The sequence below is a fragment of the Isoptericola chiayiensis genome, assembly GCF_013149805.1.
GTDB lineage: Bacteria > Actinomycetota > Actinomycetes > Actinomycetales > Cellulomonadaceae > Isoptericola > Isoptericola chiayiensis.
Genome location: NZ_JABEZT010000004.1, coordinates 1 through 57,671 on the forward strand (window position 1 = coordinate 1; position 57,671 = coordinate 57,671).

A 57,671-nucleotide genomic window follows, 5' to 3' on the forward strand; every position below is an offset into this window, starting at 1 on the left:
CCGTCGGTGCAGGCTTCGCGCAGGACGGTGGAGTCCAGGTCGTCGAGCAGGCAGTAGTGCACCGTGGCGCGGTAGTAGCGCACGTCCGACTCGCCACCGTCACTGCCGCCATCGAGCAGATCTTGCTGGTCACTCAAAGAAACGGTGATCGACTGGTCCTCCGCCTTGCTCCCGAATCCCCGGACATCGTCGGTGGCAGCTGCGGATGCGGTGGGGAGCGCGGTAGCGAGCAGTGCCATGGCGGCGATAGCCGTCGTTTGGCTTCTCACTCTGGACGTCCCGCAATCTCAACGACAACCCATTCCCCGTCCCGTAGTCCCATCTCGATACGGGCTTCCGTCGTGGTGCGGTCCTGCTCCCACACGACTTCGCCGTTCTCCTTCTCAATAGAGGCCGCAGCCTGCTCTACGTCAGCGTCCAGTGGGTAGATCCCGGTGACGGCGTCCCTGTCGAACGACTTGATGAGTTCGAACGTGAGCTGGCCGCCCTCATACGTCTCGCCATCGTTCAGGATTGCTTCGGCCTCTTCGATCGTGTCTTCGCAGAATCCGCAAGCACGATGAGACATCTTGCCGAGCGTCCTCGTGTCCCCGGTCTTCAGCGTGTAGTCGTAGAGCGCGAGAAAGTACTCGGCAGCAGCCGCCGCCCCGTCGCCGTCCTTCTTGTCCATGGCGGCGGGCCGTTCGGGCTTCTCCGGTCCGCTCGGTGACGGCGATGGCGTCGGGGACGGCTCGTCGGACGGCGAGGCGGTGACCGAGGCGGGCAACGGTAGCTCGCTCGAGGTGGCTCCCGGTTCGGCGTCGTCGTCGGTGCAGCCAGCGACGAGCAGTACGGAGGTGAGCAGGATCGCGGTCGAGGTCAGGTGGTGCCGGGTCGTGCGCGTCATCGCGTCTCCAGGGCATCAGCGGCCAGATCGAGTCCTGACCCTAGCGACCGGGACACATCCGACGAAACTGCACGTCCCACCCTGTGGACAACGCTGTGCTACCTCGCCGCGAAGTCGCCTACCCCGCGGGAGTGCTGCCTACCTCGCGACGAAGTTGCCTACCTCGTGGGAAGGGTTGCCTACCTCGCGGCGATGGAGGAACGGCGGAGCGCCTCGACGGCGGCGACGGCCTCCGCGACGTGAGCCTGTCCTCGACGCGTGGCAGCCCGCGCGAGCCGGTCGTACGCCGCGCGGTCTCCGCCGTCGGACGCCACCGAGGCACCCACCTCGGCGGCGTACCGCGCCAGCAGGATCGCATCCCGGTGATCCCCCAGGGACGACTGCAACGCCTTGCCGAGGGCTCCGACCTCTCGCCGCGAGCCCCCGAGCACCTTGGCCGGCTTGCGCGTGACCGCACGGGTCGACTGGGAGAGCCTCCGGCCGGCCTTGCGCAGCCGGTGCGCCTCGGGGAGGAGCTCGTCAAGCTCGTCGCCGGTCGATCGAGCCATCTGCTCCAGGTCGACGGCTTCCGCAGACTTGAGGACCTTCCGGGTGGCCTTGTCCAGCCGACGCCTCACCTGCTTGCGTGCGGACTTGTGCGCCTTGGGCCCGGGCGGCGGCGAGCTGACCCAGCGTGTCAGCTCGGCGGTCAGGTCGGCGAACTCCTGCCCGTTGCACCACTCGACCAGGCGTCGGTGTGCCTCGTCGTGCTGGTGGTCCAGCTCGGCCACGAGCCGGTCACGGGCCTCCAGAGGCACGCGTGCTGCACTACCGACCGCCGCGACATCCGCGCGGCGCACCTCGAGGTCGCGGACCTCGCCCAGCACGTCTCCGAACTCGGCGAGCCGGCCTCGCAGTGCCTCGACCTCGTCCCGGTCGAAGACCGGGCGGTACACCGCCAGCACCGTCCGAAGCCGACGCACGGCGGTACGCAGCCGGTGCACCGCGTCGTCCTCGTCGGACAGGGCCGGTGGGACGCGTTGCTCGATACGGCGGACGTGATCGGCCACCACGACGGCGAGGACCTCTCCGGCGGTGGTCTTGCTCGAGGCGGAAGACATGATCCGAGCCACGGTACGCCGCAACGGCGACGGTGCTCATCCGGTGAGCGCGTCGTCCATCGTCAGGGGCCGCACACCGCCACCGGCGGCCACGAAGAGGCCGTGCAGCCGGAAGCCGTGCGTCGCCGACTGCTCGCGCAGCGCAAGATTCCAGGCACGGTCGACGTCGCAGATCGTGGCGTCGCCGGGCCGGCACAGCACCGCGACCACCGATCCGCCCGGGACCGATTCCTGCGTGACCGAGGCGATCACCATGCCGAAGCGTCGGGCGTCGTCGACGTCGGGGTACTCGGGGACCTCGCGGATCGGGACGGCGACGCCGGCGGCGCGGTGGTCGGCGTCGATCCACGACAGGCACAGCGTGCGGCTGCGGGGGAGTGCCGCAGCCGCGAGCGTCGTAGCCAGCGCGAGGCGGTCGGCGTCGTCGTACACGTGGTCACCGGGGCGGACCGGCGTCGGGGTGGTGTCCATGCGGACCACGGTGGCTGACGGCGACGGCCCAGCCCCGGTTGTCCACAGGCAGGAGGTGACTGGCAGGGCCTGGGGGTGACCGGATGCGTATGTTCCCGCTCGGTGTTGCTCGTCAGCGCGGGCTCATGGCCTGGACGCCACATCCGGTAGCCCGGAGGCCCGTGACACGACGGCGGCCCGCCACCGATGGGTGACGGGCCGCCGTCGTGCCCACCCGGCCCCGAGGGGGCGGTCGGGACCGGGTGGAGCGAGCTCAGCCGAAGTACCGGGCGTACGCGCTCGTGGTGAGGAACGGCGGGAACTCGTCGCCGAGCGCCACCTCGCGGAAGATCGCCGCGGCGTCGTCGAGCCGGTCGCCGGCCGCACGCGGCGTCGACCGCAGGAACTCGCGGACCATCGCCTCGCACAGCTCGCGCGTGATGGTGACGCCGTCGTCGGTCACGGTCCCGGCGTGCATCCACTGCCACACCTGGGAGCGGGAGATCTCCGCCGTCGCCGCGTCCTCCATGAGGCTGTCGAGCGCCGCGGCGCCGGTGCCCCGCAGCCAGGAGGCGATGTAGCGGATGCCGACGGAGATGTTGGTCCGCACCCCGGCCTCGGTCACGGTGGCCCCGGCGCGCCGCGCGGAGGCGACGTCGAGCAGCTCGGCCTGGCCCACGGTGACGTCGTCGCGCTGCCGGTCGACCTGGTTCTCCCGTTCGCCCAGCACCTCGTCGAACGCGGCGCGCGCGATCGGGATGAGATCGGGGTGCGCCACCCAGGAGCCGTCGAAGCCGTCCCCGGCCTCGCGGTCCTTGTCGGCGCGGACCTTGGCGAAGGCCTGCTCGGTCACCTCGGGGGAGCGACGGTCGGGGATGAAGGCGCTCATGCCGCCGATGGCGTGCGCCCCGCGCCGGTGGCAGGTGGCCACGAGCAGCTCGGTGTAGGCCCGCATGAACGGCGCCGTCATGGTCACCTGCGCCCGGTCGGGCAGCACGTACGAGTCGCCCCGGCTCCGGAAGCACTTGATGACGCTGAACAGGTAGTCCCAGCGCCCGGCGTTGAGCCCGGCGCAGTGGTCGCGCAGCTCGTAGAGGATCTCCTCCATCTCGAACGCGGCCGGCAGGGTCTCGATGAGCACGGTGGCGCGGATCGTGCCCTGCGGGATGTCGAAGGCGTGCTGGGCGAGCTCGAAGACCTCGTTCCACAGCCGGGCCTCGCGGTGGGACTCCAGCTTCGGCAGGTAGAAGTACGGACCGCGACCGCGGGCGATGAGCTCGCGGGCGTTGTGGAAGAAGTACAGCCCGAAGTCGACCAGCGAGCCGGACGCCGGCTGCGAGGAGCCGTCGGTGCCGGTGTAGGCCAGGTGCTTCTCGAACAGGTGCCAGCCGCGGGGCCGGAACACGATGGTCGGCATCTCGGTGAGCTCGGTCGTGCGCAGCGCGTAGTGCTTGCCCGGGGTGCGGCCGCCGTCGGGGGAGGGGCCGTCGAACGTCAGCTCGCCGCGGATCGCGGAGCGCAGGGCGAGCTGGCCGCCGACGACGTTCGCCCACGTGGGGCTGGAGGCGTCCTCGGCGTCGGCGAGCCACACCTTGGCGCCGGAGTTGAGCGCGTTGACGGTCATCTTGGGGTCGGTCGGCCCGGTGATCTCGACGCGCCGGTCGGACAGGCCCGGTGCGCCGTCGGCACCGGCCACCCGCCAGGACGGGTCGTCGCGGACGGGTCGCGTGGTGGGCAGGAAGTCCGGGTCGGTGCCGCCCGCGATCTCGCGGGTGCGGCGCTGACGCGTCAGCAGCAGCTCGCAGCGGGTGTCGGCGAAGTGGTCGTGCAGCAGGGCGAGGAAGTCGAGCGCCTCGGGGGTGAGGATCTCCTCGAAGCCGGGCTCCATCGGTGCGACGACGTCGATGCTTCCCTCGGCGGCGTTCAGCGAGTCGGACAGCGCGATGCCGCGGGGCGGCGTGGCCGGCGAACCCGCGGAGCGGGTGGAGCGGGGCAGGTCGGTGATGGTCATGGCAGGTCCCTCCTTCGAGGGCCGCCGCGGGGGAGTCCCCCGCGGCGGCGGGTACGGGTGAGTCAGAACTGCGCGGCCTCGGTGGAGCCGGCCAGCGCCAGGGTGGCGGCGTCGGGGTTGAGCGCCGTCGACACGCGGTCGAAGTAGCCGGTGCCCACCTCGCGCTGGTGCTTGGTGGCGGTGTAGCCGCGGGTCTCGGAGGCGAACTCGGCCTCCTGCAGCTGCACGTAGGCCGTCATCTGCTCACGGGCGTAACCGTGGGCCAGATCGAACATGGAGTGGTTGAGGGCGTGGAAGCCCGCCAGGGTGATGAACTGGAAGCTGAAGCCCATGGCGCCGAGCTCGCGCTGGAACTTCGCGATGGTGTCGTCGTCGAGGTGCTTCTTCCAGTTGAACGACGGCGAGCAGTTGTAGGCCAGCATCTGGTCGGGGAACTCGGCCTTGACGGCCTCGGCGAACCGGCGGGCCAGGTCGAGGTCAGGGGTGCCGGTCTCCATCCAGATGAGGTCGGCGTAGGGGGCGTAGGCGTGGGCCCGGGCGATGCAGGGCTCGATGCCGTTGCGGACCTCGTAGAACCCTTCGCCGGTGCGGCCACCGGTGAGGAACGGCCGGTCGCGCTCGTCGACGTCGGAGGTCAGCAGGGTGGCGGCCTCGGCGTCGGTGCGGGCGATGACGACGCTGGGCACGTCGGAGACGTCGGCGGCGAGCCGTGCGGCGTTGAGGGTGCGCACGTGCTGCTTGGTGGGGATGAGCACCTTGCCGCCCAGGTGGCCGCACTTCTTCTCGGAGGCGAGCTGGTCCTCCCAGTGCACGCCGGAGGCGCCGGAGGCGATCATCGACTTCATGAGTTCGTAGGCGTTGAGCGGCCCGCCGAACCCGGCCTCGGCGTCGGCCACGATCGGGGCGAGCCAGTTGCGGGTCGGGGCGCCGTTCTCGGACACGTCGATCTGGTCGGCGCGCAGCAGGGCGTTGTTGATGCGCCGCACGACGGCGGGCACCGAGTTGGCGGGGTAGAGCGACTGGTCGGGGTAGGTCTGGCCCGAGAGGTTGGCGTCGCCGGCCACCTGCCAGCCGGACAGGTAGACGGCCTTGAGGCCGGCCTTGACCTGCTGCACGGCCTGGTTGCCGGTGAGAGCGCCGAGGGCGTTGACGTAGTCCTCGCTGTGCAGCAGCTCCCACAGCAGCTCGGAGCCGCGGCGGGCGAGGGTGTGCTCCTCGGCGACCGACCCGCGCAGCGCGACGACGTCCTCGGCCGAGTAGTCCCGGGTGACGCCGGCCCAGCGCGGGTCGGTGGCCCACTGCTCGGCGAGCGCCGCCGCCGTGGCGACCTGGTCGCCGGGGCGGGTCGTGCCGGTGGGGGTCGCGGTGTCGAGGATCGCGGTCATGGTCTCGCCTTTCGTCGTACGGCCTGCCGGCCTGCCTGGTGAGGGCCGACGGCGGTCCGCCCGGTGGTGTGGCCGGTGGACCGCCGTCGTCGTCCCTCGGAATCGACTCTGCCGGTTCCGCAACCCTCGGGGCGAGGTTCTGGGAGAAGAAGTTTCGCGATTCTTCTCCTTCCCGGAAGGAGTGGTCTGTGTCACGCTGGGGCATGGCCATCACGACGCCGCACCGCACGCCGGTCGCCCCGCCCGCGCCGCCGCAGGTCACCGCCGAGCCCGACGCCCTGACGATCGGGCGACGCATCCGACACCTGCGCACGCAGCGGGGCATGACGCTCGAAGAGCTCGGAGACGCCATCTCACGTGCACCGTCTCAGGTCTCCATGCTCGAGAACGGCAAGCGCGAACCCACGATCGCCCGCCTGCAGGCCGTGGCGCGGGCGCTGGGCACCAGCGTCGACGACCTGCTCTCCCCGGAGGCCCCGTCCCGACGCGACGCCCTGGAGATCGAGCTGGAGCGCGTGCAAAGAGGACCGCTCTTCTCCGCGCTCGGCGTGAAGCCGGTGCGCGTCGGCAAGTCGCTGCCGACCGACGCCCTCGAGGCGATCGTGTCGCTGCAGGCCGAGCTGGAACGGCTCCACTCCGAGCGCGCCCTGACCCCTGAGGAGGCACGGCGGGCCAACACCGAGCTGCGCGCCGACATGCGCGCGCAGGACAATTACTTCCCCGACCTGGAGATCGTGGCCCGCTCCCTGCTCGACGACGTCGGCCACACCCGCGGGCCGGTGCCCCAGCGCGCGGCGGTCGACATCGCGACGCACCTCGGCTTCTCCATCCACTACGAGTCGGACCTGCCGCACTCGACGCGCGCCGTCATCGACCAGCGCCACCACCGCGTCTACCTGCCCAGCAACGGCATCCGCGGCCGCTCCGACGCGCGCTCCGCGCTGCTGCAGGCGCTGGCCTCGCACGTGCTGGAGCACGCCGAGCCCCGCGACTACGGCGAGTTCCTGCGCCAGCGCGTGGAGGCCAACTACCTGTGCGCCGCGCTGCTGCTGCCCGAGCGGGAGGCCGTCAAGCACCTGCGCGAGGCCAAGGACGCCCGGGCCATCTCCATCGAGGACCTGCGCGACGCGTTCGCCGTCTCCTACGAGACGGCCGCGCACCGGTTCACCAACCTGGCCACCCGCCACCTCGGCATCGGCGTGCACTTCATGAAGGTCCACGAGTCGGGGGCGATCCACAAGGCCTACGAGAACGACGGCGTCCGGTTCCCCGCCGACGCCCTCGGCACCGTCGAGGGCCAGCACGTGTGCAAGCAGTGGACGGCCCGCGTCGTGTTCGACGTCCAGGACCGCCTCAGCCCCTACTACCAGTACACCGACACCCCCACCGGGACGTACTGGTGCACCTCGCGGGTCTCCGACACGCCCGACGGGAGGTTCTCCGTCAGCGTCGGCGTGCCGTACGCGCAGGTGAAGTGGTTCCTGGGCCGGCAGACGACGGCGCGGTCCACGTCCCGCTGCCCGGACGAGTCGTGCTGCCGCCAGCCCTCGCGCCCGCTCGCCGACCGCTGGGACGGCCACGCGCTGCCCAGCGCCCGCCCCCACGCCTCCATGCTCGCCGCCATGCCGTCCGGCGCGTTCCCGGGTGTGGACACCACCGCGGTCTACGAGTTCCTGGAGCGGCACGCCCCGGACGCCGGCTGACCCTGCGCGGACGCGTCGCGGCGATAGCATCGAGACGGCCCTACAGGGCCACGACCGCCGACGTAGGACGAAGAGGTTCATGACCGACGACGCCGCCCAGGACCCGCACATCCACGAGGCGCTCTCCGAGCTCCCGACCGAGCTCCGGCGCAGCGCCCGACACCTCCTGACGGCGTGGTCCGCCGAGGACCTCGCGGAGCGCGAGCCCCGCGACGTCGTCGGCGCCGTCGCCTCGACCTGCCGGTTCGCGGCCCGCCGCGAGCGCGGCGAGACCCTGGTGCGCGCCTTCACCCCGACGCTGCGCGAGGACGGCTGGACGTCGCGGCGCACCGTCGTCGACGTCTGCACCGACGACGCGCCGTTCCTCGTCGACTCCGTGGACGCGGCCGTCGCCCGGCACGGTGGGACCGTCCACCTGCTCCAGCACCCCGTCGTGGGCGTGCACCGCGACGCGGACGGCGAGCTCGTCGAGATCGGCGCGCACGGCGGGCGGCCCGAGTCGTGGATGCACCTCGAGACCGACCGGATCGCGGACGAGGCCGAGGTGGACGAGCTGGTCGAGCGGCTGCGCGACGTCGTCGGGGACGTCCACCTCTCGGTCGGCGACTGGGCGCCCATGCGGCGGGCGTGCCTGGACATCTGCACCGACCTGCGGGTCGCGCCGCCGCCCACGGTCGACGCCGACGCGATCAAGCCGGCGGTCGAGTTCCTCACCTGGCTCGCCGAGGACCACTTCACGTTCCTCGGCTACCGCGAGTACACCCTGGAGAACCACGACGGCGAGGACGTGCTGCGCCCCGACCCCGGCACGGGCCTGGGCATCCTGCGCAAGGCGACCTCCGACGTCGTGCACCTGCGCCCCGAGGCGCAGCGCACCGCGCGCGAGCCCCGGCTGCTCACCATCACCAAGGCGAACTCGCGCGCCACCGTGCACCGCGACGTCTACCTGGACTACATCGGCGTGCGGACCTTCGACGACGACGGGAACGTCACCGGTGAGCGCCGCATCCTGGGGATGTTCACGTCGGCGGCGTACGCGTCGTCGGTGCTGACGCTGCCGATCGCCGCCGACAAGGCGCGGGGCGTGCTGCGCGCGTCCGGGTACTCGGCGAGCTCGCACTCCGGCAAGGACCTGCTGCAGGTGCTGGAGCAGTACCCGCGCGACGAGCTCTTCCAGGACTCCCCGGAGCACCTGCTGGAGGTGGCGAGCCAGGTGTCCCGGCTGCGCGAGCGCCGCCGTTCCAAGATCTTCCTGCGTCCCGACGAGTTCGGGCGGTTCGTCTCGGCGCTGGTGTACCTGCCGCGCGACCGCTACAACACGACGGTGCGGCTGCGTATCGAGGCGTTGCTGCGCACGGCGTTCGCCGCCGAGCGCGTCGAGCACACCACCCGGGTCGACGACTCTCCGCTCGCCCAGCTGCACTTCATGGTGCGGGTGCCGCGTGACGCGGGGATCCCGGAGATCGACGAGGCCGACCTGCAGGGGCGTCTCGAGGACGCGGTGCGCACGTGGACGGCGGCGCTGGTCGACGAGCTGCACCACGCCCACGGCGAGGAGGACGCCGCCGACGTGCTGGCCCGGTACGGCTCGGCCTTCCCCGAGGCGTACAAGGAGCAGATCTCCCCGGCCGCCGCGGTGGGCGACATCGCGCGGCTGGACTCGTTGTCCGACGACCACCCGATCGCGGTGCACCTGTACGACCCGGGCGACGAGGACCGCAGCGTGCGCCGGCTCACCTTCGCGTCCCTGCGCGAGCACCGGCTCACGCAGGTGCTGCCGGTGCTGACCGACCTGGGTGTCGACGTCCTCGACGAGCGGCCCTACACGGTCCGCCCCGCGGACGGCAGGCCGCGCTACATCTCGGACTTCGGCCTGACGGCGGCCGACCCGGCGCTGTGGGACGACGACGGCGCCGCGAGCGCGCTGGAGGAGACCTTCCGCGCGGTGTGGGCCGGGGCGGCCGAGAGCGACCTGCTGAACGCGCTGGTGCTGCGTGCCGGGCTGTCGTGGCGGGACGTGGTGGTGCTGCGGGCCGTGGGCCGGTACCTGCGTCAGGCGGGCTCTGCGTTCTCGATGGAGTACATCGACGAGGCGCTGCTCGCGCACCCGGAGCGGGCCGCCGACCTGGTGCGGCTGTTCGAGCTGCGGTTCGACCCGGACCTCGACGTCGACGCCGAGGCGCGGGACCAGGAGGTGCAGGCGGCGACCGACGCCCTGCTGGAGGCGCTCGACGCCGTCGCCAGCCTGGACCACGACCGCATCCTGCGGGCGTTCCTGGGCATCGTCACGGCGACCCTGCGCACCAACTTCTTCCGCCGGGACGCGGCGGGCGAGCCGCCGTCGTGGGTGTCGATGAAGCTCGACTGCGCCCGGGTGCCGGACCTGCCGCTGCCGCACCCGATGGCGGAGATCTGGGTCTACTCCCCGCGGGTCGAGGGCGTGCACCTGCGGTTCGGGAAGGTCGCCCGCGGGGGACTGCGCTGGAGCGACCGCCGCGAGGACTTCCGCACGGAGGTGCTGGGGCTGGTCAAGGCGCAGATGGTCAAGAACGCCGTCATCGTGCCGACCGGGTCCAAGGGTGGTTTCGTGGCGAAGCGTCTGCCGGACCCGTCGGACCGGGCCGCCTGGCTGGCCGAGGGGCAGGAGGCCTACCGCACCTTCATCCGCGGGATGCTCGACATCACGGACAACCGCGAGGGGACCGAGGTGGTGCCGCCGGAGCGGGTGGTGCGCCACGACGGCGACGACCCGTACCTGGTGGTCGCCGCGGACAAGGGCACGGCGTCCTTCTCCGACATCGCCAACGAGATCTCGGCCGAGTACGGCTTCTGGCTGGACGACGCGTTCGCCTCGGGCGGGTCGGACGGCTACGACCACAAGGCCATGGGCATCACGGCCCGCGGTGCGTGGGAGTCGGTGAAGCGGCACTTCCGCGAGCTCGGCCACGACACGCAGACCGAGGACTTCACGGTGGTGGGCATCGGCGACATGTCCGGGGACGTTTTCGGCAACGGGATGCTGCTCTCGGAGCACATCCGGCTCGTGGCCGCGTTCGACCACCGGCACGTGTTCGTCGACCCCGACCCGGACGCCGCGGCGTCGTACGCCGAGCGGCGCCGCCTGTTCGAGCTGGGCCGGTCCACGTGGGACGACTACGACCGCGACCTGATCTCCGCGGGCGGCGGCGTCTTCCCCCTGACGGCCAAGTCGATCCCGGTCAGCGCGGAGATGGCGGCGGCGCTCGGGCTGGACGAGGGCACCTCGCGCCTGACCCCGAACGAGCTCAAGCGCGCCGTCCTGCTGGCCCCGGTCGACCTGCTGTGGAACGGCGGGATCGGCACGTACGTCAAGGCGTCCGCCGAGACGCACGACGAGATCGGCGACCGGGCGAACGACGCGATCCGCGTCGACGGCGCCGCGCTGCGGGCCCAGGTGGTCGGCGAGGGCGGCAACCTGGGGGTCAGCCAGCGGGGCCGCGTCGAGGCCGCGCAGCACGGCGTCCAGATCAACACCGACGCCATCGACAACTCCGCCGGGGTGGGCACCTCGGACCACGAGGTCAACATCAAGATCCTGCTGGGGTCGGTGGTGCGCGACGGCCGCCTCGGCCTCGAGGAGCGCAACGACCTGCTGGAGTCGATGACCGAGGAGGTCGCGGCGCAGGTGCTGCGCGACAACTACGAGCAGAACGTGCTGCTCGGCAACTCGCGGGCCAACGCCGCGGTCATGCTGCCCGTGCACGCGCGGCTCATGGAGTGGCTGGAGGGCCGCGGCGATCTGGACCGCGACCTGGAGGCGCTGCCCGACGGTGCCGAGATCGCCGCGCGCATCGAGCAGCACCAGGGGCTGACCCGCCCGGAGTTCGCCGTGCTGATGGCCCACGCCAAGCTGGCGCTGAAGACGGACCTGACCGACACCGACCTGGCCGACGACCCGTGGTTCGAGCGGACGGTGGACGCCTACTTCCCGGACCAGGTGAGCGAACCGTTCGCCGCGGACATGGCCGACCACCCCCTGCGCCGCGAGATCATCGTCAACGCCGTGGTGAACTCGATGGTCAACCGCGGCGGCATCACGTTCGCCTACCGCGCCGGCGACGAGACGGGGGCCCCGACCGAGCAGATCGCCCGGGCGTTCGTCGCCGCCCGCGAGATCATGGACCTGCGGGGATTCGTCACGGCGGTCGAGGCCACCGACAACGTCGTCGACACCCGGGTGCAGACGGACCTGTACCTCGAGTTCCGGCGGCTGCTGGACCGCACGGCACGCTGGTTCGTGCAGCACCGCTCGGACCGCATCGACGTGGGCGCCGAGATCGAGTCCTTCGCGGAACCGGTGGGTGCGTTCGTGCCGCGTCTCGGCGAGCTGTTCCAGGGCGAGGAGCTGCGGCAGTACACCGCCAGGGTGGCCGAGCTGGAGGAGGCCGGCTGCGGCGCCGAGCTGGCCCGGCGGGGCGCGGGGCTGCTGGGGTCGCTGCCGCTGCTGGACGTCGCGGACCTGGCGGCCGCGCAGGACTGGGATCTCGAGCAGGTCGCGCGGACGTACTTCGCGCTGTCCGCGCGCATCGGCGTCCCGGACCTGCTGACGGGCGTGTCCGGGCTGCCGCAGGACGACCGCTGGGACTCGATGGCACGCGCCGCGCTGCGCGACGACCTCTACGCCGCCACGGTGGCACTGACGGCATCGGTGCTCACCGGGACGGACGCAGGGACGGCCGACGAGCGGATCGCGGCGTGGTTGGACGACGGCGGCGCGGTGGCGCGGCGCGCGATGGACGCGCTGTCCACGGCGCACTCGGTGGACGAGCCCGGGATCGCGACCCTCTCGGTGGCGTTGCGCCAGCTGCGTTCCCTGGCCCGCTGAACCCGCGGCTGTCCTCGCGCGGCGGCCACGGGCCGTGCTCCCGTCCGCCGCGCAGCGCTAGGCGCTAGGCGCTAGGCGCTCGGCGGCGCTGTGGGCGCAGTTCTTGTTGCCGCACACCCTGACAAAAGGGTCTTCTCGGGCCAAGAAGTGCGCCCACAGCGGGGTGGGGGAGCCGCTGAGACGAGCGGGCGGGGCCTGTGGCTCAGGGCGGGTCAGGCCTCCAGGAGGAGCGCCTCGCCCTGCCCGCCGCCCCCGCACAGCGCGACGGCGGCACGCACGCCGGTCTCGCCGTCGGCCCGACGCCGGGCCAGCTCGTGCGCGGCGTGCACCGCGAGCCGCGCGCCGGAGGCCCCGATGGGGTGCCCGAGCGAGATGCCGCCGCCGTGCGGGTTCACGACGTCCGGGGAGAGCCCCAGCACCCGGGTGGACACCGCGGACACGACGGCGAAGGCCTCGTTGATCTCGACGTGGTCGAGGTCCTCGGCCGACCACCCCTCGCGACGCAGCGCCGCGGCGATCGCGTTCGCCGGCTGGGAGTGCAGCGACGTGTCCGGCCCGGCGACCTGACCGGCCGAGCGCACGGTCGCCAGCACCGGCACGCCCGCCGTCTCGGCCCGCGAGCGCGTGGTCAGCACCAGCGCCGCGGCGCCGTCGGAGATCTGCGAGGCGTTGCCCGCCGTGATCGTGCCCTCCCGCGAGAAGGCGGGGCGCAGCCGCGCGAGGCTCTCGGCGGTCGTGTCGGGGCGGACCCCCTCGTCGGAGGAGACGACGACGGGCTCCCCGCGCCGCTGCGGCACCTCCACCGGGGCGAGCTCGGCGGTGAGCACCCCGTCCTTGGCGGCCCGTGCGGCCCGCTGGTGGGACGCCGCGGCCACCTCATCCTGCTCGGTGCGCGTCACGTGCACCGACCCGGTGTTGTGCTCCTCGGTGCTCAGGCCCATCGCCTGGCCGTCGAACGCGTCCGACAGCCCGTCGCGGGAGACGGCATCGAGGAGAGTCGCGTCGCCGTAGCGGAAGCCCGCCCGGGCGCCGGGCAGCAGGTGCGGGGCGTTCGTCATCGACTCCTGGCCGCCGACGAGCACCACGGACGCCTCGCCGGTGCGCAGCAGCCGGGCGCCGTCGACGACGGCGGTGAGCCCGGACAGGCACACCTTGTTGACGGTCACCGCGGGCACGTTCATGCCGACCCCGGCGGCGACTGCGGTCTGCCGTGCGGGGTTCTGCCCGGCGCCGGCCTGGAGCACCTGGCCGAGGACCACCGTGTCGACGTCGGCGGCGAGCGCCCCCGCCTGCTCGAGCGCGGCCCGGGCCGCCACGGCGCCGAGCTCCACCGCCGTCAGCGAGGCGAGGGATCCGCCGAGGCGTCCCTGCGGGGTGCGGGCGGCGGAGACGACGACCACGTCGTCTCCTCGCGGGTCGGTCGTGCTGGTCATGAGGCTCGCTCCTCGTCGTCGAGGGCGGCGCCGGGATCGCCGGCGGCCGCCACGGGCTCGATGGTCCGGACGGGGGCGCGCACGGCGTCCACGACGAGCGCGAGCACCTCGTCCGGGCTCTCCAGGTGCGGCGAGTGGCCGACGCCGGAGAGCACGACCTCACGGTACGCCCCGCCGCGGGCCGCGTAGTCCTCCAGCACGGCCCGGGTCTGGCCGACCATGGGCTGCGGCGGGCACGCCTGGGGGCCGGGCCAGCCCGGCACGGCTCCCAGCGCCTCGAGCTGGGCCAGGTCGAGCGCCGAGGTGTCCGAGACGATCGCGTCGGCTTCGCCGCGCACCCACAGCACCGGGGGCTGCGGGGTGACCGCGGCGAACCCGGACAGGTCGAGGTAGCGCGGGGAGATGGCGTTGTTCATGCCGCGCGTGCCGGGCGCCACGGAAGGCCAGTGGTCCGACGGCGTCAGGTCGCCCGGGTAGTGGTCGGGCCCGGTGCGGGTGCTGAGCACCGATTCCAGCAGCTCCTCCTCCTGGTCGGCGATCGTGGCGGGGTCGGCGACGTAGAAGCCGCGCAGCACGCCGCGGGGGGACCCCGGCTCGTGGGACCGGTCGCCCGCCGCGATCGCGGCCACGAAGTCCGGGTTGGCCGTCCCACCGCCGGACCCGGCATGGTCGGGAGCGGTCGGCGTCCCCGCCAGGTCGCGGGTGCCGCCGAACCCGTACGGGGACATCGGCGCCTCGAGCACCAGCGCGGCGAACCGCGCGGCGTCGTCGATCGCGACCTGCAGCACGACCCCGGCCCCGGCCGAGTGACCGAGTGCCGTCAGCGGGGGAGCACCGGGCGAGTCCAGCCCCAGCGCCGCGAGCACCGCCGCCACGTCGTCGGCGAGGTCGCGCAGCCCGCGGGTGGCGTCGATCGGCAACGGCTCGCTGTCGCCGAAGCCGCGCAGGTCCACGGCCACGCCGCGCACGTCGTCGGGCAGCGTGGTGAGCAGGCGGGCGAAGAACGCCGACGACGAGCAGTTGCCGTGCACGCACAGCAGGGTCGCCGCACCGCCCGGGCCGGTGTCACGGACGTGGAACGTGCCGCGGGCCGTGGCGACGTCGCTGCGACGTACCGGACGCCCGCTCACGCGGTGCCCCCGACCGCGGCCGGCGGGCGCACGGCGTGCGGGGCCGCGGCCAGCGGGGAGTCGTCCAGCTCGACGGTGATCGCCGGCTCGGTGCGCTCGCGGACCTCCTCCTCGGTCACGCCGGGGGCGAGCTCGCGCAGCACGAGGCCGTCGGGGGTGACGTCGAGGACGGCGAGGTCGGTGATGATGCGGTGCACGACCTCCCGGCCCGTCAGCGGCAGCGAGCACTCGTGCACGATCTTCGGCGACCCGTCCCGGGCGGTGTGCTCCATGACGATGATGAGCCGCGCGGCACCGTGGACGAGGTCCATGGCGCCCCCGGGCCCCTTGATCATCTTGCCGGGGATCATCCAGTTCGCGAGATCGCCGGCGGCGGAGACCTGCATCGCCCCGAGGATCGCGGCGTCGATCTTGCCGGCCCGGATCATCGCGAAGCTGGTCGCCGAGTCGAAGATCGCGGCGCCGGGCAGCGTGGTCACCGTCTGCTTGCCGGCGTTGATCAGGTCGGGGTCGACCTCGTCCTCGGTCGGGAACGGGCCGACGCCCAGGATGCCGTTCTCGCTCTGCAGCACCAGGTGCTTGTCCGCCGGCACGTAGTTCGGCACCAGCGTGGGCAGGCCGATGCCGAGGTTCACGTACCAGCCGTCGAGCAGCTCGCGGGCGGCGCGGGCGGCCATCTCGTCGCGGGTGAGCGCCATCGCTCAGCCCTCCTTCCGTGCGGTGGAGCCGTTCGTCGTGCCTGCGGTGCCGGCCGGGGACGCGTCCTCGCGCACCGTGCGGCGCTCGATGCGCTTCTCGACGTCGGGGCCGACGACGACCATGCGGTGCACGAACACGCCGGGCAGGTGGACGTCGTCGGGATCGATCTCGCCGGGTTCGACCAGCTCCTCGACCTGGGCCACGCACACGCGGCCGGCCATCGCCGCCAGCGGGGAGAAGTTGCGTGCCGAGCGGTGGAAGACGAGGTTCCCGAACCGGTCGCCCTTCGCGGCGTGCACCAGGGCGAAGTCCGTGCTGATCGCCTTCTCGAGGACGAACTCCTGGTCGTGGACGCCGTCGGCCGCCGCCACGGGGAAGGAGCGGATCTCCTTGGCGGGGCTGCCGACCGCGATCCCGCCGGAGCCGTCGTACCGGCGTGGCAGACCGCCGTCGGCCACCTGCGTGCCGACGCCGGTGCGCGTGTAGAACGCGGCGATGCCCGCCCCGCCGGCGCGCAGCTTCTCGGCGAGCGTGCCCTGCGGGGTGAGCTCGACCTCGAGCTCGCCGGTGAGGAACTGGCGCTCGAACTCCTTGTTCTCGCCGACGTACGACGACGTCATCTTGCGTAGACGTCCGGCGTTCAGCAGCACGCCGAGACCCCAGTCGTCGACGCCGCAGTTGTTGCTCACGACCGACAGGTCGCTCGTGCCCTGGGCCAGCAGCGCCTCGATCAGGGCGATCGGGTTGCCGCACAGGCCGAAACCGCCGACGGCGAGCGACGCGCCGTCCGGGATGTCGGCGACGGCCTCCGCAGCGCTGCCGACGACCTTGTCGAGGCCGGTCGGCTCCGCGGCCGGGGGAAGGGGTGTGCTCATCGGACCTCCTCGTCCTGGGCGCCCAGCAGGGCGCGTGTCTCCGCCGCGACGGCGGCGCTGCCGTCACGGCCCATGATGATCGTGTAGTGGTTGACGTCCGGCACGTCGCGGGGCCGCAGCACCGGGGTCCGCCGGGTCCAGCGTGCCACGTGCGCGGGGTCGTACAGCGGGCTCGGCTCGTCCAGCAGCCCGCGGGGAGCCCGCAGCAGGGTCGTCGGCCGCTCCAGGCGCGCCAGTGCGCTGCCCACGGGTCCGCCGTCGTGCAGGTCGAGGGAGTCGCTGGCGACCGCGTCCGGGTTCGACGCCGGACGCCACCCGTCCGGCGTGGCCACCAGGTCGTAGTCGACGTAGTCCAGCACGGCCGGTCCCCACACCGCGGTGAACGCCGGGTGCTGCGACCAGAAGGATCGGTAGGCCTCGGCGTCGGGGAACGTGCGCCGCAACCGGTCGGCCGCCGGCCCGAGCACGGCGCGCAGCCGCTCGGCGGACGTGGCGTCCGGGGCGAGCCCGGGCGGCTCGGGCAGGGGCACGCCGCCGTCGACGAGCAGCAGACCCGCGACGACCTCGGGGTGCCGGTCGGCGAGGGCCACGGCGACGAAGGCACCCATGGAGTGCCCGACCACCGGCACCGGGCCGTCGGCCACGGCCAGGGCCACCGCGGCGACGTCGTCGGCGTGCCGGGCCATGCCGAAGGGACCGGGCAGGTCGCGGCTGCGTCCCCGGCCGCGCAGGTCGGGCGCCACCACCCGCACCCCGGGGAGCTTCCCGGCCAGCAGCGGCCAGGCCAGGTGCGAGGCGGTGATGCCGTGGACCGCGAGGACCGTCGGGGCGTCGACGAGCGCGGAGCCGGCGTCGTCGACCGGGTCCCACACGCCCACCCGCAGGGCACCGCCGCCGACCGGGACGTCGAGCGTCCGGTAGTGGTGCCCGGGCACGGCGTGCCGGAGCGTGACGGCGTCCGGTGCGGCGGTCACCTGGCGCTCCAGCCGCCGTCGACGGTCCACGAGGCCCCCGTGACCATCCGGGCGGACGGCCCCGCGAGCCAGGCGACCAGCTCGCCGACCTCCGCCGGCTCGGTGAGCCGCTTGATCGCCGACTCGGTCAGCAGCACCTTCTCCAGCACCTCGGACTCGTCGATGCCGTGCACGCGGGCCTGGTCGGCGATCTGCTTCTCGACCAGCGGCGTGCGCACGTAGCCCGGGTTGACGCAGTTGCTGGTCACCCCGTGCGGGCCGCCCTCCAGCGCGGTGACCTTCGACAGTCCCTCCAGGCCGTGCTTGGCCGCCACGTAGGCGGACTTGAACGGCGAGGCGACCAGCCCGTGCACGGAGGAGAGATTGACGACCCGGCCCCAGCCCCGGGCGTACATCGCCGGCAGAGCCGCCCGGATCAGGAGGAACGGCGCCTCGAGCATGATGCGCTGGATGAGACGGAACGCCTCCGGGTCGAACTCCTCGATCGGGCTCACCCGCTGGATGCCGGCGTTGTTGACCAGCACGTCGGCGTCGAGGGTCAGGTCGTCCAGCGCGGCGGTGTCGGCCAGGTCGACCACCCAGGCCTCCCCGTCGACGTCGGCCGCGACCCGCTTCGCCGCCTCCGCGTCCCGGTCCGCCACGACGACGTGGGCCCCGCGGGCGGCCAGCGCCGCCGCGCAGGCCGCGCCGATCCCGCTGCCGCCGCCGGTGACGACGGCACGGCGGCCGTCCAGGTACGTCTCGGTACTCATGCGGACGGTCCTTCCTGGGGCGCCAGCGCCCGCTCGATGAACTGCATGGTTTGGGCGAACACGTCCTCGGGGATCTCCGGGAGCCGGTCGCCCTGGCCCGGTGCGCTCCCGTCGGCCGGGCCGTCGGCCCCGCCCCACAGCACCCAGCGCATCCCGACGATCTCGCCGATGCCCATCAGCGCCCAGGCGGCCACGGTGGGGTCGACGTCGCCGACCTCGCCGTTCGCCCGCGCCTTGTCCAGGCCGGTGACGTACCCCTCGACGATGTTCTGGTAGTGGCGGCGCAGGGCTTCCGGGGCGACGAACTCCGCCTGCCGGATCACCCGGTACAGCGCCGGGTGCTCGGCGGTGAACCGGAAGAACGCGCGGAACCCGGCTCGCTCGGCCTCCAGCCGGTTCGGCGCCTGCGAGCTCGCCTCGTACATGGCGTGGCGCACCCGCTGGTTCAGGTCGTCCACGAGCTCGACGAAGACGGCGTGCTTGCCCTCGAAGTACAGGTAGAAGGTGCCCATCGCGACGCTGGCGGCCTCGGTGATCTTCACGATCGAGGCGTCGTGGTAGCCCAGGTCGGCGAACACCTGCTCGGCCGCGGCGAGGATCTTCGCGCGGGTCCGGTTCCCGCGGGCGGTGCGCGGCGCGTTGCTCATCGGGCCTCCTCGGTGCGGGCACGCAGGGCGTGCCGGGGGATCTTGTGCAGGGACGTGCGGGGCAGCGCGTCGACGAGCGCGAACCGCTGCGGGACCTTGAAGTGCGCGAGCTCGGAGCGGCAGTACGCCTCCAGCTCCTCGGCGTCCGTGGCGTACCCGGCCCGGGGCACGACGAAGGCGTGCCCGACCTCGCCCCACCGGTCGTCGGGCACGCCGACGACGGCCGCCTCGGCGACCCCGGGGTGCCGGTGCAGCACTGTCTCGACCTCGGCCGGGCTGACGTTCTCCCCGCCGACGATGAAGAGGTCCTTGAGGCGGTCCACGATCCGGTGGTAGCCGTCGGCGTCCCGCTCGACCAGGTCCCCGGTGCGCAGCCAGCCGCCCGCGAACGCCTCCGCCGTGGCCCGCGGGTCGCGGAAGTACCCGGCGAACAAGCCCGGCCCCCGCACCAGCAGCTCGCCGGTGGCGGCGCCGTCCAGGTGCTCGCCGGTGGCCGGGTCGGCGATCGCGACGTCCACGTGCGGGTACGGCTTGCCGGCCGAGCCGGGGCGCTCGCGGGCCTCGTCGTCGGGCAGGCACAGCACGTTCGGCCCGGCCTCGGTGAGGCCGTACCCCTGGGTCAGGGCGACGCCGCGGCGGTGCCACGTGCGCAGCAGCGGCTCCGGCATCGGCGCCCCGCCGACGACGGCGGTGCGCAGCGAGGTCAGGTCGGTGCGGGCGAAGCCGGGGTGCTCGGCCAGGAGCAGGTACTGGGTGGGCACGCCCATCATGGTGGTGACGTGCCGCTCGGCGATCAGCCGGAGCACCCGCTCGGGCTCGAAGGTGCGCTCGAGCACGACAGTGGCGCCGCTCCACCAGGCCAGCAGGGGCTGGATGTTCCACCCGCCCGCGTGGAACTGGGGCAGCACGCTGAGGACGACGTCGTCGTGCGACATCTCCACCGTGCGCGAGAACGCCAGGTTGGTCCAGAAGCAGCTGGCGTGGGTCAGCACCGCGCCCTTGGACCGGCCCGCCGTGCCCGAGGTGAACAGGAGCAGCAAGGGGTCGTCGTCCTGCACGGCGCGCTGCTCGGCGATCCCGTCGTCCCGGCGCCGGGAGGGCGGCGGCACCGCGGCCTCGACGCCGGAGCGGCCCAGCCCGGTGGTGCGCGGGGGCAGGACGAGCCGGTCGAGCGCCGCCGCGGCCAGGGTGGCGAACTCCTGCTCCACGAGCACGAGAGCGGGGTCGGCGCGGTCGATCTGGTCGGCGAGCTCGCGGGGGGAGGAGCGCCACGACAGCGGGGCGAGCACCAGTCCCGCCTGGGCGCAGGCGAAGAACAGCACGACCTGGTCGGCGCTGTTGCCGGTGACGGTGGCGATGCGGTCGCCGATGCCGTAGCCGGCCTCGCGCAGCGCGCCGGCGAGCTGCGTGGCCCGGTCGTCGAGCTCGGCGTAGGTGAGCGTCACACCGCGGTCGTCGACGGCGACGCGGCGCGGCGTCGAGGTCGCCCGGTCGCGCGTCCAGCGCCCCAGCGTGTGCAGCCCCGTCATGCCGACTCCTCGATCGTGTCCCTTGCGACCTCGCGCTGCCGGTCCCGGTTCCGGCCGGACCGGTGGGCCAGCCGCTGCGCCGCGCCGGCGATGCCGCCGGGCAGGAACAGCACCACGAGGACGAACAACGTTCCCAGGATGAACAGCGGTTCGCTCAGGGGCACGCGCAGGACGGACGGCAGCCCGGCGATCGCCTCGGAGGCGGCCAGCGCGCCGAGCCGCTGGTCGAGCAACGTGTACAGCACGCCGCCGACGACGGCGCCCCACCGGGACCCGACCCCGCCGAGGACGACCATGACCAGGAGCGTGAGCGTGAAGTCGGCCGACGTCACCCGCGGGACGGCACCGGACTGCAGCAGCAGGTAGGCCATGCCCACCGCGGTGGCCAGCGTGGCGGCGACGACGAAGACGAGCAGCTTGACCAGGTAGGGACGGCCGCCGACGACGCGCACGCGCATCTCGTTCTCGCGGGTCGCCGCGGCCACGTGGCCGGCTCGGGAGCGCTCGACCCACAGCACGATCGCGTAGACCACGACCAGCACCGCGAGGGCGAGCCAGTAGAGGTTGCGGGTGTTGGCGACGCCCACGAGGACGTCGGGGACGTGCGTGGTGTCCAGGGCGAGCCCTTCCTCGCCGCCGGTGGCACCGGCCGGGTTGCGGCGCACCAGCACGTTGCCCGCCTGGGCGAACGCGAGGGTGACCATCGCGAACGAGATCCCGGTGACCCGCAGCGAGATCGCCCCGACGACGTGCGCGACGGCGATGCCGCCGACGAGCACGACGCAGGCGGCCGGCAGCAGCGGCAGGTCCGTGCGGTCCAGCACGATCGCGAGTCCGTAGACCCCGACGGCGAAGTACAGCGCGTGCCCGAAGCTCAGCAGCCCGGCGACGCCGAACAGCAGGTGGTAGCTCAAGGCCAGGGCCCCGACGAGGAGCGCCAGCGCGAGCACCTGCAGGGTGCCCGGGGTGTAGGTGGGCCCCGGCAGCACGCCGGGCAGGGAGATGGCGAGCAGCGGCAGGCAGGCGAGCAGGACGACGAGCGCGAGCCCGGTCGCGAGCGGGACCCACCGCCGTCGTGCCGCGCCCCGAGCGCCGTCGTCGGCGGGCAGCGGTGCGGTCTCGTCGGACCGGGACGAGGCCTGCTGGGTGGTCGGCGTGGTGGTCATGCTCTCCTCCCGAGGAGGCCGGAGGGACGGACGAGCAGCACGAGCGCCAGGAGCAGGACGACCACGAGGTCGCCGTAGCCCCAGTAGTAGTTGGCGAACTGCTGCAGGACCGCGACGAGGACGGCGGCGACCGCGGCGCCGGTCAGCGACCCGAGCCCGCCGATGACGGTGACGATGAAGGCGAAGATGAGCAGCTGGGCGCCCAGGTGCGGAGACACGTAGCCGAAGTACTGCGAGGCGAGCACCCCGCCGAGGCCCGCGGCCGCGCCGCCGACGGCGAACACCAGCGTGAACGCCTTGCGGACGTCGATGCCCAGCGCCGTGACCATGGCGCGGTTCTCCACGCCGGCCCGGATGATCAGGCCGAAGCGCGTGTAGCGCAGGAACAGCACGATGCCGATGAGGACGAGGACGGCCGCACCGATCGCGAGGAACCTGTCGTTGGGGACGGGGGCGCCGGCGACGTCGGTGGTGCCGCGCAGCCAGGCGGGACCCTCGATGAACTCGGGGTCCGACCCCCAGGTCCCCTCGAACAGCGCCACGGTCGCCAGCGCGAGGCCGACGGTGACCAGGACCTGCTCGATGTGGCGTTCGTAGAGGCGCCGGACCAGCAGCAGCTCGGTCAGGGCGGCGAACGCGGCCCCGACGGCGGCGCCCACGACGAGCGCGAGGCCGAAGACTCCCCAGCTGTCGGCGCCGAGCCGACGGGCCACCTCCCACCCGGCAAAGGCGCCGAGGGTCAGGAACGAGCCGTGGGCGAAGTTCAGCACGCCCATCAGCCCGTAGATGAGCGACAGCCCGGAGGCGACGAGGAAGTACAGCGCACCGAGGCCGAGCCCGGTGATCAGCAGCAGGACGATCGTGCTCATGCGGCGTTCTCCGAGGTGTGCACGCCCAGCAGGCGCTGGATGCGGTCGGGGTCGTCGAGCAGCTCGGCGGCGTCGCCGGTGTGCACCACGCGGCCGGCGTCGATGACGACCACGGTGGTGGCGAGTCGTTCGATGACCTCGAGGTTCTGCTCGACCAGGAGCACCGGAGCGGTCGCGGCCGCCTCGGCCAGCGCTGTGGCGACCTGCCCGACGATCTTGGGCGCGAGGCCCTTGGTCGGCTCGTCGACGAGGAGGAGGCGGTTGTCGTTGAGCAGCGCCCGGGCCAGGGAGACCATCTGCTGCTGCCCGCCGGAGAGCGTGCCCGCGCGCTGCGCGGAACGCCGGACCAGGTCGGGGAACAGGTCGGCGACGAGCTCGCGGCGCGGGGCGGCGTCGCGTTCGGCCAGGCGCAGGTTCTCCGCGACCGTCAGCCCCGCGAAGACCTCGCGGTCCTCGGGGACGTAGCCGACGCCGCGGCGCACGATGCGGTCGGTGCTCAGCCGGTCGATGCGCTCGCCGGCGAGGGTCACCTCGCCGGTGCGGGCGTAGAGACCGAGGAGCGCCTTGAGGGTGGACGTCTTGCCGACGCCGTTCCGGCCGAGGACGGCCGTGACGCCGGTCGCGGGGACGTCGAAGGTGACGTCCTCGACGACCTGCTGGCCGGCGACGGTGGCGCGCAGGTTCGTCACGCGCAGGATCGGCTCGGTCACGCGACGTCTCCCAGGTAGGCGCTCTGGACGGTGGGGTCGGACATCACGGCCTCCGGGGTGTCGTAGGCGAGCAGCTCGCCGTGGTGCATGACGGCGACCCGGTCGACGAGCCCGAGGACGACGTCCATGTGGTGCTCGACCATGAGCACCGTGCGGCCGCTGCGGTGCAGGCGGCGGATGACCTCGCTCAGCCCGGGCACGTCCGAGGAGGACACCCCGGCCATGGGCTCGTCGAGCAGGATGACGCTCGGGTCGGTGGCCAGCAGGACGGCGATCTCGAGCTTGCGCTTGTCCCCGTGGGAGAGGTCGCCGGCCGCGACGCCGAGGCGGTGCTCCAGGCCCACCTCGGCGAGGTGCTCGACGGCACGCCGGGTGGCGGCGTCGCGCCGGTGCGGGAACGCCAGCACCGACAGGCTGCGCCCGAGATGCATCTGGGCGGCGAGCCGGACGTTCTCGAGCACGTCGAGACGGGGGAAGACGCTGGAGGTCTGGAAGGTGCGGCCCAGCCCGGCACGGGCCCGCCGGGCGACCGGGTCGCCGGTGACGTCGCGGCCGTCGATGCGGACCGTGCCCGTCGTGGGGCGCAGGACTCCCGAGACGAGGTTGAACAGCGTCGTCTTGCCGGCACCATTGGGGCCGATGACGCCGATCATCTCGCCCGGCGCGACCTCGAGTGTCACGTCGTGCAGGATCTGCGCGCCACCGATGCGCAGGCCGAGGCCGTGGGTGGCGAGGGCGGGCACGTCCGTGCCGGGCTGGTGGTGCGGCATCGTCAGTCGGCCTCCGGCGGCGCGACCGCGTCGGCGGGCACCTCGTCGACGAGCTCGGGCATCCAGGAGCCGTCGGTCTCGACCAGGCCGACCTGGTACATCGGCTGCAGCACCGCGTGGTCGGACTCGCGGATCGTCGTCGAGCCCTTGGGCCCGTCGAACGTCCAGCCCTCCAGCGCGCCGACCATGGCGTCGACGTCGTCGCCGCCCTCGGCGATCGCGTGCACGATCATCTGCGCCGCGACGAACCCGTCGGGGGTGAACAGGTCGGGCGTCCCGCCGGCCTCCTCGACCGCCGCGACCATGGCGTCGTTGACCTCGTTGTCCGGGGCACCGGGGAAGTAGTGGTTGAGGAAGTCGACCTTGGCCGCGGCGTCGCCGTAGGCGTCGAACGTGGCCGCGTCGCCGAGGCCGGTGACCACGGTGGTGGCGTCCAGGACGCCCTGCTGGTCGAGGCCCTCCCACATCGCGCCCGACGACGCGCCCGCCCAGGCGACGAAGACGAGGTCGGGGTCGGCGTCGATCACCTGGCGGGCGAACGGCGTGAACTCGGTGGCGTCCTCGGGCACGAGGATGCTGTCGACCTTGGCGCCCTGGGCGCCGAGGACGCCGTCGACGGCGGCGAGGTTGCCCTGGCCGAACGCGTTGTCCTGGGCGAAGACGAGCACCTTCGCGCCGTCCGGGTCGACGAACGTGCCGGCCGTGGCGACGTCCTGCAGCGACTGCCGGCCGGAGCGGAACGTGTAGTCGTTGATGCCGGTGATCGCGTCGGCGGCGGCCGGGCCGGAGACGTAGAGCACCTGGTTCTGCTCGGCCTGCTCGGCGAGCTTGAGCGCGATGCCGGAGGAGACCGTGCCACCCATGATCTGCACGCCCTGGCCGATGAGGTCCTTGGCGTGGTTGACGGCCTTGTCCGGGTCACCGGCGTCGTCGAGGTAGGTGACCTCGATCGGCTGCCCGTCGACCTCGCCGGTGCCGTCGGTCGCGTGGTCCAGGCCGGCCTCGAAGCCCTGGTGGTAGGCCTCGCCGTAGGCGGCGAGCGGTCCGGTCTTGGAGTAGATGATGCCGACCTCGACGGGGTCGGCCGCGGCGCTCTCGCCGCCGTCGTCGGTGCCGCCGACCCCGCCGTCCGCCGGTGCGCACGCCGCGAGCGCGAACACCGTGACGGCAGTGGTGGCCAGTGCGAGGGACTTCTTCGTGACCCGCATGACTCTGCCCTTCGTTGGGTTCTCACCCGTCGAACATGACAGGTGATTCAGGTATGAGGATCTTGTCGGGAGAGGCGTCCGGATGTCAAGACGGCCTGGGCCGTGGCAGGGTCACGATCCGATCACGGGCGCGGCTCGCACCTGCGCGGCACAGACAAAGCTGTGGGCGCACTTCTCGGGGTCCGGCACCGGGATGAACCGGGCGGAACGGGCCGAGAAGTGCGCCCACAGCGTGGAGGGGGAGCGTGGCCGAGAACTCAGTGGTCCTTGCGGTCCTCCTCGTCACCGATGAACGTCGTGACCTCGTCGGGCAGGTCGTCGCGGTTCATGTCCGGGCCGCGGTCCTGCTTGGCGTCCCAGCGCAGGGTGAGGGCACCGAGCGTCGCCGCGACGACGGAGCCGATGAGGATGGCGGCCTTGGCGCCGAGCGTGTGCTCGGAGCCCTCGCCGAACGACAGCTCGGCGATCAGCAGCGACACCGTGAACCCGATGCCGGCCAGGAAGGCCACCGGCAGCAGGTCGCGCACGCCGATGCCCGCGGCCAGCCGTAGCGGCGTGACGCGGGTGACGAGCCAGGTGGTGCCCAGGATGCCGAGCAGCTTGCCGAGCACCAGGCCCGCGACGATCGCGAAGACGACCGGCTGGGACAGGATCTCGGCCGGGCCTCCGCCGTCGACCAGGTTCACCCCGGCCGAGAAGAAGGCGAAGATCGGCAGCGCCAGGCCCTGCGACCACGGCTTGACGGCGTGCTCGTAGTGCGTGGTGCGGGCCACGTCCTCGCCGTGCGTGGGCTTCGCGGCGACGGTGAAGCCCATCAGCACGCCGGCCACGGTGGCGTGCACGCCCGAGGCGTGCATGAGCGCCCAGCCGACGAAGAAGATCGGGATGAGCAGCCACCACCGCGGGTTGCGCGTCCGGACGTACCAGCCGAACAGGGCGATGACGGCGAAGGACCCGAGGAGCGGGAGGAACTTGATCTCGTCGGTGTAGAACACGGCGATCACCGTGATGGCCAGCAGGTCGTCGACGACGGCGAGCGTCAGCAGGAACGTGCGGATCGCGACCGGCAGGCCCTTGCCGAAGACGGCGAGGACCGCCACGGCGAAGGCGATGTCGGTGGCCGTCGGGATGGCCCAGCCGTGCAGGGCGCCGGAGTCGCCGAGGGTGATCACCATGACGGCGTAGATGATCGCCGGGACGGCCATGCCGCCCACGGCCGCGAGCATCGGCACGCCGGCCTGCTTGGGGTTGCGCAGCGAACCGGCGACGAACTCCTGCTTGAGCTCGAGGCCGACGACGAAGAAGAAGATCGCCAGCAGGCCGTCGGCCGCCCACTTGGCGAGCGTCAGGTCGAGGTGGACGTAGACCGGACCGATGTACTCGGGGCCGACGTGGGTCTGCGCGAGGGTCTCGTAGGCGTCCCGCCAGGGGGAGTTCGCGAAGACCAGGGCCAGGATGGCGGCCCCGATGAGCAGGGCTCCGCCGGTGGTCTCCTTCGAGACCCAGTGCGCCAGGCGGGCTCCGGGGGACTGTCGGGTGTCGGTGCTCAGGATGGGCTCCAGACGTCTCGTGGCGTGCAACGGTGGCCGGCGTCCCAGCCGGCGCCGCCGACCAGTCTTCCCGGCTCGCCCTGCCGCACAGGATACCGGCCGGGTGCCGGGTCGCCGGACCGGTCAGGGCGTGAGACCGGTCATCTGCTGCAGGCGCAGCACGGTGCGCCAGTTGCGACCGGTGGTCCACGGGCCCGTGGCGCGGTCCAGGCGCGCGCTCGTCAGCCGGCTTCGGCCGATCCCCGCGGTGTAGTGCACGTACAGCGCGCCGTGCGCGGTGGCGAGGTGCTCGGGACCGTCGTGCGCCGCGGCGAGGCGGGCGACGCCGTCGTCGTCCACGGGCTCCGGTCCCAGGTGCAGCTGCAGGTGGCCCGGATCGTCCCGCGCGACGGCGGGGAACGGGTTCGCCGCGACGAGGTCGGCCCAGCGTGCCGCGGGCACGACGGCCAGCGGCACAGCGTCGCCCACGCGGGCGGCCAGCGCCGCGGTCAGTTCGACCTCTAGGCGCGCCACGCCGTCGGCCCCCGTGCTTCCGCCCTCCGACGTCGCCACGAGGTTGCCGCTGGTGGCGTACGTGGCGGCGTCGCGCAGCCCGACGCCGGCCGCCGCGGCACGCAGGTCCGCCGCGGACACCCGCCGGTGCCCGCCGACGTTCACCCCGCGCAGCAGCACCACGTAGACCGTCACGCGACCATCGTGCCCCGACGCGGGCTCGCGTGCCGTCCGGATCACCGCGGTGTGAACTGTTGATGACGAGTTCGCGACGCGCCGCCGTTGTGGCGTCCGTCACCGCTGCGCGGTCGTAACGTGAGCCGCAGGACACCCACCCAGGGCGTCCCCGGGAGGCCAACCGATGGAGTGCTCGCTCCGCGCAGGAGGGCCGGCCCCGGTCCTCGCGCCCGTGGCGGCGCTCCGGACCGGTCGCCCGCCCCGCCCACCATCCCGCTCTGCGCGAGGGAGCACACCGTGGCCCACACCGACATCCCCAGCACCGACCGGCGGACGTTCGTCATCGACACGTCCGTCCTGCTGTCCGACCCGCGGGCGATCCACCGCTTCGCCGAGCACGACGTCGTGCTCCCCGTCGTCGTCGTCACCGAGCTCGAGGCCAAGCGGCACCACGCCGAGCTCGGCTACTTCGCGCGCAGCGCGTTGCGGGCTCTCGACGACCTGCGGATCGAGAACGGCCGGCTGGACGCACCGATCCCCATCGGGTCCGACGGCGGCACCCTGCGCGTCGAGCTGAACCACACCGACCCGCAGGTCCTGCCGGCTGGGTTCCGGCTCGGGGACAACGACACCCGGATCCTGTCGGTGGCCGCCAACCTCGCCGCGGAGGGGCGTGACGTCACCGTCGTGTCCAAGGACCTGCCCATGCGGGTCAAGGCGTCCGCCGTCGGGCTGCGCGCCGAGGAGTACCGCCACGAGCTCGCCGTCGACTCCGGCTGGACGGGCATGCGCGAGCTGGCCGTCACCGACGACCAGATGGCCGCGCTGTACGACGGCACCGAGCTCGAGCTCGCCGCCCTGGACCCGCAGGTCGTGGCCGACGCCTCGCCCCTGCTGTGCCACACCGGCCTGGTGATCCAGGCGGCGGGGGGCTCGGCGCTCGGGCGCGTCACCGCCGACAAGCGCATCCGGCTGGTGCGCGGCGACCAGGACGTGTTCGGCGTGCACGGGCGGTCGGCCGAGCAGCGCGTCGCGATCGACCTGCTGCTCGACCCGGACGTCGGGATCATGTCGATGGGCGGCCGCGCGGGGACGGGTAAGTCTGCGCTCGCCCTGTGCGCCGGGCTGGAGGCCGTGCTCGAGCGGCGCCAGCACCGCAAGATCCTGGTGTTCCGGCCGCTGTACGCCGTCGGCGGGCAGGAGCTCGGCTACCTGCCCGGCACCGAGTCCGAGAAGATGAACCCGTGGGCGCAGGCGGTCTACGACACGCTCGGCGCGCTGGTCTCCCCGTCCGTCGTCGACGAGGTCATCGACCGCGAGATGCTCGAGGTGCTGCCCCTGACCCACATCCGGGGCCGGTCGCTGCACGACGCGTTCGTCATCGTCGACGAGGCCCAGTCCCTGGAGCGCAACGTGCTGCTGACCGTGCTGTCGCGCGTGGGGCAGGGGTCCCGGGTGGTGCTCACCCACGACGTCGCTCAGCGGGACAACTTGCGGGTGGGGCGGCACGACGGCGTCGCGGCGGTGATCGAGGCGATGAAGGGGCACCCGCTGTTCGCGCACGTGACCCTGACCCGCTCCGAGCGCTCTCCGGTGGCGGCGCTGGTCACGGAGATGCTGGAGGGCCTGGAGATCTGACCGGGGGTGGGACGGCGACGAGGCGCGCTGCCGCGTGGAACCCCCCAGCCCCGCGCACCGGCAGCGCGCCTCTCGCCGTACAGGACGACCATATCAGGTGAGGTAAGGCTTACCAAAGCCCCTGTCCGTCTGGCGAGACAGGCGCGCGGCCGGTCGCTCTCGAAGCGCTGTGGGCGCACTTTCTGTGGCTCGATATCATGCCGAAGCGGTTATATCGGGCCAAAAAGTGCGCCCACAGCGGACGAGGATGCGGTCAGGCCTGGGGCGGACGCGTCATCGACAGCACGTCGAGCGCCTCGTCGAGCTGGGCCTCGGTGACCTCGCCGCGCTCGACGAACCCGAGAGCCACCACGGCCTCGCGCACCGTGATGCCCTCGGCGACGGCCTTCTTCGCGACCTTCGCCGCCGCCTCGTAGCCGATGACGCGGTTCAGCGGCGTGACGATCGACGGCGACGACTCGGCGAACGCCCGCGCCCGCTCCTCGTTCGCCGTCAGGCCGTCCACCGTCTTGTCCGCCAGCACGCGCGACGCGTTCGACAGCAGGCGGATCGACTCCAGGACGCCCTGGGCGATCACCGGGATCTGCACGTTCAGCTCGAACGTGCCCGTGGCGCCGGCCCACGCGACCGTCGCGTCGTTGCCGACCACACGCGCGGCGACCATCAGCACCGCCTCCGGGATCACCGGGTTGACCTTGCCCGGCATGATCGAGCTGCCCGGCTGCAGGTCCGGGATCGCGATCTCGCCGAGACCGGTGTTGGGCCCGGAGCCCATCCAGCGCAGGTCGTTGCAGATCTTGGTCACCGACACCGCGATGGTGCGCAGCGCGCCGGACAGCTCGACCAGCCCGTCCCGGGCCGACTGCGCCTCGAAGTGGTCGCGCGCCTCGCTCAGCGGCAGGCCCGTGTCCTCGCGCAGCAGCTCGATCACGCGCTGCGGGAACCCGGCCGGGGTGTTGATGCCGGTCCCGACGGCGGTGCCGCCCAGGGGGACCTCGGCGGCCCGGGGGAGCGCGGCCTCCACGCGCTCGATGCCGTAGCGGATCGCCGCGGCGTACCCGCCGAACTCCTGACCCAGGGTGACGGGCGTCGCGTCCATGAGGTGCGTGCGGCCCGACTTCACCACGCCGGCGAACTCCGCGGCCTTCGCCTCCAGGGCCTCGGCCAGGTGCGCCAGCGCCGGGACCAGGTCCCGCACGACGCCGGCGGTGGCGGCCACGTGCACCGACGTCGGGAACACGTCGTTCGAGGACTGCGAGGCGTTGACGTGGTCGTTCGGGTGAACGTCGCGACCCAGGGTCTGCGTGGCCAGCGTGGCCAGCACCTCGTTGGTGTTCATGTTCGACGACGTCCCCGAACCGGTCTGGAAGACGTCGACCGGGAAGTGCTCGTCCAGCTCGCCCGAGGCGACCCGGTCGGCGGCCGCGGCGATGGCGTCCGCGACGTCGCGGTCGAGCACGCCGAGCTCGGCGTTGGTCAGTGCCGCGGCCTTCTTCACCCGCGCCAGGGCCTCGATGTGCCCCCGCTCCAGGGGGGTGCCCGAGATCGGGAAGTTCTCGACCGCGCGCTGCGTCTGGGCGCGGTACAGGGCGTGGGCGGGGACACGGACCTCGCCCATCGTGTCGTGCTCGATGCGGTACTCGGTCGCGGGCGCGGCGGCGCCACCGGCGGCGGTGTCGGAAGTCATGCGTCTATCGTGCCGCACCCGCGCGGCGGGCAACGTGTGAGAGGGGTCACGCCGTCGGGCCGTGACACGGCGTCGCGTCCCGACGGCGGCCCCGACCGGTCGCTACCGGTCAGCCGAGCGGCTCCTCGCCGACGTCGCCGGCCACCTCGATCAGCCGGGCCGAACCCTCGGCCAGGTCGTACTCCACCCCGACGATCGCCAGCCTGCCCTCGGCCACCGCGGCGTCCAGGGCGCGCGAGTAGCCGCGCAGGGCGCCCACGGTGTGCCGCACGTGCGCGGTGCGCAGCCGGTCCGCGAACGGGGTGCCGTCGTCGCCGTCGGCCGAGGTCACCGCCCCCGACCCGGCGAGCCCGGCGATCGACGGGATCACCTTGTCCACCACGGACCGCACGAACCCGGGCGGCTGCTCGCCGGTCTGCAGGGTCTGCGCCGTCGCCTTGACCGCGCCGCAGGAGTCGTGACCGAGCACCACCACGAGCGGGGTGCCGAGGACGTCGACGCCGAACTCGATCGAGCCCAGGACCGTGGTGTCGACGACGTGCCCCGCGGTGCGGACCACGAACACGTCGCCGAGGCCCTGGTCGAAGATGATCTCGGCCGCCACCCGGGAGTCGGAGCACCCGAAGATCACCGTGTGCGGGTGCTGCGCGGACGCCAGCTCACGACGCCGGGCGGCACCCTGGGAGGGGTGCGCGGGCTCGTCACGGACGAAGCGGTCGTTGCCGGACCGCAGCTCTGCCCAGGCCTCACGGGGTGTCATGCATCCTCCATCGTCGTCGCCGGACTCCCGGCGGGTCGTCAGTCGGTCTCCGCGCCGGAGGTCGACCGGGCCGCCTCCAGCCGCTCGCGAGCGCCGTCGAGCCACTCCTGGCAGCGGGCGGCCAGCGCCTCGCCCCGTTCCCACAGGGCGAGCGACGTCTCCAGGGGCTCGCCGCCGGCCTCGAGCCGGGACACCACCTGGACCAGCTCGTCGCGCGCCTCCTCGTAGGACAGGGTGGCCACGTCACGGGACTCGTTCTGCTCGCTCACGAGGGACAGTCAACCGCACGCCGCCGACATCGTGCCCGCCCGTCTCGGGGACAGGACGCCGCCGTCCGCCGTCGTGGACGGGGGCGACGGGCCGCTCCACGTCGGCGGAACGTCGCCTACCTCGCGGGAGGATTGCCTACCTCGCCGGGACGTTGCCTACCCGGGCGGGCGGTCGCCTACCTCGCGGGAGGGTCGGCGCGGTCGGCGCGGTCGGCGCGGTCGGCGGGGACGGTGCGGGTCACGGTCGCGTCCAGGGCGCCCGACGCGACCCGGACGTGCACGTCCTGCCCGGCGGCGACCTCCGTGGCGGACCGCACCACGGCGCCGTCGGCGCGCTGCACGACGGCGTAGCCCCGGTCGAGCGTCGAGGCGGGCGACAGGGCCCGCACCTGGGCACGCATCCGGTCGACCTCGCCCGCGGCGCGCACCAGCGCGGTGTCGAGGCAGGTGCGCACGTGCCGCAGGTGCTGCGCGACGTGCTGCGCGCGGGCCTCGACCATCGTCTCCGGCCGCGCCAGCACGGGCCGCGACCGCACGGAGTCGAGACCGTGCTGCTCACGCTGCAGCAGCCCCTGCACGGCGCCGCGGATGCGCTGGCGCGCCTGGGAGACGCGCTGGCGCTCCTCGCCGACGTCGGGCACGACGTGCTTCGCGGCGTCCGTCGGGGTCGACGCGCGGTAGTCGGCCACGAGGTCCATCAGCGGCGTGTCGGTCTCGTGCCCGATCGCCGAGACGAGGGGGGTGCGGCAGGCCGCGGCGGCGCGCACCAGGGTCTCGTTGCTGAACGGCAGGAGGTCCTCCACCGACCCGCCGCCGCGGGCCACGATCAGCACGTCGACGTCCTCGCGGGCGTCGAGCTCGGCCACCGCCTCGCTCACCTCACGGACCGCGTTGACGCCCTGGACGGCGACCTCGCGGATCTCGAAGCGCACCTGGGGCCAGCGCGCGCGGGCGTTGACGACGACGTCGTGCTCGGCCTTGGACTCGCGGCCGCACACCAGGCCGATCGTCGACGGCAGGAACGGCAGGGGGCGCTTGCGGTCGGCGTCGAACAGGCCCTCGGCGGCCAGGACCCGGCGCAGCTGCTCGATGCGGGCCAGCAGCTCGCCGACGCCGACCTGGCGGATGTCGGCGGCGCGCATCGACAACCTGCCGGCCTTGACCCAGAACTCGGGGCGGGCGTGCACGACGACGTGGTCGCCCGTCTCCGGACGCGCGGCCAGCCCGTCGAAGGCGCGGGTCAGCATGCTCACCGGGAGCGAGGCCTCGACGTCGGTGTCGCGCAGGGTGAGGAACTGCATCCCGGACCCGCCGCGGTAGGTGTGCTCGACGACCTGGCCCTCGACCCACACGGGGGACATCCGGGCGACGTAGTCGCGGATCTTGGTGGACAGCAGGCGGACCGGCCAGGGGCGCTCGGCGGTGGTCTCGGCGGCGCGCTCGGGCAGGGGCTGCGCGCTGGTGGCCGGGCTGTCGGGTCCGGTGCTGAGGTCGGTCACGCCACCCAGCATGCCGCACGGCGCCGACACGGCACCGACACGGCGCCGAGGGGACGTCACACGGCCTCCACACCCGCCTCCTACACTGGCAGCGTGACTGCGACCGCACCGGCCCCCGTCCGACCGACCTCGACCAAGCGCGTGCTGCTCGCCGCTCCGCGCGGCTACTGCGCCGGCGTCGACCGCGCCGTCGTCGCCGTCGAGAAGGCGCTGGAGAACTACGGTGCCCCCGTCTACGTGCGCAAGGAGATCGTGCACAACAAGCACGTCGTCGAGACGCTGCGCGAGCGGGGGGCGATCTTCGTCGAGGAGGCCGAGGAGGTCCCGCGCGGCGCCAAGCTGGTCTTCTCCGCCCACGGCGTCTCCCCGGCGGTGCGGGAGTCCGCCGCGGCCCGCGACCTGGAGACGATCGACGCCACGTGCCCCCTGGTGACCAAGGTGCACAAGGAGGCCGTGCGGTTCGCGAAGGCCGACCGCACCATCCTGCTCATCGGGCACGACGGCCACGAGGAGGTCGAGGGCACCGCCGGCGAGGCGCCGGAGCACACGATCGTGGTGAACTCGCCCGAGGAGGCGGACCTGGTCGAGGTCCCCGACCCGGACAACGTCGTGTGGCTGTCGCAGACCACCCTGTCGGTGGACGAGACGATGGACACCGTCCGGCGGCTGCGCGAGCGGTTCCCCGCCCTGCAGGACCCGCCGAGCGACGACATCTGCTACGCCACTCAGAACCGCCAGGTGGCCGTGAAGAAGCTGGCCCCGGAGTGCGACCTGGTGATCGTGGTCGGCTCGGCCAACTCCTCGAACTCGGTGCGCCTGGTCGAGGTCGCGCTGCAGGCCGGCGCCCGCACCGCGTACCGGGTGGACCGCGCCGCCGAGATCGACGAGGCCTGGTTCGACGGCGTCGAGACGGTCGGGGTCACGTCCGGGGCCTCCGTGCCCGAGATCCTCGTCGACGACGTCCTGCGTCAGCTCGCCGAGCGGGGCTACGGCGAGGCCGAGGAGGTGCGCACTGCCACCGAGGACCTCGTCTTCTCGCTGCCGCGGGAGCTGCGACCGCCACGCGAGGCGCGTCAGCTGCCGATCCAGCCGGCCTGAGGGCGCACGCCGCGCGACGTCAGCCGGCGGCTGCTGCCGACGAGGCGCTGTCGTCGCGGTCGCGGGCGGCCTCGAGCGCCCGCCGGTCCGACTCGGCGAGGGACTCGACCGAGTCGCGGGTGCCGGGGTCGGTCAGGTCCGCGAGGTCGACGAACGAACCGTCCGTCCCGGCCAGCAGCTCCGGCTTGGTGACCTCCCGGGTGCCGGCCTCGACGGCCTTCAGCTCGTCCATCTCGAGGGTCGCGTCCGCCACCTTCAGCTCGACCATCTTGCGTGCGGAGGGCACGACGCGGGTCTCGAGCGTCGCGACGAACTTGTTGTAGTCGTTGGTCACCGTCGTGATCGACCGGCCCAGCTTCGTGACCTTCTCCGTCATGCCCACGAGCCGCCCGTACAGCTCCTTGCCGGTCCGGAGCACCTTCTGGGCGTCCTCGGCGATGGCCTCCTGCTGCCACGCGTAGGCCACGGTGCGCAGCATCGCCACGAGCGTCATCGGGGTGGCGACGAGCACGCGCTTGCGGATGGCGGCCTCGAGCAGGTCGGGCTGGTGCTCGACGGCGGCCGAGAGGATCGGCTCCGCGGGCACGAACATGACGACGAACTCGGGGGCGGTGTCGAACTGGGCCCAGTAGGCCTTGCCGGCGAGCACGTCGACGTGCTTGGCGAGGTCCTTCGCGTGGGCCGCGAGCTCGGCGTCCGCGTCGCCGGCCTGCTCGGCCTGCTGGGCGCGCAGGTAGGCGCTGAGCGGCACCTTGGAGTCGACGACCACGTTCTTGCCGCCGGACAGGTGCACGACCATGTCGGGGACGAGCACGTCCCCCTCCGCCGTGGTGCGGTGGACCTGCGCGTCGAAGTCGACGTGGTCCATCATCCCCGCGGACTCGACGACCCGCTTGAGCTGCAGCTCGCCCCACACGCCGCGTGTCTGGTTGGAGCGCAGCGCCGAGACGAGGTCGCTGGTCCCCGTGCGCAGCTGGGTGTTGACGGTCTCGAGCTGGCGCAGCTGCTCGGTCAGGGCGGTGTGCCCCTGGAGGCGGGCCTGCTCGGCGGTGTCGACCCGCTCGTTGACCTTGTCGAGGGTCTTCGTCATCGGGTCCAGCAGGGCCCGGATCGCCTGCTCGCGCTGGGCGAGCGTCTCGTCGTTCTTCTGGGTGCTGCGCCGCAGCCGCTCGTTCGCCAGGTCGAGGAACTGGTTCTGGTTGGCGGTCAGCACCTCGTTCGCGAGCGACTTGAAGCGCTGGGCGAGGCGGTCCTGGTCGCCCTTGACCTCGGCGAGCTGCCGGTCTGCCTCCGCGCGCACCTCCGCGAGCCGTCGTTCGGCCTGCTGCTCCGCGGCCGCCAGCCGGCGCTCCGTCTCCTGCGCCGCCTGCCCGAGCCGCCGGTCGCCGTCGGCCCGCTCCTGGGCGACCTGGTCGCGCAGGCCGGCGGCCTCGCGCCGGGCGGTGTCCAGCTCCGCCGCGAGCCGGACGGACTCCATCTCCTGCGAGCGGCCGCGGGCCGAGGTGCGCAGCGCCTGCCACAGCCATCCCAGCAGGATGCCGACGGCGAGGGTCCCGGTGGCCAGCAGCAGAGCGGTCGAGGTGTCCATGGCCGTCAGGCTGTCACGAGACACCGACACGGCCGGTGCGTCGGCCCGGCCGCGTCGGCGACCCGCGGGCAGATACGGTGATCCGCGTGACGCAGCCGACCGCCCCGCCGGATCCCGGTGCCGCCCTGAGCCTGCGTGGGATCTGGAAGCGGTTCGGGGACAGGATCGCCGTGTCCGGCGTCGACCTCGACGTCCCCGCCGGCTCGCTCCTCGGGCTCGTCGGACCCAACGGCGCCGGCAAGACCACCACGCTGTCGATGGCGACGGGTCTGCTGCGGCCCGACGCCGGCACGGTGCACGTGCACGGCACGGACCTGTGGGCGAGCCCCGACGCGGCCAAGCGCCGGCTCGGCGTCCTGCCGGACGGCCTGCGGCTGTTCGACCGGCTCACCGGCGCCCAGCTCCTGACCTACGCCGGGCTGCTGCGCGGCCTGGACCGCCCGACCGTGGCCGCCCGCACCGAGGACCTGCTGGCCGCCATGGACCTGACCGCGGACCGCGACACGCTCGTCGTCGACTACTCGGCGGGCATGACCAAGAAGATCGCGCTGGCGGGTGCCATGATCCACGCGCCGCACGTGCTGGTGCTCGACGAGCCGTTCGAGGCCGTCGACCCGGTCAGCGCCGCGAACATCCGCGACATCCTGCGCCGGTACGTCGACGACGGCGGCACCGTCGTGGTCTCCAGCCACGTGATGGACCTGGTGCAGCGCACGTGCTCGCACGTGGCGGTCATCGCCGGCGGCCACGTCCTCGACGCCGGGACGGTCGAGCAGGTCCGCGCCGGCCAGAGCCTGGAGGACCGGTTCGTGGAGCTCGTCGGCGGCCGGCGCGAGACGGGAGGGCTGGAGTGGTTGCGCACCTCGTCCGACTCCGGCTGACCCTCCTGGCCAACGCGTTGCGCCGCAGCGTCTGGCGCACGATCGGCCTGGTCCTGGCCGCCGCGTACGGCGCCGCGGTGGTGACGTTCTTCGTCGGTGCCGCCGTCGTCGGCGGACGGACCGACCCCGTGCTCACCGGGCAGGTCGTCACCGTCGTCGGTGCCGCCGTCGTGCTGGGCTGGTGGGTGGTGCCGCTGTTCGCGTACGGCCTGGACGCCACCCTCGACCCTCTGCGGTTCGTGCCCTACGGCATCCCGCACCGGACGCTCCTGGCCGGCCTCGCGACAACGGCCCTCGTCTCCGTCCCCGCGATCTTCACGGCCCTGGCCGCGCTGGGCGTGGCCCTGGTCTGGACCACCGACCCGGCGGCCCTGGCGGCGGCGCTGCTCGGCGCTGTCGGGGCGGTCGCGCTGTGCCTGCTGGGCGCCCGGGCCACGACCACGCTGCTCGCCCCGCTGCTCGAGTCCCGCCGCTACCGCGAGGTCCTGATGGTGGTCGCGATCGTGCCGCTGCTCGGCCTCGGGCCGTTCCTCTCCTGGCTCTCGGGCGGTCTGGACAAGAACGGCGGCTCCGTCACGATCACCTCGGGCGACGGCCTGAGCGCTGTCGTGGGCCCCGTCGCGGCCGCCCTGGCCTGGACCCCCTTCGGTGCCCCGTGGGCCCTGCCCGCCGCCGTGCACGACGGCGCGTGGGCGCTCGCGGCGGCCCGCGCCGGCATCGTGGTCGCCACCGTCGCCCTCACGGTGCTCGTGTGGTCCCGAGCCCTGGCGCGCGCCCTGGTCTCGCCGCGCGGCGGGACGACGGCGGGGCGCGCTGCGGGGCTGGGCTGGTTCGGCCGGGTGCGGGCGACACCGACCGGTGCGGTCGTGGCCCGGTGCGCCACCTACTGGCTGCGCGACCCCCGGTACTCGGCCTCCCTGGCGCTCGTGCCCCTGCTGCCGGCGGTGGTGGTGACGCTGCTCGTCTCCAGCGGTGCGGGAACGGGTCTGCTGCTCGCGGTGGCCTCGCTCGCGGCGTACATCCTCGGCTTCGGGCTGTCCAACGACGTCGGCTACGACAGCACGGCCTTCTGGCTGCACGTCGCCTCCGGGACGCCGGGACGGGCCGACCGGTGGGGGCGGGTGGTCCCCGTGCTGGTGGCCGGCGTCCCCCTGGTGGTGGTGCTGGCGGTGGCCGGCGCCGGTGCCGCCGGGCGGTGGGACGCCCTGCCGGCGGTGCTGGGGCTGACCCTGGGGGTGCTGGGTGCGGGCCTCGGCACGTCGAGCGTCGCCTCGGCGCGCCTCGTGTACCCGGTCCCGACGCCGGGGCAGAGCGCGTTCACCACGCCGCACGGGGCGGCGACCGCGACGATCGTCGCCCAGGCGGCGGCGTTCGGCGTGATCCTCGTCCTCATGCTCCCCACCCTCGGGCTCGGGCTGCCCGCCATCCTGCTGCCGTCGGCCGCGCTGGGGTGGGTGGCCTGCGGGGTCGGGCTAGGCACCGGTGCCGTGGCGCTGCTGGTCGGGGTGCGGTGGGGCGCGCGCGTGTACGAACGGCGGCTGCCGGAGCTGTTGTCGCAGGTCAGCGCCTTCGCGTGACGACCACGCGCTCGGGCGTGTCGGGGCGGTTTGAGAGACTGGTCGGCGTGATTCCCCAGAACGACCGACCCTCCCCGACGCTGCCCGACGGATGGACGGTGGTGGTTCCCGACCTTGCGGACGTGCCACGGCTGAGCGAGCTGCGCGCGGCGCAGGCCGCGCCGTTCACCGGGTCGGACGCGCCGCCGACGGCGCAGGTGGAGAACGAGATCGCCGGTGCCGCCTCCTGGACGCGCCGCCATCTCGCCGTCAAGGACGACCAGGACGTCGTGCGGGCCTGGGCCCACGCGCACGACCGCGCCGCCGGACGTGCCGTCCTGGGTATCGAGATCGACCGGGGGCTGCCGGTCGAGGACCAGGACCGGCTCGCGGCCTGGTGCTACGCCCGCCTCGCCGAGATCGGCCGGGAGATGGCCGAGCTGCGCGGGGAGACCACCACCCAGCTGGACGCGGGCGCGTTCGCCGACGACGAGCGCCTGCGGGGGTGGCTGACGGACGCCGGGTTCCGTCGCGCGCGCTCCTGGTGGCAGATGACGCGACCGGTGGCCGCCGAGGAGGCCGCGCCGGGCGTGTTCCCCGCGCCGAAGGACGGGGTCACCGTGCGTCGGGTGGCGCAGCACGACAACGGCATGCCGGTCGCCGAGGATCTCAACGCCGTCCACCAGGTCCTCGAGACGGCGTTCACCGACCACTTCAACTCCTACCAGGAGTACTTCACCGAGTTCGTCCAGCGCCTGCGCGAGGACCCGGGGCACCGGTGGGACCACTGGTGGCTGGCCTGCGTCGAGGACCCGGCGGACCCGACCGGTGACGCGGTGCCCGCCGGGGCGCTCGTCGGGTCGCAGCTCGCAGCGGACGACTCCGGGGTCGAGGGCACCTACATCGACTACATCGGGGCGCTCGCCGAGGCCCGCGGCCGCGGTGTGGCCACGGCGCTGCTGCACGCCGTCGTCGCGGACGCCGCCGCGCGGGGCCGCAACCGGGTCGGTCTTGAGGTCGACGCCGACAGCCCCACGGGGGCCGAGGGGCTGTACCGGAAGCTGGGTTGGCGCACCAAGTACGTCACGGAGTCCTGGCACCGCGACGTCGCGGTCTGACCCGCCGGCACCCGACCGGCGCCCGCTCGGCCTCCGGTCGGCACGTTCCGCCCGACGCGTAGGATGGTCCGACGTGGCACTCACTATCGGCATCGTCGGACTGCCCAACGTCGGCAAGTCCACGCTCTTCAACGCCCTGACCCGCAACAGCGTGCTCGCCGCGAACTACCCGTTCGCGACGATCGAGCCGAACGTCGGGGTGGTGCCGCTGCCCGACCCCCGGCTGGACCGCCTGGCGGAGATCTTCTCCTCGGACCGGGTCCTGCCCGCGACGGTGTCGTTCGTGGACATCGCGGGCATCGTCAAGGGTGCCTCGGAGGGCGAGGGGCTGGGGAACAAGTTCCTGGCGAACATCCGTGAGGCGGACGCGATCTGCCAGGTCACGCGCGCGTTCGACGACGGTGACGTGATGCGCGTGGAGGGCTCCACCGACGCCGCGGGGGACATCGAGACGATCTCGACCGAGCTCGTGCTGGCCGACCTGCAGACGCTGGAGAAGGCGCTGCCGCGGATGGAGAAGGAGGTCAAGATCAAGAAGGGGGACCCGGTCCTGTACGCCGCCGCGAAGCAGGCCCAGGAGATCCTCGAGGAGGGCACCACCCTGTTCCAGGGTGCCGCGGCCGCCGGCCTGGACCTCGCGGAGGTCGCCCCCCTGCAGCTCATGACCGCCAAGCCGTTCATCTACGTGTTCAACACCGACGACGCCGGACTGGCCGACACCGCGATGCAGGAGCGCATGCGCGAGCTGGTCGCCCCGGCGCAGGCCATCTTCCTCGACGCGAAGTTCGAGTCGGAGCTGGTCGAGCTCGAGCCCGACGAGGCGGCGGAGATGCTGGCCGACTCCGGGCAGGACGAGGCCGGTCTGGACCAGCTCGCCCGCGTCGGGTTCGACACGCTGGGCCTGCAGACGTATCTCACCGCAGGGCCGAAGGAGGCCCGTGCGTGGACGATCCGCAAGGGCTGGACCGCTCCGCAGGCGGCCGGCGTCATCCACACCGACTTCGAGCGCGGGTTCATCAAGGCCGAGGTCATCTCCTACGACGACCTGGTCGAGGCCGGGTCGGTCGCCGCGGTGAAGGCCGCGGGCAAGGCGCGGGTCGAGGGCAAGGACTACGTCATGGCCGACGGCGACGTGGTCGAGTTCCGCTTCAACGTGTAGGCGCGCACGGTCCCGACGCCCGAGGGCGCATCTCTCGTCCCCCGCCGCGGGGACCGGGAGGTGCGCCCGTCGTGCGTCGGGGGACCCTCGGCGGCGCCGCCGAGGGTGAAGGTCCGTCCAGGCTGTGGATTCACCCGGCGGGTGGGACGTCGCGCACGTAAAGTGCCGTGAAAGCGCTTCTGCCTCGGCATATCATCGCGATAGGACAATTGTGTGATGGAAATTCACGGTGTTTCTTCCGAGTTTCCGTTCAAGCGGCCCGATCGCTTACTGTGCTTCGCACCAGTCTCAGATCGGTAACAATCAAAGATGAATCCCGAGTAGTGGCAATTCGGCCCGTGCTGGACTGGGTACGGTGTGGCGAACACCACGGACCTCCCGGCGGTCAGACCGGTCACACGCGACCCGCGTGACCGGCCGAGCCTGGCGGGGGGCCCTTCCATGAGGAGGAATCCAGTGAAGATCAGGCGTGCAAGCGCAGCCGTCGCGGCCGTCGCGACCGGCGCCCTGCTGCTCTCGGCGTGCTCCAGCCCTGCCTCGGAGAACGAGCCGGAGTCCGAGGAGACCATGGCGGAGGAGACCGAGGGTTCGGCAGAGCCCACGGACTCCTGCAAGGTCGACACGGGCGTGACCGAGACCGCGGACGGGAACATCTCGTACTCCGCCGGCGAGGTGCAGTGGGCCGGCTACAACGGCAACCTGCCCGACACCTACTCGACGTACAACTCGGTCATCAACGACCGGATGTTCTCGGGCTTCATGTACTTCGGGACTGACGGGACCATCTGCCAGGACGAGGAGTTCGGCTCGTTCGAGGCCGTCTCCGAGGACCCGCTGCAGGTGCAGTACACGATCTCCGACGACGCCGTGTGGTCGGACGGGACCCCCATCACCTACGCCGACTACCTGCTCGACTGGGCCACCCAGGCGGTCACCACGGACGGCACCATCTCCGAGGACGCCTCGGAGACCCCGCTGTTCAACTCGGTCTCCGGCCTGACGCTCGGTGACTACGTGCCCGAGGGCCCGCAGGCTGACTCGGCCGACGCCAAGACGTTCCAGTACGACTACGAGCGCGTCTACGCCGACTGGCAGCTCATGGTCACCTCGGCCTTCCCGGCGCACGTCGTCGCCGACCAGGCCGGTGTCAGCCTCGAGGAGCTCGTCACCGCCATCGAGGAGCTCGACATGTCGGTCCTCGAGCCGGCCGCCGAGTTCTGGAACACCGGCTGGCTGTCCTCGACGCCGGGCGAGCTGCCCGACCCGTCGATCGTGCCGGTCTCCGGTCAGTACACCCTCAAGGAGGACGGCTGGGTCGCCGGGCAGTCGCTGACCCTCACCGCCAACGAGGAGTTCTGGGGCACCCCGCCCGCCACGAAGGAGCTGACCTACCGCTTCGCCGCGGCGGACACCCACGTGCAGGCGCTGCAGAACGGTGACCTCGACGTCATCGAGCCGCAGGCCACGGTCGACACGATCCCGCAGCTCGAGCAGATCGGCTCGTCGGTCACCACGCTGACCGGTCAGACCCTGATCTGGGAGCACCTGGACTACAACTTCGCCAACGGTGTCTTCGCCGACAACCTGGCCGCCCGTGAGGCCTTCGCCTACTGCGTGCCGCGCCAGAAGATCGTCGACGACCTGATCGCGCCGATCGACGAGGGCGCCGTGGTCATGAACGCCCGCGAGGTCTTCCCGTACCAGACCGAGAAGTACGACGAGGTCACCGCCGAGTCCTACGACGGCCGCTACGACGAGGTCGACCTGGAGATGGCTACGGAGAAGTTCGCCGAGGCCGGTCTCGAGGAGGGCACCGAGATCCGCATCGGTTACTCGGCCCCGAACCCGCGCCGTGCGGACGAGGTCGCCGCCATCAAGTCGTCCTGCGACCAGGTGGGCTTCAACATCGTGGACGCCGGCAACGCGGACTTCTTCGCCGCCGGCGGTGCGCTGGAGACCGGTGACTGGGAGATCGCCCTGTTCGCCTGGGCCGGCTCCGGCCAGATCGCCTCCGGCCAGAACATCTACGCCACGGACCGCCCGCAGAACTTCGGCGGCTACTCCAACGAGACGGTCGACGAGGCTTGGAACACCCTGGCCTCCTCGGTCGACGAGTCGGTGCACCTGGAGCAGACGAAGATCATCGAGAAGGAGCTGTGGGACACCCTCTACGGCATCCCGCTCTTCGCCCACCCGGGTGTCGTGGCCCACACCTCCAGCCTGGAGAACGTGCGCTTCACGGCGGCCCAGGACGGGATCGTCTGGAACGCCGAGCAGTGGGCTCGCGCGTCCTGACGTCCTGACCGAATGACAGGTCGAGTGTGGGGGCAGAGGCAACCCCTCTGCCCCCACACTCTGCCTTGACCGCAAAGGGGCACCACGTGCTCAAGTTCATCCTGCGACGCCTGGGGATCTCGTTCCTCGTGCTGTGGGCCGCGTCGCTGCTCATGTACGTCCTCACGATCAACGCGGGTGACCCGCTGGCGGACCTGCGCGAGTCGAACGCGGAGAACCGCGACCAGCTCATGGCGCTGCGCGTCGACCAGATGGGCCTCGACCTGCCCTGGTACGAGCGCTACTGGGACTGGCTGACCGGCGTGGCCGGCTGCTTCACCGGCAGCTGCGACCTCGGCACCACCGTCAACGGCGCCAACGTGCTGGACCTGACCGCCCAGTCCGCGAGCTCGACGCTGCGACTGGTCACGGCGGCGACGCTGCTGGCGATCGTCGTCGGCATCGCCGCGGGCATCATCTCCGCCATCCGGCAGTACTCCGGGTTCGACTACTCGGTGACGTTCCTCGCCTTCCTCTTCTTCTCGCTGCCGGTGTTCTGGGCAGCGGTGCTCCTCAAGGAGTACGGTGCGATCCGCTTCAACGACTGGATCGCCAGCGGCGACATGGAACCACCCATGATCCTGGGCATAGCCCTGGTGGTCGGCGTGGTGATCGCCGCCGTCGTCGGAGGCACGTGGCGCCGCAAGATCTACACCGGGGCCGGCACGTTCGCGTTCGTCGCGGTCGTCCTGTGGGTGCTCAACATCCTGGACTGGTACCGCAACCCGTTCTTCGGCACCGCGATGGTGCTGCTCAGCTCGCTCGGTGCCGCGGTGCTCGTCACCGCCATCATCGCCGGGCTCGGCAACCGCCGGGTGCTCTACGCGGCGCTGACCACCGCCGTCGTCGGGACCATCAGCTACTTCGTGTTCGCCGGCCCGCTCCTCGAACCGTCGTCGTGGTGGGTGCTGATCGGCCTCTTCGTGCTCGCGGTCCTCGTCTCCGTCGGCATCGGCGCGGCCTGGGGCGGCTACGCGCGCAAGCAGGCCATGCTGATCTCCGCGATCACCGGCGTGCTCACCTCGCTGACGATCGTCTTCGACATCCTCGTCGGCCACTGGGCGGGGTTCCTGGAGCTCAAGTCGCGGCCGATCTCCACGATCGGCTCCGAGACGCCGAACTTCACCGGCGACTTCTGGGAGTCCGTGCTGGACTCCGGCATGCAGCTGATCCTGCCGACCATCGTGCTGACGCTGATCTCGGTCGCGTCGTACTCGCGCTACACGCGCTCGTCGATGCTCGAGGTGATGAACCAGGACTACGTGCGCACCGCGCGGTCCAAGGGCCTGTCCGAGCGAGCGGTGATCACCAAGCACGCGTTCCGCAACGCCCTCATCCCGATCACGACGATCGTCGCGTTCGACTTCGCCGGCCTCATCGGCGGCGCGGTCATCACCGAGAGCGTGTTCGGCTGGAAGGGCATGGGCGCCATGTTCCGCGAGGGGCTCGACCGGGTCGACCCGGACCCCGTCATGGCCTTCTTCCTCGTCACCGGCACGGCCGCGATCCTGATGAACATGCTCGCGGACATCGCCTACGCCTACCTCGACCCACGGATCCGGCGGTGAGACCCATGACCGGACCCCGTACGCCTGACACCCGTGGAGCGTGCCATGACTGACCTCCAGACCTCGGCGACCCCGGAGAAGTCCTACAGCCAGAACCAGCTGGTCCGGATGCGCTTCTTCCGGCACCGGGGGGCGATCATCTCGATGATCGTCCTCGGCCTGGTGATCCTGCTCGCCTTCACCTCGATCGGCATCGGACCGCTGCCGGGCTGGTGGGACAAGGTGCCCGAGCTGCAGTACCCGAAGATCGGCGACGGCGCTCCCACCTGGGAGCACCCGTTCGGCCAGGACACCGGCGGCAAGGACTACTTCGCCCTGGTGATGCTCGGCACGCAGAAGTCGCTCATCATCGCGTTCGGCGTCGGGATCATCTCGACCCTGATCGGCACGCTGATCGGCGCGGTCGCGGGCTACTTCCGCGGCTGGCTCGAGTCGCTGCTCATGCGCACCACCGACCTGCTGCTGGTCATCCCGCTGCTGGTCCTCGCCGCCGTGCTCGGCAAGATGGCGAGCGCCTGGGGGATCTGGGGCCTGACGATCATGCTCGGCATCGTGACCTGGACGGGCCTGGCCCGGCTGGTGCGCGGCGAGATGCTCTCCCTGCGCGAGCGTGACTTCGTCGTCGCGGCGACCGCCGTCGGCACCAGCAACGGGCGGATCATCACCAAGCACATCCTGCCCAACGCGATCGGCACGATCATCGTCTCGGCGACGCTGACGATCTCGGCCGCCATCCTGCTCGAGACATCGCTGAGCTACCTCGGCTACGGCGTGCAGGCGCCCGACACCTCGCTCGGCCTGCTGATCTCCACCTACGAGACGGCGTTCACGACGCGCCCGTGGCTCTTCTGGTGGCCGGGGCTGATGATCCTCGCCATCGCGCTGACCGTGAACTTCATCGGTGACGGTCTGCGCGACGCGTTCGACCCCCGCCAGAACAGGACCAAGGACTGATGACCACCCTCGACATCACCGGCACGGACGAGCCCGCCACCCCGGGCGACGCCGTCCTGTCCTTCACCGACCTCGAGGTCACCTTCGGCACCGAGTTCGGCGACGTGCACGCCGTCAAGGGCGTCTCGCTCGAGGTCCACCCCGGCGAGGTCCTCGCCGTCGTGGGCGAGTCGGGCTCCGGCAAGTCGGTCACCTCGACGACGGCGCTCGGCCTGCTGCCGGACAACGCGAGGATCTCGGGCACCGTCCGGGTGGGCGACAAGGTGGTCGGCGAGCTGGACCAGGCGGGGCTGCGCAAGATGCGGGGCAACGACATCGCCATGGTGTTCCAGGAGCCGATGACGGCGCTCAACCCGGTGCTGACCATCGGCGACCAGCTCACCGAGGCCCTGCAGCTGCACGGGATCGCGTACGGCAAGATGGCCATGGCCCGCGCCGCCGAGCTGCTGCGCATGGTCGGCATCCCCGAGCCCGAGCGGCGCCTCAAGCAGTACCCGCACGAGCTCTCCGGCGGTCAGCGCCAGCGCGTGGTGATCGCGATGGCGATCTCCTGCGACCCGAGGGTGATCATCGCCGACGAGCCCACCACGGCGCTCGACGTGACGGTCCAGGCGGAGATCCTGGACCTGCTGCGCTCGCTGAAGGACAAGCTCGACACGGGCATCCTTCTCATCACCCACAACATGGGCGTGGTGGCCGACATGGCCGACCGCGTCGCGGTGATGTTCAAGGGCGACCTGGTCGAGACGGGCACCGCGCAGCAGGTGCTGACCAACCCGCAGCACGAGTACACCAAGCGGCTGCTGGGTGCGGTGCCGCGCCTCGGCGAGGGCGTGGGCCAGGACGACGCGGGCGTGGCGCACTCGGTCGAGGTCGAGCATGCCGACACCTCCCGGCCGGCGCTGCAGCTCGACAACCTCGTCATCGAGTACCACCGGCTGGGCAAGCCGGCCTTCCGTGCCGTGGACGACGTATCGTTCACCGTCGGCCAGGGCGAGATCGTGGGCCTGGTCGGCGAGTCCGGGTCCGGCAAGTCGACCATCGGCAAGTGCGCGCTCGGCCTCATCCCCGCCGTGTCGGGGCACGTGCGGATCCTCGGCGAGGACTTCGGTGCGCTGAAGAAGAAGCAGCTCAAGGACCTGCGGCGGCGGATCGGCGTGGTCTTCCAGGACCCGGCCGCCTCGATCAACCCGCGGTTCCCCGTGGGGGAGGCGATCGGCGAGCCGCTGGTGGTGCACGGGGTGGGTGACCCCGCGTCGCGCGAGAAGCGCGTCATGGAGCTGCTCGACGCGGTCGAGCTGCCGCGGTCGTTCTACAACCGGTTCCCGCACGAGCTGTCGGGCGGTCAGCGCCAGCGCGTGTCCATCGCCCGGGCCCTGACCCTGGAGCCCGAGCTCATGGTGGCGGACGAGCCGACGTCCGCGCTCGACGTGTCGGTGCAGGCGTCCGTGCTGGAGACGTTCCTCTCGCTGCAGCGCGACTTCGGGTTCGCCTGCCTGTTCGTCAGCCACGACCTGGCGGTCATCGACATGCTGGCGCACCGAGTCGTCGTCCTGCAGAACGGCCGGATCGTCGAGCAGGGCACCCGCGACCGGGTGCTGCGCGCGCCGCAGGAGCCGTACACCAAGCGGCTCCTGGCGGCTGCCCCGGTGCCGGACCCGACCACGCAGGCCGAACGCCGCGAGGCCCGGCACCGCCTGCTGGCCGAGCTGGGCGACGAGGTCGTCGAGCTGCACGTCGACGACGACGAGTCGGCGGCGCGCAAGGCGCGCCAGGAGCCGGGAGCGGGCACGTCGGACGTGATGCGCGGCACCGACCCGCACGTCTGAGCCCGATGGGCCACGTGCTGCGGCGCGCCGTCGCGCACCGTGGTCTGCTGGGCCTGGTCGTCCTGCTCGTCGCCGTCGTCGCGGCGGCGGGCGGGACGACGGCCGGTGCGGTCACGGGCACGACGGGCGCGGCGGCGCAGCGCGCCCTGACGGTCCCGGAGACGGCGAGCCTGCAGGTCACCACGCGTCTCGCCGACGACGCCGAGGCCCAGGACGCCCACGTCCGGCAGGCGGTGGCGCGACTCCTCGCGGGTGCGCCCGTGGCGGTGGACCGGGCGCAGCGGCCCGACGGCGCCGACACGCCCTTCGTCGTGTGGACGCTCACGCCGGAGGTCGCCGCCGTGGCGCCGGACGACCTGCCCGTGCTGGCCGAGGGCGGCGCGGCGCTGCACCAGGAGCTGCGCTCCGACGACGCGGTAGCGGTCCGCGGGCTGACGGTCGAGGGTGATCTCGCCGAGCGCGCCGCCCGGCAGGCGACCGCGACGGCCACGGCCGGTGCCGCCGTCGGGGTACCGGTGTCGATCCTGACGCTGGTGGTGCTGGCCGCCCTGGCGCAGGTGGCCCGGCTCCTGTCCGGTGCGCGGCAGCGCGAGCTCGAGATCATGGTGGCCCGGGGGGCCGCGCCGTCCCGGCTGGTCGTCGCGGACGGGGTGGAGGCCGTGGGGGTGGCCCTGTCCGGAGCTCTTCCGGGGACCGCCGCCGCGGCGGTGCTGCTGGAGGCGGGCGACGTGCCCGGCGGCGCGGACCCGGTGGCCCTGGTGGCGACCGGAGCGGTGACGGCGTCGACCGCGGTCGTGGTGCTCGTCGTGACCAGCGCCGTGCGGGCCCGCGACGTCGCCCGGCGGCAGGGCGGGGACCGGGCGGGGCGCCTGCGGCAGGTCGCCGGGGTCGGGGGAGTGCTCGCCGTCGTCGCGCTCGCCGCCCTGGGCGTCCTGCGCTGGCGGAGCCTGGGCTCACCGGTCGTGGTGGACGCCGAGGGCGTGCGTGCGGACCTGCCGGCGGTGCTCGCACCGGCCCTGGTGCTGGCCGCGACCGGCATGGTGGCGCTCGCGGTGCTCGGGCCGGCGACGCGCGTGTGGTCCGCGGCGGCCGCCCGGTCCCGCGGGGCGACGGCGGTGCTGGCCTCGCGCCAGGTCTCGCGCGGGTTGCGGGTGGTGGCCGTGCCGGTCGTGCTGCTGGTCCTGTCCGGCGGGTCGACGGTCCTGGCGGCGGCGTCCGTGGCCACGACGACGCAGGCCCGCGACGCCCTCGCTGCGCAACGCGTGGGGACGGACGTGCGGGTGGCGCTCCCGGGGGACGGACGGCTCGACGACGCCCGGCCGGCGCCGGTGGCGCACTCGTTCGCCCGGCTCGACGGGGCGTCCGGGGCGGCTCCGGTGCTGGTCGAGGACGCCACGGTCGACGGTGACCCGCTCCGGGTGACGGCGCTGCCCGTCGGCCTCGCGGACGGGGTGGTGCGGGCCGACGACGTCGCGGCCCTGACCGGCCCGCTGGGGCCGGGGGAGCGTTTCGACCGGGCGCCCGCGCTCGGGCCCGCCGCGGAGCTCGCGCTCGACCTGACCGGTGCGGCCGTCCCCGCCGCCGGGTCGTCGCCGATGCCGACGCCGCCGGCGACGGCTGGTGCCGGCGACCGGGCCGAGGTGACGGTGGCCGTCTGGCTCGCCGCCGACGACGGCACGCTGACGGTGCTGGAGGCAGGGACCGTGGCCCTGGGCGCGGCGGCGACCGTGGAGCGCGTGACGGTCGACCTGCCCGTCCGGCTGACGACGGCTCCCGGGCTGCGCCTGGTCGCCGTCGACGTGGCTCCCCGGGTCCCGGCGGCCACCGACCTCGAGGTGGGGCTGCGCGACGTCGTGGCGACCGACGGCGCCGGTGGGGCGTCGGCCGCCGACCTCACCGCCGCGGCCTGGACCGCGGTGGCCCCCGCGTCCGGGGAGGTGCTGGCTTCCGAGCGGTCCGGCCCGCCCTCGGTGCGGACGACGGCGGCTCCCGGCGGCGCGGCAGGAGTGCGGTTCGTGGTCGCGCGGGACGTGGCGGGCGACCCCGCGACGACGGCCGCCACGGTGCCGGCGACCCTGACGCGCGCGGCGGCCGAGCGGTGGGACGCGTCCCCCGGCGACGTCCTCGAGGCGACGGTGGCGGGCAGCGGCGTCCGCCTGGAGGTCGCCGGGCTCGTCGACCGCGTCCCGGGCGGCACCGCCGCCGACGCCGCCCTGGTCGACCTCGGCACGCTCGACGCGGTCCTCCTGCGCACCGCGGTGCTGCTGCCGCGCCCGGGGGAGGTCTGGGTCGGAGCCGACCACCCGGACGACGACGAGTCGCTGACCTCTCTCGTGACGCTGGCCACCGCGCAGGCCCGCGTCCAGGCCCCCGACCCTGAGGACTTCGCCGTGACGACGGCCTCCGGTGCGGTCCGCGGGCCCGGCTCGCCGGGCACGGCGCCCGACACCTCGTCCGACGCAGGTGCCCCGGTCCGGCTCGCCGCCGTGACGGTGGCCGCCGGGTCGGGCGTCCTGGCGCTGGTCGGGCTCGCGGTGGCCGCCGCCGTGGGACTGGGCTCGCGCCGGGGAGAGACCGTCGTGCTGCGCGCCGTCGGGCTGGGCCCCCGCGGCCAGGGGGCCGGACGCGCCCTGGAGATCGCGGTCGTGGGAGTGGCCGGCGTCGTCTCGGGTCTGGTCGGCGGCCTCGCCGTCGCGGCCCTCACCGTCCCGGGGCTGGCCCAGGGCGTGGTCGGGTCCGCCGTCGCCCCGGCGTTCGCCGTCGACGTGCCCCTGCTGGCCGTCCTCACCGGTGTCGCGCTGCTGGGCGTCGCCGCCACGGCCGCCGTGGTCGCGGGCCGCGTCGCTGCCCAGGTGCGGGACACCGCGTACCGTCCGGAGGTCCGATGAGCCTCTGGCTGCTCGTGCGCCGCCACCTGCGCACCGCCGTCGGCGCGACGGCCGCGCTCGCCGTCGTCGCGCTCGGGACCGCGGCCCTGGTCTCGGCCGTCCCGCGGGCCACGGCCGCGCTGCACGCCGACGAGCTCGCCCACGCGGTGGCGCAGGCCTCCGCCATCTCCTCCGACGTGGTGGCCACCAGCACCACCTACCCCGGCTACGGCGGCGCCCACCAGGCCTACGGCGGGACCGACCTCGGCGCCGGAGACGCGGACGGCTCCGGTACCGTGACGCCGCCGCAGCCCGACCTGGACGGCTACCTCACCGCGCTCACCGCGCTCGCCGCCGCCCAGCCGTCCCCCCTCGCGGACGTCCTCGGCACGCCCGACCTGGTGGTCTCCTCCGACCGGCTCGAGGTCGAGCGGGTCGAGGGCAACGACGTCGCCTCCCCGGGCGTGGTGCTGCGCGCCGGCCCGCGCCTGCGGGACCAGGTGGACGTCGTGGCCGGGCGCTGGCCGCGACCCACGCCGGTACCGGTGGACCGCACCACGCTGCTGCCGGGGCCGGACGGCGTCGTGGAGGTCGTCCCCGACCCGGTCGAGGTCGCGGCGTCCACCGGAGTGGCGGACGAGCTCGACTGGGAGCTCGGCTCCGTGCACCCCACCGGCGACCCCCTGCAGCCGGCGCTGCGTGTCGTGGCGCTGTGGGAACCGCGGGACGCCCGGGCCGACGTCTGGTCGCACGTGCCGCGCACCACCGGCCCCGAGATCGTCGTCGACCCCAACATCGGCAAGATCGTCACCGCCGGCGTGCTCACCGACCCGGGCGCCCTCGGGGCCTGGACCGACGCGCCCACCGCGCGGATCTGGTACCCCGTGGACGCCTCGGGGCTGACCGCCGCGGACGCCCCGGCGCTGCTCGCCCAGCTGCGCGGCCTGACCGCCACCACCTCCACGGTCGTCGAAGGCGACCCTGCCGTGCTGGAGCCGGCGTCCGGGCTGGTCGACCTGCTCGCCGAGGCGCTCGGTCGCCGGCAGGGCGTGGACGCGATCGTCGCCGTGCTCGCCGTCGGCCCGCTCGGTGCCCTGGCCGCCGTCCTCGTCCTGGCCGCACGGCTGGTGGTCGAGCGACGGCGGGCCACCGTCGTGCTGGTCCGGGCCCGCGGCGCGGGGGACGCGTGGATCCGCACGATGCTCGCGCTCGAGGGCCTCGCCGTCGGGCTGCCCGCGGCCACCGCCGGTCTCCTGCTCGGCCTCGCCGCGGTGCCCGGTCCCGTGACCGCCGGGCAGGTCGGGGCCGCCGCCGCGTGCGGGCTCGCCCCGGCCGCCGGGCTGGCCGCCGTCGTGCCCGCGCGCAGCGCCCGGGGCGAGCGGGCCGACCTCGGCACGACCGTCCCGCGCCGTCGCCGCAGCCGCGCGGCCGTCGAGGCCGGGGTCCTCCTGGCCGCCGCGGCGACCACGTGGCTGGCGATCGACCGTGGCAGGGTGACCGGACCGGACGGCACCGGCGTGGACCCCCTCCTGGTCGCCGCACCCCTCCTGGTGGGGCTGAGCGTCGCCTTCGTGGTGCTGCGGCTGGTCCCCCCGGCGGTGCGCCTCGGCGAACGGGCGCTCGCGCGACGCCGCGACCTGGTGCCCTTCCTCGGCGCGGCGCGTGTGCGCCGCGCCGTCGCCGGCGGGCCCGTGCCCGCCGTCGCCCTGGTGCTCGCCTGCGGCGTCGCCTTCTCCTCGATCACGCTGGCCTCCACCGTCCGTGCCGGCATCGAGCAGCAGGCCTGGACCGCCGTCGGGGCGGACCTGCGCCTGGCCGGCCCGGTCGTCGACGCCGACGTCACCGCGGCGATCGCGGCCGTCGACGGCGTCACCGCCGTCGCGCCGGTGGCCGACGCCGGCCGGTACCCGCTCGGCACCGTCGGCAGCGGCACGCCGGTCACGGCGTACACGACGGACGCGGCGGCGCTCGCGGCCGTGCAGTCCGGGGCACCGGGAGCACCCGACGGCGTGGACCTGCTCACCGAGGTCTCGGACGGCCGCCTGCCCGCGCTGGCCACGGGGGACGTGGCGACGGGTACCCCGGTGCTGACCGGTCCGGGCGGGGCCGCGGTACCGGTGACGGTCGTGGGGCACGTCGACCGGCTGCCGGGTCTGCCGCCGTCGTCGGGTGCCCTGGTGGTCGACGCCGGACTCGCCGCGGAGCTGGCCGGGATCGACGGCGGGGTCCCGCGGCTGGCGCTGATCGGGCTCGCCGACGACCTCGGTCCGGCCGGGCACGCGGACGCCGTGGCGGGCGTCGCGGCCGCGGCACCGACCGGCGTCGTCGACGACCCCCTCGACGGCCGGGCCGCGCTGCTCGCCTCCCCGGCGGCGTCGGGGCTGGCGACGGCGTTCGTGGCCGCCGTCGTGCTGTCGGTGCTGCTGTGCGTCGCCACCGTGGGGCTCATGCTGGTCCTGGCGGCGCCCGCCCGGCGCCGGCTGCTGGCCGTGCTGCGCGCTCTCGGGCTGCCCCGCCGGGCCGAGCGCGGGATCGTGGCGTGGGAGGTCGGGCCGTGGGTGGTCGCCGCGCTGGTCGCGGGAGCGGTGCTCGGCGGAGCGGTGGCGGCCCTGGTGCTGGCCGTCGTGGACCTGACGCCGTTGACGGGCGGGGGCGCCGCCCCCCGGCTGCAGGTCGCCCCCTGGTGGTCCGCGGCGTTCGTGGTCGGCCTGCTGGGTGCGACCGCCGCGGGCGTGGCGGTCGCCGGGCGACGGCGGCGGGGGAGTCCCGCCGTCGACCTGGGGAGCGCGTCGTGACGAGAGGAGCGAGGACCGATGAGTGACATCCTGTGCCGGGGCCTGGTGCGGATCTTCGCGACCGACGGCGTCGAGGTCCAGGCCCTGCAGGGTCTGGACCTGCGCGTCGAGGCCGGTGATCTGGTCGCCGTCGTCGGCGCGTCCGGGTCGGGCAAGTCGACGCTGCTGAACATCCTGTCCGGGCTCGACACGCCGACCGGCGGGTCCGCGACGGTGGCGGGCACGGACCTGGCCACGATGACGGCGCGGCGGCGGGTGCGGTACCAGCGCCGCACGGTGGGGTTCGTGTGGCAGCAGACCTCGCGCAACCTGCTCGGGTACCTGACGGCGGAGGAGAACGTGCGGCTGGTGCTCGACCTGGCCGGGGGACCGCGTCGGGCCCGGGCGGCCCGTGCGCGCGAGGTGCTGGACCTCCTCGGCGTCGCGGATCTCGCCGACCGGCTGCCCGGCCGGCTGTCCGGCGGTCAGCAGCAGCGCGTCGCGATCGCCGTTGCGGTCGCCAACGCGCCGCGCGTCCTGCTGGCGGACGAACCGACGGGCGAGCTCGACGAGGCCACGAGCGTGGAGGTGCTGGAGGCGTTGCGCTCGGTCAACGAGGCGACCGGGACGACGACGCTGATCGTGACCCACGACCCGACGGTCTCGGAGCACGTGGCGCGCACCGTCCAGATCCGTGACGGGCGCACCTCCACCGAGGTGCTGCGGCGCCGGTCCACCGACGCCGACGGCACGGAGCGGCACGTCGCCGAGGAGTTTGCCGTGCTGGACCGGGTGGGCCGCCTGCAGCTGCCGCACGACGTCGTGGAGGCCCTGGACCTGCGTGACCGGGTGCGCCTCACGCTGCAGCCCGATCACGTCCAGGTGCGCCCGGACCGGGACGAGAACCAGGAGGCACGATGACGACGGTGACGACCGGTCCTGCGGCGCACGGCGGCGCGGGCCCGACGACGGTGCTGCGGTGCACCGACGTGACGCGCACGTTCGGGCGCGGGACCGGCGAGGTGCACGCGCTGCGCGGCGTCTCGCTGGCGGTGGCCGCGGGCGAGCTGGTCGTGGTGCGCGGGCCGTCCGGCTCGGGCAAGACCACGTTGCTGAACGTGCTCGGCGGGCTGGACGTGCCGACGTCGGGCCGCGTGCGGCTGGGGGAGCGGGAGCTGACGACGGCGGACCCGGACGAGGTGCTCGCCGCCCGCCGTGACGAGGTCGGGTACGTCTTCCAGTCCTTCGGTCTCGTGCCGGTGCTGTCCGCGGCCGAGAACGTCGAGGTGCCGCTGCGGCTGCGGCGCACGCCGGCGGGAGAGCGGGCCGCACGGGTCGCCGAGGCCCTGGACCGCGTGGGGCTGGCCGGGCACGCGGACCAGCGCCCGGACGAGCTGTCCGGCGGGCAGCAGCAGCGGGTCGGGATCGCCCGGGCGCTCGTGGCCCGGCCTCGCGTGCTGCTCGCCGACGAACCGACCGGTCAGCTCGACTCCGCCACCGGGCGGCGCGTCATGGACCTGCTGCGCGAGCTGGTGCACGACGACGGGGTGGCCGCCGTCGTGACCACCCACGACCCGGAGCTCGTGGCGCGCGCGGACCGGGTGCTCGACCTGCACGACGGGCTCCTGCGGGACGGTGCGACGCCCGCGGCGTGACCGACACCACAGGGTCGGACGCGGAATGCGCTTTCGCTGGTCGAAAGGTTTCGAGGGCGTTCCGATCTGGTCACGATCGGCGCCATGTGTCCGGTTCTGGTGATCCGGGACACCATCGGGGAGGTAGGCTCCTTCGGCACCGTGCAGCGGGGGTTCATCGGCTCCCGTGATCGACGGCCGACCGGGCATCATCCCGGCGGCGCGCACACCTACCCAGGAGGACACGTGACACCTCGTCGACGTCTGGCAGGCATCGGGGCCTTCACCCTCGCCTCGGCCCTGCTGCTCTCTGCGTGCGGAGGCTCCGGCAGCTCCGACGACACCGACTCGACCGCATCGGGTGACGACGCCAGCTCCGGCGTCGTCTCGATCTCCAGCGGTGAGCCGCAGAACCCCCTGACCCCCGGCATGACCAACGAGGTCTACGGCGGTCTCGTGGTCAAGAACATCTACTCCGGCCTCGTCTACTACGACGCCGAGGGCGCCGCCCAGAACGAGATGGCCGAGTCCATCGAGTCCGAGGACAACCAGACCTGGACCATCACCATCCAGGACGGCTGGACCTTCTCCGACGGCACGCCCGTCACCGCCCAGAGCTATGTCGACGCCTGGAACTACGTCGCCGACATCGACAACGCCCAGAACCAGCAGTACTTCTTCAACGGGTTCTCCGGCTACAGCACGGACGAGTCGTCCGAGCTCGCGCTCGAGGTCGTCGACGACCTGACGTTCACCGCCGAGCTCAACGAGCCGTCCGCGGACTTCGAGCTGTGGCTCGGCTACACGGCCTTCTTCCCGATGCCCGAGGCGTTCTTCGAGGACCCGGAGGGCTTCGGCTCGGCCCCGATCGGCGCTGGTCCCTACGAGCTCGAGTCCTGGGAGAACGACAGCCTGATCACGCTGATCCCGCGCGAGGGCTACGAGGGTCCGCGGCAGCCCGCCAACGGCGGCCTCGAGATGGTCGCGTACGTCGAGGAGGACACGGCGTACAACGACATGCTCGACGGCGCCCTGGACATCCTGCCGAACGTGCCGTCGTCGGCCTTCGCCACCTTCGAGTCCGACCTGGGCGAGCGTGCCGTCAACCAGCCGGCCGCCGTCATCCAGGTCGTCAACATCCCCGAGTGGCTGCCCGAGTTCCAGGGCGACGCCGGCGTCATGCGCCGCGAGGCCATCTCCATGGCAATCGACCGCGAGACGATCACCGAGCAGCTCTACAGCGGCTCGCGCACCCCGGCGCACGACTTCACCTCGCCCGTCATCGACGGCTACTCCGAGGACATCCCGGGCTCCGAGATCCTCGAGTACGACCCCGAGGGCGCCAAGGAGCTGTGGGACGAGGCCGAGTCGATGGACCCGATCGGCGACTACACGCTGCAGATCGCCTCGAACGCCGACTCCGACCACCAGGACTGGATCGACGCGGTGTGCAACACCATCCGCACCGACCTGGGCATCGGCTGCGAGTTCGCGCCCTACACCACCTTCGACGAGTTCCTCAACGCGCGTGACGACGAGTCCGTCGAGGGTATCTTCCGCGGTGGCTGGCAGGCCGACTGGCCGTCCATGAGCAACTTCCTGGGCCCGATCTACGGCACCGGGGCCGGCTCGAACGACATGAACTACTCCTCGGAGGAGTTCGACGCCAAGCTGGCCGAGGCCGGCGCCGCCCCGGACACGGAGACGGCGACCGAGCTGTACAAGGAGGCCCAGGAGATCCTGTTCCAGGACGTGCCGGGCATCCCGCTCTGGTACCAGAACGCGACCGGCGGCTACGCCGAGACCGTCGAGAACGTCGAGTTCGGCTGGGACAGCGACCCGATCCTGTACCAGGTCACCAAGGAGTGACGACACCGTGACCCGGCGCGAGGCGGCACCGCACGGTGCCCGCCTCGCGCCGGCCACGACTTTCCGGGTGGCCGGTCCGGTCCGGTACTGTCCGACGTCGACCACCCGTCGCGCGAGGGCGGGGGCGCCCACCACGGCACCCCCGCCCCACCGCTGTCCGCGGCTCTCCCGGGCCGCGGCGGGACGAGACCCGTAGCCTGGGGAGACCCCCCGGGTCCACGAGGAGACGAATCGCATGCTCTGGTATCTCGGACGCAGGCTCCTGCAGGTGATCCCTGTGTTCCTGGGCGCCACCCTCCTGCTCTACGCCATGGTCTTCCTGCGGCCCGGCGACCCGGTGTCCGCCCTCGGCGGCGAGCGGGGTCTGCCCGAGGCCGTCCAGGAGCAGATCCGGGCGGAGTACAACCTGGACCAGCCCTTCATCGTCCAGTACCTGCTCTTCCTGCGCGGCGTGGTCACCCTCGACTTCGGGGTGGACTTCCGCGGCCGCGAGATCACCGAGGTGATCGCCAGCGCCTTCCCCGTCACGATCCAGCTCGCGCTCATGGCGCTGGCCATCGAGGCGATCCTCGGCATCGGCTTCGGCCTGGTCGCCGGGATGCGCAAGGGCGGGATCTTCGACGGCACCGCCCTGGTCGTCAGCCTGTTCTTCATCGCCGTGCCGACGTTCGTCGTCGGTTTCGTCATGCAGATCGTCGTCGGCGTCAAGCTCGGCTGGCTACCCGTCACCGCCGGACGAGATCCCGACTTCGTCAGTCTGCTGATGCCGGCGTTCGTGCTCGCCGCCGTCTCGTTCGCGTACGTCCTGCGCCTGACGCGGACCTCCGTGGCCGAGAACCTGTCGGCGGACTACGTCCGCACCGCGCGGGCCCGCGGCCTGACGCGCACCCAGGTCACCGGACGGCACGTCCTGCGCAACTCCCTCATCCCCGTGGTGACGTTCCTCGGTGCCGACATCGGCGCCCTGATGAGCGGCGCGATCATCACCGAGGGCATCTTCAACATCAACGGTGTGGGCGGCACGCTCTACGACGCGATCATCCGCGGCGAGTCCGTGACCGTCGTGTCCCTGACCACCGTGCTCGTGCTGGTCTACATCGCGGCGAACCTGCTCGTGGACCTGCTCTACGCCGCCCTCGACCCGAGGATCCGCTATGCCTGAGAACCGCTACGAGAACCCGGGGGGACCGGCGAGGCCGACCCCGCGCC

The 57,671-nt window shown here is 73.1% G+C and carries 45 protein-coding genes (1 of these 45 running past the window's edge); 19 read left to right on the plus strand and 26 right to left on the minus strand.

Annotated elements, in window-relative coordinates:
* The 6 genes from HDG68_RS09280 to aceA form a co-directional block, all read right to left on the minus strand.
* On the minus strand, positions 1 to 239 hold a 239-nt coding region (locus tag HDG68_RS09280; protein WP_172151450.1), incomplete at its 3' end, for a hypothetical protein.
* Positions 240 to 265: 26 nt separating this feature from the next.
* Positions 266 to 886: a DUF6318 family protein gene (locus HDG68_RS09285; protein ID WP_172151452.1), complete on the minus strand. Its 621-nt coding sequence runs from the start codon at positions 884 to 886 to the stop codon at positions 266 to 268.
* A 179-nt stretch (positions 887 to 1,065) separates the two neighbouring features.
* On the minus strand, positions 1,066 to 1,986 hold the full coding sequence (locus tag HDG68_RS09290; RefSeq protein ID WP_172151454.1) for a CHAD domain-containing protein: 921 nt from the start codon (positions 1,984 to 1,986) through the stop codon (positions 1,066 to 1,068).
* A gap of 36 nt (positions 1,987 to 2,022) precedes the next feature.
* Positions 2,023 to 2,457, minus strand: a complete 435-nt coding sequence (locus tag HDG68_RS09295; RefSeq protein WP_172151456.1) for a hypothetical protein — start codon at positions 2,455 to 2,457, stop codon at positions 2,023 to 2,025.
* Between the two features lie 253 nt (positions 2,458 to 2,710).
* Positions 2,711 to 4,447 carry a malate synthase A gene (gene aceB / locus HDG68_RS09300; RefSeq protein WP_172151458.1) on the minus strand — a complete coding sequence of 579 codons (1,737 nt, stop codon included), beginning with the start codon at positions 4,445 to 4,447 and terminating at the stop codon, positions 2,711 to 2,713.
* Positions 4,448 to 4,509: 62 nt separating this feature from the next.
* A complete protein-coding gene (aceA, locus tag HDG68_RS09305) occupies positions 4,510 to 5,832 on the minus strand; it encodes an isocitrate lyase (protein ID WP_172151460.1) in 1,323 nt (440 codons plus the stop codon).
* A gap of 203 nt (positions 5,833 to 6,035) precedes the next feature.
* Here aceA and HDG68_RS09310 point away from each other — a divergent pair, with 203 nt between their 5' ends.
* Together HDG68_RS09310 and HDG68_RS09315 are read left to right on the plus strand one after the other, a co-directional pair.
* Positions 6,036 to 7,535: a helix-turn-helix domain-containing protein gene (locus HDG68_RS09310; RefSeq protein WP_172151462.1), complete on the plus strand. Its 1,500-nt coding sequence runs from the start codon at positions 6,036 to 6,038 to the stop codon at positions 7,533 to 7,535.
* Positions 7,536 to 7,614: 79 nt separating this feature from the next.
* The gene (locus tag HDG68_RS09315) at positions 7,615 to 12,399 is read left to right on the plus strand and encodes an NAD-glutamate dehydrogenase (protein ID WP_172151464.1); all 4,785 of its coding nucleotides are present in this window, start codon (positions 7,615 to 7,617) and stop codon (positions 12,397 to 12,399) included.
* A 212-nt stretch (positions 12,400 to 12,611) separates the two neighbouring features.
* Here the strand turns inward: HDG68_RS09315 and HDG68_RS09320 are convergent, their stop codons facing one another.
* The 15 genes from HDG68_RS09320 to HDG68_RS09390 form a co-directional block, all read right to left on the minus strand.
* Positions 12,612 to 13,832 (minus strand): acetyl-CoA C-acetyltransferase, encoded by a 1,221-nt coding sequence (locus HDG68_RS09320; protein WP_172151465.1) that lies wholly within the window; start codon positions 13,830 to 13,832, stop codon positions 12,612 to 12,614.
* Positions 13,829 to 14,962: an alpha/beta fold hydrolase gene (locus tag HDG68_RS09325; protein ID WP_172151467.1), complete on the minus strand. Its 1,134-nt coding sequence runs from the start codon at positions 14,960 to 14,962 to the stop codon at positions 13,829 to 13,831. The genes HDG68_RS09320 and HDG68_RS09325 overlap by 4 nt, the downstream gene beginning before the upstream one ends.
* Entirely contained in the window at positions 14,959 to 15,660 is a 702-nt protein-coding gene (locus tag HDG68_RS09330) for a 3-oxoacid CoA-transferase subunit B (RefSeq protein ID WP_172151468.1), read from the minus strand. Before HDG68_RS09330 ends, HDG68_RS09325 begins: the two co-directional genes overlap by 4 nt.
* A 3-nt stretch (positions 15,661 to 15,663) precedes the next feature.
* Entirely contained in the window at positions 15,664 to 16,536 is an 873-nt protein-coding gene (locus tag HDG68_RS09335; RefSeq protein ID WP_172151469.1) for a CoA transferase subunit A, read from the minus strand.
* Complete coding sequence (locus HDG68_RS09340; protein WP_343037511.1) at positions 16,533 to 17,510, minus strand: alpha/beta fold hydrolase; 978 nt, start codon at positions 17,508 to 17,510, stop codon at positions 16,533 to 16,535. The genes HDG68_RS09335 and HDG68_RS09340 overlap by 4 nt, the downstream gene beginning before the upstream one ends.
* The gene (locus HDG68_RS09345; RefSeq protein WP_172151470.1) at positions 17,507 to 18,262 is read right to left on the minus strand and encodes a 3-hydroxybutyrate dehydrogenase; all 756 of its coding nucleotides are present in this window, start codon (positions 18,260 to 18,262) and stop codon (positions 17,507 to 17,509) included. Before HDG68_RS09345 ends, HDG68_RS09340 begins: the two co-directional genes overlap by 4 nt.
* The gene (locus tag HDG68_RS09350) at positions 18,259 to 18,909 is read right to left on the minus strand and encodes a TetR/AcrR family transcriptional regulator (RefSeq protein ID WP_172151471.1); all 651 of its coding nucleotides are present in this window, start codon (positions 18,907 to 18,909) and stop codon (positions 18,259 to 18,261) included. The genes HDG68_RS09345 and HDG68_RS09350 overlap by 4 nt, the downstream gene beginning before the upstream one ends.
* Positions 18,906 to 20,438 carry a class I adenylate-forming enzyme family protein gene (locus HDG68_RS09355; protein WP_172151472.1) on the minus strand — a complete coding sequence of 511 codons (1,533 nt, stop codon included), beginning with the start codon at positions 20,436 to 20,438 and terminating at the stop codon, positions 18,906 to 18,908. The genes HDG68_RS09350 and HDG68_RS09355 overlap by 4 nt, the downstream gene beginning before the upstream one ends.
* Entirely contained in the window at positions 20,435 to 21,604 is a 1,170-nt protein-coding gene (locus HDG68_RS09360) for a branched-chain amino acid ABC transporter permease (protein ID WP_172151473.1), read from the minus strand. Before HDG68_RS09360 ends, HDG68_RS09355 begins: the two co-directional genes overlap by 4 nt.
* Positions 21,601 to 22,473, minus strand: a complete 873-nt coding sequence (locus HDG68_RS09365) for a branched-chain amino acid ABC transporter permease (RefSeq protein WP_172151474.1) — start codon at positions 22,471 to 22,473, stop codon at positions 21,601 to 21,603. Before HDG68_RS09365 ends, HDG68_RS09360 begins: the two co-directional genes overlap by 4 nt.
* Positions 22,470 to 23,183 carry an ATP-binding cassette domain-containing protein gene (locus HDG68_RS09370; protein WP_172151475.1) on the minus strand — a complete coding sequence of 238 codons (714 nt, stop codon included), beginning with the start codon at positions 23,181 to 23,183 and terminating at the stop codon, positions 22,470 to 22,472. The genes HDG68_RS09365 and HDG68_RS09370 overlap by 4 nt, the downstream gene beginning before the upstream one ends.
* Positions 23,180 to 23,953, minus strand: coding sequence for an ABC transporter ATP-binding protein (locus HDG68_RS09375; RefSeq protein ID WP_172151477.1), 774 nt, complete (start codon positions 23,951 to 23,953; stop codon positions 23,180 to 23,182). Before HDG68_RS09375 ends, HDG68_RS09370 begins: the two co-directional genes overlap by 4 nt.
* A 2-nt stretch (positions 23,954 to 23,955) precedes the next feature.
* Positions 23,956 to 25,161, minus strand: coding sequence for a substrate-binding domain-containing protein (locus HDG68_RS09380; protein ID WP_172151479.1), 1,206 nt, complete (start codon positions 25,159 to 25,161; stop codon positions 23,956 to 23,958).
* Between the two features lie 257 nt (positions 25,162 to 25,418).
* On the minus strand, positions 25,419 to 26,741 hold the full coding sequence (gene nhaA / locus HDG68_RS09385) for a Na+/H+ antiporter NhaA (RefSeq protein ID WP_172151481.1): 1,323 nt from the start codon (positions 26,739 to 26,741) through the stop codon (positions 25,419 to 25,421).
* Between the two features lie 93 nt (positions 26,742 to 26,834).
* The gene (locus HDG68_RS09390; protein ID WP_172151483.1) at positions 26,835 to 27,398 is read right to left on the minus strand and encodes a DUF1697 domain-containing protein; all 564 of its coding nucleotides are present in this window, start codon (positions 27,396 to 27,398) and stop codon (positions 26,835 to 26,837) included.
* A 279-nt stretch (positions 27,399 to 27,677) separates the two neighbouring features.
* Here HDG68_RS09390 and phoH2 point away from each other — a divergent pair, with 279 nt between their 5' ends.
* Entirely contained in the window at positions 27,678 to 29,018 is a 1,341-nt protein-coding gene (gene phoH2, locus HDG68_RS09395) for an RNA 5'-3' helicase PhoH2 (RefSeq protein ID WP_343037512.1), read from the plus strand.
* 253 nt (positions 29,019 to 29,271) lie between these two features.
* Here phoH2 and HDG68_RS09400 read toward each other — a convergent pair whose 3' ends face one another.
* From HDG68_RS09400 to xseA, 4 genes are all read right to left on the minus strand, one after another.
* Positions 29,272 to 30,705 carry a class II fumarate hydratase gene (locus HDG68_RS09400; RefSeq protein ID WP_172151485.1) on the minus strand — a complete coding sequence of 478 codons (1,434 nt, stop codon included), beginning with the start codon at positions 30,703 to 30,705 and terminating at the stop codon, positions 29,272 to 29,274.
* 109 nt (positions 30,706 to 30,814) lie between these two features.
* On the minus strand, positions 30,815 to 31,465 hold the full coding sequence (locus tag HDG68_RS09405; RefSeq protein WP_172151487.1) for a carbonic anhydrase: 651 nt from the start codon (positions 31,463 to 31,465) through the stop codon (positions 30,815 to 30,817).
* A 38-nt stretch (positions 31,466 to 31,503) separates the two neighbouring features.
* The gene (locus HDG68_RS09410) at positions 31,504 to 31,734 is read right to left on the minus strand and encodes an exodeoxyribonuclease VII small subunit (protein ID WP_172151489.1); all 231 of its coding nucleotides are present in this window, start codon (positions 31,732 to 31,734) and stop codon (positions 31,504 to 31,506) included.
* A gap of 176 nt (positions 31,735 to 31,910) precedes the next feature.
* Complete coding sequence (gene xseA, locus HDG68_RS09415) at positions 31,911 to 33,245, minus strand: exodeoxyribonuclease VII large subunit (RefSeq protein WP_172151852.1); 1,335 nt, start codon at positions 33,243 to 33,245, stop codon at positions 31,911 to 31,913.
* An 81-nt stretch (positions 33,246 to 33,326) separates the two neighbouring features.
* Between xseA and HDG68_RS09420 the strand changes: the two genes are divergently transcribed.
* Positions 33,327 to 34,331, plus strand: coding sequence for a 4-hydroxy-3-methylbut-2-enyl diphosphate reductase (locus HDG68_RS09420; protein WP_172151491.1), 1,005 nt, complete (start codon positions 33,327 to 33,329; stop codon positions 34,329 to 34,331).
* Between the two features lie 19 nt (positions 34,332 to 34,350).
* Here the strand turns inward: HDG68_RS09420 and HDG68_RS09425 are convergent, their stop codons facing one another.
* Positions 34,351 to 35,919: a DNA recombination protein RmuC gene (locus HDG68_RS09425; RefSeq protein ID WP_172151493.1), complete on the minus strand. Its 1,569-nt coding sequence runs from the start codon at positions 35,917 to 35,919 to the stop codon at positions 34,351 to 34,353.
* An 80-nt stretch (positions 35,920 to 35,999) separates the two neighbouring features.
* Here HDG68_RS09425 and HDG68_RS09430 point away from each other — a divergent pair, with 80 nt between their 5' ends.
* The 15 genes from HDG68_RS09430 to HDG68_RS09500 form a co-directional block, all read left to right on the plus strand.
* On the plus strand, positions 36,000 to 36,800 hold the full coding sequence (locus HDG68_RS09430) for an ABC transporter ATP-binding protein (protein WP_172151854.1): 801 nt from the start codon (positions 36,000 to 36,002) through the stop codon (positions 36,798 to 36,800).
* Positions 36,770 to 38,377 carry a hypothetical protein gene (locus HDG68_RS09435; protein WP_172151495.1) on the plus strand — a complete coding sequence of 536 codons (1,608 nt, stop codon included), beginning with the start codon at positions 36,770 to 36,772 and terminating at the stop codon, positions 38,375 to 38,377. The genes HDG68_RS09430 and HDG68_RS09435 overlap by 31 nt, the downstream gene beginning before the upstream one ends.
* A gap of 47 nt (positions 38,378 to 38,424) precedes the next feature.
* Positions 38,425 to 39,474, plus strand: coding sequence for a GNAT family N-acetyltransferase (locus HDG68_RS09440; RefSeq protein WP_343037515.1), 1,050 nt, complete (start codon positions 38,425 to 38,427; stop codon positions 39,472 to 39,474).
* Positions 39,475 to 39,547: 73 nt separating this feature from the next.
* Positions 39,548 to 40,633 carry a redox-regulated ATPase YchF gene (gene ychF / locus HDG68_RS09445; protein ID WP_172151497.1) on the plus strand — a complete coding sequence of 362 codons (1,086 nt, stop codon included), beginning with the start codon at positions 39,548 to 39,550 and terminating at the stop codon, positions 40,631 to 40,633.
* Between the two features lie 456 nt (positions 40,634 to 41,089).
* Entirely contained in the window at positions 41,090 to 42,928 is a 1,839-nt protein-coding gene (locus HDG68_RS09450) for an ABC transporter substrate-binding protein (protein WP_172151499.1), read from the plus strand.
* Positions 42,929 to 43,014: 86 nt separating this feature from the next.
* Complete coding sequence (locus HDG68_RS09455) at positions 43,015 to 44,535, plus strand: ABC transporter permease subunit (RefSeq protein WP_172151501.1); 1,521 nt, start codon at positions 43,015 to 43,017, stop codon at positions 44,533 to 44,535.
* A 45-nt stretch (positions 44,536 to 44,580) separates the two neighbouring features.
* Positions 44,581 to 45,489 (plus strand): ABC transporter permease, encoded by a 909-nt coding sequence (locus HDG68_RS09460; protein ID WP_172151503.1) that lies wholly within the window; start codon positions 44,581 to 44,583, stop codon positions 45,487 to 45,489.
* Positions 45,489 to 47,318 (plus strand): ABC transporter ATP-binding protein, encoded by a 1,830-nt coding sequence (locus tag HDG68_RS09465; RefSeq protein ID WP_172151505.1) that lies wholly within the window; start codon positions 45,489 to 45,491, stop codon positions 47,316 to 47,318. Before HDG68_RS09460 ends, HDG68_RS09465 begins: the two co-directional genes overlap by 1 nt.
* A gap of 5 nt (positions 47,319 to 47,323) precedes the next feature.
* Positions 47,324 to 50,206: a thioesterase domain-containing protein gene (locus HDG68_RS09470; protein WP_172151507.1), complete on the plus strand. Its 2,883-nt coding sequence runs from the start codon at positions 47,324 to 47,326 to the stop codon at positions 50,204 to 50,206.
* Positions 50,203 to 52,980: an FtsX-like permease family protein gene (locus HDG68_RS09475; RefSeq protein WP_172151509.1), complete on the plus strand. Its 2,778-nt coding sequence runs from the start codon at positions 50,203 to 50,205 to the stop codon at positions 52,978 to 52,980. The genes HDG68_RS09470 and HDG68_RS09475 overlap by 4 nt, the downstream gene beginning before the upstream one ends.
* 18 nt (positions 52,981 to 52,998) lie before the next feature.
* On the plus strand, positions 52,999 to 53,880 hold the full coding sequence (locus HDG68_RS09480; protein ID WP_172151511.1) for an ABC transporter ATP-binding protein: 882 nt from the start codon (positions 52,999 to 53,001) through the stop codon (positions 53,878 to 53,880).
* Positions 53,877 to 54,614: an ABC transporter ATP-binding protein gene (locus HDG68_RS09485; RefSeq protein ID WP_172151513.1), complete on the plus strand. Its 738-nt coding sequence runs from the start codon at positions 53,877 to 53,879 to the stop codon at positions 54,612 to 54,614. The genes HDG68_RS09480 and HDG68_RS09485 overlap by 4 nt, the downstream gene beginning before the upstream one ends.
* Positions 54,615 to 54,839: 225 nt before the next feature.
* A complete protein-coding gene (locus tag HDG68_RS09490; protein WP_343037516.1) occupies positions 54,840 to 56,462 on the plus strand; it encodes a peptide ABC transporter substrate-binding protein in 1,623 nt (540 codons plus the stop codon).
* 235 nt (positions 56,463 to 56,697) lie between these two features.
* Positions 56,698 to 57,624 carry an ABC transporter permease gene (locus tag HDG68_RS09495; RefSeq protein WP_172151515.1) on the plus strand — a complete coding sequence of 309 codons (927 nt, stop codon included), beginning with the start codon at positions 56,698 to 56,700 and terminating at the stop codon, positions 57,622 to 57,624.
* Positions 57,617 to 57,671, plus strand: partial view of an ABC transporter permease gene (locus HDG68_RS09500; protein ID WP_172151516.1) — the 5' end (the start) only. Its footprint extends 926 nt past the window's final position; 55 of the gene's 981 nt are visible here — the first part of the coding sequence; it begins with the start codon at positions 57,617 to 57,619; its stop codon lies off the right edge, out of view. The genes HDG68_RS09495 and HDG68_RS09500 overlap by 8 nt, the downstream gene beginning before the upstream one ends.

Excerpts from the sequence above, each read along its gene's own strand:
- HDG68_RS09495 (WP_172151515.1), top strand. The coding sequence starts at position 56,698 with ATGCTCTGGTATCTCGGACGCAGGCTCCTGCAGGTGATCCCTGTGTTC.
- HDG68_RS09365 (WP_172151474.1), bottom strand. The coding sequence starts at position 22,473 with ATGAGCACGATCGTCCTGCTGCTGATCACCGGGCTCGGCCTCGGTGCG.
- HDG68_RS09465 (WP_172151505.1), top strand. The coding sequence starts at position 45,489 with ATGACCACCCTCGACATCACCGGCACGGACGAGCCCGCCACCCCGGGC.
- HDG68_RS09310 (WP_172151462.1), top strand. The coding sequence starts at position 6,036 with ATGGCCATCACGACGCCGCACCGCACGCCGGTCGCCCCGCCCGCGCCG.
- HDG68_RS09470 (WP_172151507.1), top strand. The coding sequence starts at position 47,324 with ATGGGCCACGTGCTGCGGCGCGCCGTCGCGCACCGTGGTCTGCTGGGC.
- HDG68_RS09320 (WP_172151465.1), bottom strand. The coding sequence starts at position 13,832 with ATGACCAGCACGACCGACCCGCGAGGAGACGACGTGGTCGTCGTCTCC.
- HDG68_RS09350 (WP_172151471.1), bottom strand. The coding sequence starts at position 18,909 with ATGAGCAACGCGCCGCGCACCGCCCGCGGGAACCGGACCCGCGCGAAG.
- HDG68_RS09405 (WP_172151487.1), bottom strand. The coding sequence starts at position 31,465 with ATGACACCCCGTGAGGCCTGGGCAGAGCTGCGGTCCGGCAACGACCGC.
- xseA (WP_172151852.1), bottom strand. The coding sequence starts at position 33,245 with ATGCTGGGTGGCGTGACCGACCTCAGCACCGGACCCGACAGCCCGGCC.
- HDG68_RS09475 (WP_172151509.1), top strand. The coding sequence starts at position 50,203 with ATGAGCCTCTGGCTGCTCGTGCGCCGCCACCTGCGCACCGCCGTCGGC.
- HDG68_RS09345 (WP_172151470.1), bottom strand. The coding sequence starts at position 18,262 with ATGAGTACCGAGACGTACCTGGACGGCCGCCGTGCCGTCGTCACCGGC.
- HDG68_RS09335 (WP_172151469.1), bottom strand. The coding sequence starts at position 16,536 with ATGAGCACACCCCTTCCCCCGGCCGCGGAGCCGACCGGCCTCGACAAG.
- HDG68_RS09315 (WP_172151464.1), top strand. The coding sequence starts at position 7,615 with ATGACCGACGACGCCGCCCAGGACCCGCACATCCACGAGGCGCTCTCC.
- HDG68_RS09295 (WP_172151456.1), bottom strand. The coding sequence starts at position 2,457 with ATGGACACCACCCCGACGCCGGTCCGCCCCGGTGACCACGTGTACGAC.
- aceA (WP_172151460.1), bottom strand. The coding sequence starts at position 5,832 with ATGACCGCGATCCTCGACACCGCGACCCCCACCGGCACGACCCGCCCC.
- HDG68_RS09400 (WP_172151485.1), bottom strand. The coding sequence starts at position 30,705 with ATGACTTCCGACACCGCCGCCGGTGGCGCCGCCGCGCCCGCGACCGAG.
- HDG68_RS09460 (WP_172151503.1), top strand. The coding sequence starts at position 44,581 with ATGACTGACCTCCAGACCTCGGCGACCCCGGAGAAGTCCTACAGCCAG.
- HDG68_RS09485 (WP_172151513.1), top strand. The coding sequence starts at position 53,877 with ATGACGACGGTGACGACCGGTCCTGCGGCGCACGGCGGCGCGGGCCCG.
- HDG68_RS09330 (WP_172151468.1), bottom strand. The coding sequence starts at position 15,660 with ATGGCGCTCACCCGCGACGAGATGGCCGCCCGCGCCGCCCGCGAGCTG.
- HDG68_RS09285 (WP_172151452.1), bottom strand. The coding sequence starts at position 886 with ATGACGCGCACGACCCGGCACCACCTGACCTCGACCGCGATCCTGCTC.
- HDG68_RS09360 (WP_172151473.1), bottom strand. The coding sequence starts at position 21,604 with ATGACCACCACGCCGACCACCCAGCAGGCCTCGTCCCGGTCCGACGAG.
- HDG68_RS09425 (WP_172151493.1), bottom strand. The coding sequence starts at position 35,919 with ATGGACACCTCGACCGCTCTGCTGCTGGCCACCGGGACCCTCGCCGTC.
- aceB (WP_172151458.1), bottom strand. The coding sequence starts at position 4,447 with ATGACCATCACCGACCTGCCCCGCTCCACCCGCTCCGCGGGTTCGCCG.
- HDG68_RS09355 (WP_172151472.1), bottom strand. The coding sequence starts at position 20,438 with ATGACGGGGCTGCACACGCTGGGGCGCTGGACGCGCGACCGGGCGACC.
- HDG68_RS09375 (WP_172151477.1), bottom strand. The coding sequence starts at position 23,953 with ATGCCGCACCACCAGCCCGGCACGGACGTGCCCGCCCTCGCCACCCAC.
- HDG68_RS09480 (WP_172151511.1), top strand. The coding sequence starts at position 52,999 with ATGAGTGACATCCTGTGCCGGGGCCTGGTGCGGATCTTCGCGACCGAC.
- HDG68_RS09380 (WP_172151479.1), bottom strand. The coding sequence starts at position 25,161 with ATGCGGGTCACGAAGAAGTCCCTCGCACTGGCCACCACTGCCGTCACG.
- HDG68_RS09290 (WP_172151454.1), bottom strand. The coding sequence starts at position 1,986 with ATGTCTTCCGCCTCGAGCAAGACCACCGCCGGAGAGGTCCTCGCCGTC.